At 60.3% G+C, this 55,727-nt stretch carries 56 protein-coding genes, 2 tRNA genes and 7 pseudogenes (2 of these 65 cut by a window edge); 31 read left to right on the plus strand and 34 right to left on the minus strand.

The window, feature by feature from the left end:
• The 4 genes from RE429_RS29705 to RE429_RS29720 all read right to left on the minus strand — a co-directional run.
• A protein-coding gene (locus tag RE429_RS29705; RefSeq protein ID WP_414476406.1) for a GNAT family N-acetyltransferase crosses the window boundary here: on the minus strand, positions 1-237 show its beginning. 549 nt of this gene lie to the left of the window's left edge; the window shows 237 of its 786 coding nt (coding positions 1-237); the start codon lies at positions 235-237; its stop codon lies off the left edge, out of view.
• A gap of 46 nt (positions 238-283) precedes the next feature.
• Positions 284-1,327, minus strand: a complete 1,044-nt coding sequence (locus tag RE429_RS29710; RefSeq protein ID WP_414476407.1) for an NAD-dependent epimerase/dehydratase family protein — start codon at positions 1,325-1,327, stop codon at positions 284-286.
• Positions 1,324-2,139 (minus strand): ABC transporter permease, encoded by an 816-nt coding sequence (locus RE429_RS29715; protein ID WP_414476408.1) that lies wholly within the window; start codon positions 2,137-2,139, stop codon positions 1,324-1,326. Before RE429_RS29715 ends, RE429_RS29710 begins: the two co-directional genes overlap by 4 nt.
• An 88-nt stretch (positions 2,140-2,227) precedes the next feature.
• Positions 2,228-2,896, minus strand: coding sequence for a TetR/AcrR family transcriptional regulator (locus RE429_RS29720; protein WP_414476410.1), 669 nt, complete (start codon positions 2,894-2,896; stop codon positions 2,228-2,230).
• 124 nt (positions 2,897-3,020) lie between these two features.
• Here RE429_RS29720 and RE429_RS29725 point away from each other — a divergent pair, with 124 nt between their 5' ends.
• The 3 genes from RE429_RS29725 to RE429_RS29735 all read left to right on the plus strand — a co-directional run bounded on the left by RE429_RS29725 (position 3,021) and on the right by RE429_RS29735 (position 5,574).
• Positions 3,021-4,013, plus strand: a complete 993-nt coding sequence (locus RE429_RS29725; protein WP_414476411.1) for an ABC transporter substrate-binding protein — start codon at positions 3,021-3,023, stop codon at positions 4,011-4,013.
• A 602-nt stretch (positions 4,014-4,615) separates the two neighbouring features.
• The gene (locus tag RE429_RS29730; RefSeq protein ID WP_414476412.1) at positions 4,616-5,302 is read left to right on the plus strand and encodes a hypothetical protein; all 687 of its coding nucleotides are present in this window, start codon (positions 4,616-4,618) and stop codon (positions 5,300-5,302) included.
• A gap of 17 nt (positions 5,303-5,319) precedes the next feature.
• Positions 5,320-5,574 (plus strand): WGR domain-containing protein, encoded by a 255-nt coding sequence (locus RE429_RS29735; protein WP_414476414.1) that lies wholly within the window; start codon positions 5,320-5,322, stop codon positions 5,572-5,574.
• Positions 5,575-5,615: 41 nt separating this feature from the next.
• Here RE429_RS29735 and RE429_RS29740 read toward each other — a convergent pair whose 3' ends face one another.
• Positions 5,616-6,281: an AAA family ATPase gene (locus RE429_RS29740; protein ID WP_414476415.1), complete on the minus strand. Its 666-nt coding sequence runs from the start codon at positions 6,279-6,281 to the stop codon at positions 5,616-5,618.
• 442 nt (positions 6,282-6,723) lie between these two features.
• Here RE429_RS29740 and RE429_RS29745 point away from each other — a divergent pair, with 442 nt between their 5' ends.
• The 8 genes from RE429_RS29745 to RE429_RS29780 all read left to right on the plus strand — a co-directional run bounded on the left by RE429_RS29745 (position 6,724) and on the right by RE429_RS29780 (position 17,059).
• On the plus strand, positions 6,724-7,764 hold the full coding sequence (locus RE429_RS29745; protein WP_414470981.1) for an IS30 family transposase: 1,041 nt from the start codon (positions 6,724-6,726) through the stop codon (positions 7,762-7,764).
• 129 nt (positions 7,765-7,893) lie between these two features.
• Positions 7,894-9,300 (plus strand): ISNCY family transposase, encoded by a 1,407-nt coding sequence (locus RE429_RS29750; RefSeq protein WP_414476416.1) that lies wholly within the window; start codon positions 7,894-7,896, stop codon positions 9,298-9,300.
• 169 nt (positions 9,301-9,469) lie between these two features.
• Positions 9,470-10,657 carry a tyrosine-type recombinase/integrase gene (locus RE429_RS29755; protein WP_414476417.1) on the plus strand — a complete coding sequence of 396 codons (1,188 nt, stop codon included), beginning with the start codon at positions 9,470-9,472 and terminating at the stop codon, positions 10,655-10,657.
• The gene (locus RE429_RS29760) at positions 10,648-12,954 is read left to right on the plus strand and encodes a tyrosine-type recombinase/integrase (RefSeq protein WP_414476418.1); all 2,307 of its coding nucleotides are present in this window, start codon (positions 10,648-10,650) and stop codon (positions 12,952-12,954) included. The genes RE429_RS29755 and RE429_RS29760 overlap by 10 nt, the downstream gene beginning before the upstream one ends.
• Positions 12,899-13,315, plus strand: a complete 417-nt coding sequence (locus tag RE429_RS29765) for a hypothetical protein (protein WP_414476419.1) — start codon at positions 12,899-12,901, stop codon at positions 13,313-13,315. Before RE429_RS29760 ends, RE429_RS29765 begins: the two co-directional genes overlap by 56 nt.
• Positions 13,316-13,661: 346 nt before the next feature.
• Positions 13,662-15,095: a DUF6880 family protein gene (locus RE429_RS29770; RefSeq protein ID WP_414476420.1), complete on the plus strand. Its 1,434-nt coding sequence runs from the start codon at positions 13,662-13,664 to the stop codon at positions 15,093-15,095.
• 103 nt (positions 15,096-15,198) lie between these two features.
• Positions 15,199-15,612 carry a hypothetical protein gene (locus tag RE429_RS29775; protein ID WP_414476421.1) on the plus strand — a complete coding sequence of 138 codons (414 nt, stop codon included), beginning with the start codon at positions 15,199-15,201 and terminating at the stop codon, positions 15,610-15,612.
• Positions 15,613-15,874: 262 nt separating this feature from the next.
• Entirely contained in the window at positions 15,875-17,059 is a 1,185-nt protein-coding gene (locus tag RE429_RS29780) for a Fic family protein (RefSeq protein WP_414476422.1), read from the plus strand.
• A gap of 252 nt (positions 17,060-17,311) precedes the next feature.
• On the opposite strand, the gene RE429_RS29785 is transcribed toward RE429_RS29780, so the two are convergent.
• The 5 genes from RE429_RS29785 to RE429_RS29805 form a co-directional block, all read right to left on the minus strand.
• The gene (locus RE429_RS29785; protein WP_414476423.1) at positions 17,312-17,965 is read right to left on the minus strand and encodes a cold-shock protein; all 654 of its coding nucleotides are present in this window, start codon (positions 17,963-17,965) and stop codon (positions 17,312-17,314) included.
• Positions 17,966-18,165: 200 nt separating this feature from the next.
• Positions 18,166-18,801, minus strand: a complete 636-nt coding sequence (locus RE429_RS29790; protein WP_414471407.1) for a plasmid pRiA4b ORF-3 family protein — start codon at positions 18,799-18,801, stop codon at positions 18,166-18,168.
• A gap of 58 nt (positions 18,802-18,859) precedes the next feature.
• Entirely contained in the window at positions 18,860-19,645 is a 786-nt protein-coding gene (istB, locus tag RE429_RS29795) for an IS21-like element helper ATPase IstB (RefSeq protein ID WP_414471408.1), read from the minus strand.
• On the minus strand, positions 19,642-21,171 hold the full coding sequence (istA, locus tag RE429_RS29800; protein ID WP_414471409.1) for an IS21 family transposase: 1,530 nt from the start codon (positions 21,169-21,171) through the stop codon (positions 19,642-19,644). The genes istB (RE429_RS29795) and istA (RE429_RS29800) overlap by 4 nt, the downstream gene beginning before the upstream one ends.
• Positions 21,172-21,290: 119 nt before the next feature.
• The gene (locus tag RE429_RS29805) at positions 21,291-21,632 is read right to left on the minus strand and encodes a hypothetical protein (protein WP_414476424.1); all 342 of its coding nucleotides are present in this window, start codon (positions 21,630-21,632) and stop codon (positions 21,291-21,293) included.
• Between the two features lie 207 nt (positions 21,633-21,839).
• Here RE429_RS29805 and RE429_RS29810 point away from each other — a divergent pair, with 207 nt between their 5' ends.
• On the plus strand, positions 21,840-22,922 hold the full coding sequence (locus tag RE429_RS29810) for a hypothetical protein (protein WP_414476425.1): 1,083 nt from the start codon (positions 21,840-21,842) through the stop codon (positions 22,920-22,922).
• 153 nt (positions 22,923-23,075) lie between these two features.
• On the opposite strand, the gene RE429_RS29815 is transcribed toward RE429_RS29810, so the two are convergent.
• Positions 23,076-23,261 carry a hypothetical protein gene (locus tag RE429_RS29815; protein WP_414476426.1) on the minus strand — a complete coding sequence of 62 codons (186 nt, stop codon included), beginning with the start codon at positions 23,259-23,261 and terminating at the stop codon, positions 23,076-23,078.
• A 213-nt stretch (positions 23,262-23,474) separates the two neighbouring features.
• Here RE429_RS29815 and RE429_RS29820 point away from each other — a divergent pair, with 213 nt between their 5' ends.
• The 12 genes from RE429_RS29820 (at position 23,475) to RE429_RS29875 (ending at position 29,592) form a co-directional block, all read left to right on the plus strand.
• On the plus strand, positions 23,475-24,101 hold the full coding sequence (locus tag RE429_RS29820) for a hypothetical protein (protein ID WP_414476427.1): 627 nt from the start codon (positions 23,475-23,477) through the stop codon (positions 24,099-24,101).
• Between the two features lie 61 nt (positions 24,102-24,162).
• Positions 24,163-24,657 (plus strand): antitoxin Xre/MbcA/ParS toxin-binding domain-containing protein, encoded by a 495-nt coding sequence (locus RE429_RS29825; protein WP_414476428.1) that lies wholly within the window; start codon positions 24,163-24,165, stop codon positions 24,655-24,657.
• 42 nt (positions 24,658-24,699) lie between these two features.
• Positions 24,700-25,257 carry a hypothetical protein gene (locus RE429_RS29830; protein ID WP_414476429.1) on the plus strand — a complete coding sequence of 186 codons (558 nt, stop codon included), beginning with the start codon at positions 24,700-24,702 and terminating at the stop codon, positions 25,255-25,257.
• Positions 25,258-25,372: 115 nt separating this feature from the next.
• On the plus strand, positions 25,373-25,834 hold the full coding sequence (locus RE429_RS29835; protein ID WP_414476503.1) for a hypothetical protein: 462 nt from the start codon (positions 25,373-25,375) through the stop codon (positions 25,832-25,834).
• Positions 25,755-26,042, plus strand: coding sequence for a BA14K family protein (locus RE429_RS29840; protein WP_414476430.1), 288 nt, complete (start codon positions 25,755-25,757; stop codon positions 26,040-26,042). The genes RE429_RS29835 and RE429_RS29840 overlap by 80 nt, the downstream gene beginning before the upstream one ends.
• Before the next feature lie 176 nt (positions 26,043-26,218).
• Positions 26,219-26,389, plus strand: a complete 171-nt coding sequence (locus RE429_RS29845) for a hypothetical protein (protein ID WP_414476431.1) — start codon at positions 26,219-26,221, stop codon at positions 26,387-26,389.
• Positions 26,390-26,406: 17 nt separating this feature from the next.
• On the plus strand, positions 26,407-26,628 hold the full coding sequence (locus tag RE429_RS29850; RefSeq protein ID WP_414476432.1) for a hypothetical protein: 222 nt from the start codon (positions 26,407-26,409) through the stop codon (positions 26,626-26,628).
• Positions 26,629-26,705: 77 nt separating this feature from the next.
• Positions 26,706-27,860 (plus strand): hypothetical protein, encoded by a 1,155-nt coding sequence (locus RE429_RS29855; RefSeq protein WP_414476433.1) that lies wholly within the window; start codon positions 26,706-26,708, stop codon positions 27,858-27,860.
• Between the two features lie 133 nt (positions 27,861-27,993).
• Positions 27,994-28,257, plus strand: a complete 264-nt coding sequence (locus RE429_RS29860; RefSeq protein ID WP_414476434.1) for a hypothetical protein — start codon at positions 27,994-27,996, stop codon at positions 28,255-28,257.
• A gap of 91 nt (positions 28,258-28,348) precedes the next feature.
• Complete coding sequence (locus tag RE429_RS29865) at positions 28,349-28,606, plus strand: hypothetical protein (RefSeq protein ID WP_414476435.1); 258 nt, start codon at positions 28,349-28,351, stop codon at positions 28,604-28,606.
• A gap of 149 nt (positions 28,607-28,755) precedes the next feature.
• A complete protein-coding gene (locus tag RE429_RS29870) occupies positions 28,756-29,196 on the plus strand; it encodes a hypothetical protein (RefSeq protein WP_414476436.1) in 441 nt (146 codons plus the stop codon).
• A 42-nt stretch (positions 29,197-29,238) separates the two neighbouring features.
• Positions 29,239-29,592, plus strand: coding sequence for a hypothetical protein (locus RE429_RS29875; RefSeq protein ID WP_414476438.1), 354 nt, complete (start codon positions 29,239-29,241; stop codon positions 29,590-29,592).
• Positions 29,593-29,656: 64 nt separating this feature from the next.
• On the opposite strand, the gene RE429_RS29880 is transcribed toward RE429_RS29875, so the two are convergent.
• Positions 29,657-30,637 carry a hypothetical protein gene (locus RE429_RS29880; protein WP_414476440.1) on the minus strand — a complete coding sequence of 327 codons (981 nt, stop codon included), beginning with the start codon at positions 30,635-30,637 and terminating at the stop codon, positions 29,657-29,659.
• A 2,276-nt stretch (positions 30,638-32,913) separates the two neighbouring features.
• On the opposite strand from RE429_RS29880, the gene RE429_RS29885 reads away from it, so the two are divergent.
• Both RE429_RS29885 and RE429_RS29890 read left to right on the plus strand, forming a co-directional pair.
• Positions 32,914-33,201: a hypothetical protein gene (locus RE429_RS29885; protein ID WP_414476441.1), complete on the plus strand. Its 288-nt coding sequence runs from the start codon at positions 32,914-32,916 to the stop codon at positions 33,199-33,201.
• Positions 33,202-34,116: 915 nt separating this feature from the next.
• Positions 34,117-35,022, plus strand: a complete 906-nt coding sequence (locus tag RE429_RS29890) for a hypothetical protein (RefSeq protein ID WP_414476442.1) — start codon at positions 34,117-34,119, stop codon at positions 35,020-35,022.
• 227 nt (positions 35,023-35,249) lie between these two features.
• Here RE429_RS29890 and xseB read toward each other — a convergent pair whose 3' ends face one another.
• Positions 35,250-35,417 carry an exodeoxyribonuclease VII small subunit gene (xseB, locus tag RE429_RS29895; protein WP_414476489.1) on the minus strand — a complete coding sequence of 56 codons (168 nt, stop codon included), beginning with the start codon at positions 35,415-35,417 and terminating at the stop codon, positions 35,250-35,252.
• Positions 35,418-36,010: 593 nt separating this feature from the next.
• Here xseB and RE429_RS29900 point away from each other — a divergent pair.
• A complete protein-coding gene (locus tag RE429_RS29900; RefSeq protein WP_414476443.1) occupies positions 36,011-36,214 on the plus strand; it encodes a hypothetical protein in 204 nt (67 codons plus the stop codon).
• Positions 36,215-36,244: 30 nt separating this feature from the next.
• Here RE429_RS29900 and RE429_RS29905 read toward each other — a convergent pair whose 3' ends face one another.
• The 8 genes and pseudogenes from RE429_RS29905 to RE429_RS29940 form a co-directional block, all read right to left on the minus strand.
• A complete protein-coding gene (locus RE429_RS29905) occupies positions 36,245-36,496 on the minus strand; it encodes a WGR domain-containing protein (protein WP_414476444.1) in 252 nt (83 codons plus the stop codon).
• A 156-nt stretch (positions 36,497-36,652) separates the two neighbouring features.
• The gene (gene repC, locus RE429_RS29910) at positions 36,653-37,807 is read right to left on the minus strand and encodes a plasmid replication protein RepC (protein WP_414476446.1); all 1,155 of its coding nucleotides are present in this window, start codon (positions 37,805-37,807) and stop codon (positions 36,653-36,655) included.
• A 174-nt stretch (positions 37,808-37,981) separates the two neighbouring features.
• Positions 37,982-38,194 carry a hypothetical protein gene (locus RE429_RS29915; RefSeq protein WP_414476447.1) on the minus strand — a complete coding sequence of 71 codons (213 nt, stop codon included), beginning with the start codon at positions 38,192-38,194 and terminating at the stop codon, positions 37,982-37,984.
• A gap of 486 nt (positions 38,195-38,680) precedes the next feature.
• Positions 38,681-39,394: pseudogene (locus RE429_RS29920) on the minus strand (IS6 family transposase).
• Between the two features lie 430 nt (positions 39,395-39,824).
• Entirely contained in the window at positions 39,825-39,992 is a 168-nt protein-coding gene (locus RE429_RS29925) for an excalibur calcium-binding domain-containing protein (protein WP_414476490.1), read from the minus strand.
• A 165-nt stretch (positions 39,993-40,157) separates the two neighbouring features.
• The gene (locus RE429_RS29930; protein WP_414476448.1) at positions 40,158-40,412 is read right to left on the minus strand and encodes a hypothetical protein; all 255 of its coding nucleotides are present in this window, start codon (positions 40,410-40,412) and stop codon (positions 40,158-40,160) included.
• Positions 40,409-41,308 carry a DNA/RNA non-specific endonuclease gene (locus tag RE429_RS29935; RefSeq protein WP_414476449.1) on the minus strand — a complete coding sequence of 300 codons (900 nt, stop codon included), beginning with the start codon at positions 41,306-41,308 and terminating at the stop codon, positions 40,409-40,411. Before RE429_RS29935 ends, RE429_RS29930 begins: the two co-directional genes overlap by 4 nt.
• Before the next feature lie 728 nt (positions 41,309-42,036).
• The gene (locus RE429_RS29940; RefSeq protein ID WP_414476450.1) at positions 42,037-42,288 is read right to left on the minus strand and encodes a hypothetical protein; all 252 of its coding nucleotides are present in this window, start codon (positions 42,286-42,288) and stop codon (positions 42,037-42,039) included.
• 375 nt (positions 42,289-42,663) lie between these two features.
• Between RE429_RS29940 and RE429_RS29945 the strand changes: the two genes are divergently transcribed.
• Together RE429_RS29945 and RE429_RS29950 are read left to right on the plus strand one after the other, a co-directional pair.
• Entirely contained in the window at positions 42,664-42,873 is a 210-nt protein-coding gene (locus RE429_RS29945) for a cold-shock protein (protein WP_414476451.1), read from the plus strand.
• 47 nt (positions 42,874-42,920) lie between these two features.
• Positions 42,921-42,997, plus strand: a tRNA-Pro gene (locus RE429_RS29950).
• A 625-nt stretch (positions 42,998-43,622) separates the two neighbouring features.
• Here RE429_RS29950 and RE429_RS29955 read toward each other — a convergent pair.
• From RE429_RS29955 to RE429_RS29970, 4 genes and pseudogenes are all read right to left on the minus strand, one after another.
• Positions 43,623-43,808, minus strand: a pseudogene (locus tag RE429_RS29955) (IS3 family transposase); the annotation flags it as partial.
• A 16-nt stretch (positions 43,809-43,824) separates the two neighbouring features.
• Positions 43,825-44,894 (minus strand): annotated as a pseudogene (locus RE429_RS29960) (IS110 family transposase).
• Between the two features lie 198 nt (positions 44,895-45,092).
• Positions 45,093-46,051: pseudogene (locus RE429_RS29965) on the minus strand (IS3 family transposase); the annotation flags it as partial.
• A gap of 131 nt (positions 46,052-46,182) precedes the next feature.
• Positions 46,183-46,258, minus strand: a tRNA-Ile gene (locus RE429_RS29970).
• Positions 46,259-46,398: 140 nt separating this feature from the next.
• Here RE429_RS29970 and RE429_RS29975 point away from each other — a divergent pair.
• Positions 46,399-46,637, plus strand: a pseudogene (locus tag RE429_RS29975) (DDE-type integrase/transposase/recombinase); the annotation flags it as partial.
• 228 nt (positions 46,638-46,865) lie between these two features.
• Here the strand turns inward: RE429_RS29975 and RE429_RS29980 are convergent.
• From RE429_RS29980 to RE429_RS30000, 5 genes are all read right to left on the minus strand, one after another.
• Positions 46,866-47,507, minus strand: coding sequence for an amino acid ABC transporter permease (locus tag RE429_RS29980; RefSeq protein ID WP_414476453.1), 642 nt, complete (start codon positions 47,505-47,507; stop codon positions 46,866-46,868).
• A 13-nt stretch (positions 47,508-47,520) separates the two neighbouring features.
• A complete protein-coding gene (locus tag RE429_RS29985) occupies positions 47,521-48,192 on the minus strand; it encodes an amino acid ABC transporter permease (protein ID WP_414476454.1) in 672 nt (223 codons plus the stop codon).
• A 10-nt stretch (positions 48,193-48,202) separates the two neighbouring features.
• Positions 48,203-48,973, minus strand: coding sequence for an amino acid ABC transporter ATP-binding protein (locus tag RE429_RS29990; protein ID WP_414476455.1), 771 nt, complete (start codon positions 48,971-48,973; stop codon positions 48,203-48,205).
• A gap of 332 nt (positions 48,974-49,305) precedes the next feature.
• Positions 49,306-49,911: a GntR family transcriptional regulator gene (locus RE429_RS29995; RefSeq protein ID WP_414476456.1), complete on the minus strand. Its 606-nt coding sequence runs from the start codon at positions 49,909-49,911 to the stop codon at positions 49,306-49,308.
• A 602-nt stretch (positions 49,912-50,513) separates the two neighbouring features.
• The gene (locus RE429_RS30000) at positions 50,514-51,251 is read right to left on the minus strand and encodes a ribonuclease activity regulator RraA (protein WP_414476457.1); all 738 of its coding nucleotides are present in this window, start codon (positions 51,249-51,251) and stop codon (positions 50,514-50,516) included.
• A 388-nt stretch (positions 51,252-51,639) separates the two neighbouring features.
• Between RE429_RS30000 and RE429_RS30005 the strand changes: the two genes are divergently transcribed.
• The gene (locus RE429_RS30005; RefSeq protein ID WP_414476458.1) at positions 51,640-52,479 is read left to right on the plus strand and encodes a transporter substrate-binding domain-containing protein; all 840 of its coding nucleotides are present in this window, start codon (positions 51,640-51,642) and stop codon (positions 52,477-52,479) included.
• Between the two features lie 131 nt (positions 52,480-52,610).
• On the opposite strand, the pseudogene RE429_RS30010 reads toward RE429_RS30005, so the two are convergent.
• From RE429_RS30010 to RE429_RS30025, 4 genes and pseudogenes are all read right to left on the minus strand, one after another.
• A pseudogene (locus RE429_RS30010) lies at positions 52,611-52,894 on the minus strand (IS3 family transposase); the annotation flags it as partial.
• 136 nt (positions 52,895-53,030) lie between these two features.
• Positions 53,031-53,830: pseudogene (istB, locus tag RE429_RS30015) on the minus strand (IS21-like element helper ATPase IstB).
• Positions 53,830-55,119 carry an IS21 family transposase gene (istA, locus tag RE429_RS30020; protein ID WP_414476266.1) on the minus strand — a complete coding sequence of 430 codons (1,290 nt, stop codon included), beginning with the start codon at positions 55,117-55,119 and terminating at the stop codon, positions 53,830-53,832. Before istA (RE429_RS30020) ends, istB (RE429_RS30015) begins: the two are co-directional and overlap by 1 nt.
• A 104-nt stretch (positions 55,120-55,223) precedes the next feature.
• Positions 55,224-55,727, minus strand: partial view of an IS256 family transposase gene (locus RE429_RS30025; RefSeq protein WP_414476460.1) — the final stretch only. The gene runs 693 nt beyond the window's last position; only the last 504 of its 1,197 coding nucleotides appear in the window; its start codon lies off the right edge, out of view; it ends in the stop codon at positions 55,224-55,226.

Raw genomic sequence — 55,727 nt, forward strand, 5'->3', positions numbered from 1 at the left:
GCTCCGCACCTCCTGCATGCAGGCCCGGAGGATGCGTGTGCCGAGCCCCTGCCGCCGGTGCGAGGCGGCGACCAGGACCATGCCGATCCACGCGAACCCGCCCGGATAAGGAAGGGTCGCCCCCGTGGCGACGGGCTGCCCGCCGTCGCCCAGCAGGGCGAAGACCTTGCCGTGCCCGATGAAGAAGGACCAATCATCCGGAAGCTGGTTCCAGCCGGCTTCCCCTGACAGGGCCATGCAGCCCTCGATCAGGCCTTCATCAATCGGTTGTAGGCGGAGGTCCTCAATAGGCGCCATCGCGGGTCTCGAAATGCGTTGGCTTGCCGAGGCTCGGACGATCGCGGGCGACCCACTCGGCGACCCAGTCGATCATGCGATTGAGCGGAACGGAGGGATAGCCGAACAGCCCGGAGGCCTGCGCCGTGTTCACGAGCCAGGCGGTTGGTGCTTCCTGGCCGACGATCTGGGGCGTCTTTCCGAGGCGCTCGCCGAAGGCCTTCGCGAGCCAGCGGATGGACGTGGTTTCGGGACCAGACACGTTGATCGGGCTCGTCGGGTTCGTCGCATGGCGCAGGCACCGCAGGGCCTGGGCATTCGCATCACCCTGCCAGATGACGTTGACATGGCCCATGGTGACGTCCACCGGCTCGTTGTCGCGAACCTTCTGGGCCACGTCGAACAGGACGCCATAGCGAAGATCGATGGCGTAGCTCAGGCGGAACAGCCGGCCAGGTGTTTTGTAGATCTGGGAGAAGTGCTCGAAGATCCGCTCGCGGCCGATGCAGGAGAAGGCATACTCGCCCGGCGGGTTCAGGACGCTGTCCTCCGTCGCTCCCTGGCTGCCGATGCCGACGAACGGGTACACGCAGGCGGTCGAAAACGCGACGATTCGCGACTCGCGGAAAGCTTCGGCTACAAGCCCGGGCACATGGACGTTCATGGCCCAGGTGAGGGCCTGGTTGCCCTGAGCGCCGAACTTGCGCCCGGCCATGAAGATCACGTTGCGCGTCTTCGGCAGGCTTTCGACTGCGGCGCGATCCGTGAGATCGCAGGAGATCGTCTCGATGCCATGGGCTTCGAGGCTGTCGCGCAAGCCCGGTTCGCTGAAGCGGGCCACGCCGATCACCCGCTTGTCGGGCGCCGCATTGCGGGCGAGGCGCGCAAGGGTAGGGCCCATCTTGCCGCCGACGCCCAGGATCATGATGTCGCCGTCGATGGCCGCCAGATCCCTTGCCAGCGCGCGCGTCGGTACTGCCATGAAGGCATCCACGTCTTCAGGGGTATCGAATCCCGTGGGCCAGGAGCCGTCTTCAAGCCAAGCAGTCATTTCATCCTCGCGTCTTTGGGAACCCACAGGTGCTCCATCACCATGACGATGAGGTACAGCGCGATGCCGAGGAGCGTGAGCAGAACGACGGCCATGAACATGGCGGGCGTGTCGAGCGAGGCCTGGACCTGGATCATCAGGTAGCCGAGGCCGCGCTCGGAGGCGATGAACTCGCCGACGACCGCGCCGGCAACGGCCAGGATGGCCGCGACCTTCATGCCGGAAAAGATGTAGGGCAGGGAGCCCGGAAGCTGGATGTAGCGGAAGGCCTGCCAGCGCGAGCCCTTGAGGGAGCGCACAAGGTCGAGAATGTCCGGCTCCACTTCGTTCAGGCCGCGCACCGTCGTGAGAAGGATCGGGAAGAAGCAGAGCGTGAACGTAATCAGGATGTTCGTGCTGATGCCGTAGCTGAACCAGACGATCACGAGGGGTCCAAGCGCCACCTTCGGGATCATGTTGAGCGTCACCAGCAGGGGGAATACCAGCAGCGTCAGGATCCGCGACCAGGAGAACAGGAGCGCGAGAACGACGCCGAGCACCACGGACAGGGCGTAGCCGCCGAATATCTCGGCTGCGGTCACCAGCGTGTTCTCGACCCAGCTGTAATTGGGCTTTGCCAGGGAGGCGAGGATCGCCGTCGGTGCAGGCAGGATGAAGGAGGGGACCGGGAAGATAGTGACGATCGCCTGCCAGAGGACGATGATCCCGATGTGGACGGCGGCGATGGTGAGCCACCTCCGGCCGGTTGCGGACGCGAACTTGCTGGGAGCAGGCTCAACCCGGGCCGTGGCAGTCTGGACGCTGCTCGTCATGAGAAGCTTCTCCCGTTTCCGTCAGGGTAAGGAAGGCTAGCTCACCCCAAGCCACTAATCAACTATCTGGTTGGTTGATAATCTGCGACTATGGTTGGAGCGGACGAAGCGCTCCGAGGGCGAACTCGATGACGTGGCGGCGGCGGACTGCTACGGCTTTCGTATCGCCGAGATTCGTGCCGAAGATCGCTGACAGTGTCCGGTTGTTAGAGAAGAAGAAATACGACAGCCCGGCGATGGAAATGTAGAGGTTGATCGGGTCGATATCGTCCCGGAACACCCCTTCCCGAACGCCCCGCTGCAGGGCGTCCCGGATGAGCTCGACGAGCGGCAGATGCATGCTCTGAACCTCCCGGAGACCATCCAGGTGCATGGCGCCATAGCGGTTCTCATCATTGAGGAGCGCGATGAATTCTGGATGTTCCGCAAGATAATCGAACGAGAAGCCGACGAGGCTCTCCATGGCCCTCACAGGGGGAAGATCGGAAAGATTCAGGGCGCGCTCACGCGCACGGATCCGGCCATAGACCTCTTCGAGGGAGGCCCGGAAAAGATCATCCTTGTTGCCGAAATAATGATACACCATCTGCTTGTTGACGCCGGCGCGGCGCGCGATCTCGTCGACACGGGCTCCCGCGGGGCCCTTGGCGGCGAACTCGGCAATGGCTGCGGTGAGCAGGGCCTGACGAGAGGCCTGAGGATCGCGCTTGCCGGTACGTGCCGTATTGTCTTCGGAATAAGGGGTAAGATCAGCCATCGGGGCCCTCTACGCAAGTATCAACCAACCAGTTAATTGATAGTTGATCTAGGTTGGCTCGAAAGGCTAGTCTTTTTCTAGTTCCGGCACCAGGACGGGCCGGAGACCTAGAGGGACAACAATCATGATCAAACTTGCGTCCGCCGCCCTTGCCGCCGCTGCGCTTCTGGCTCCGGTCGGCGCCTTGGGAAAAGAGAAGGTCAACCTGGTTCTCAACTGGGTCCCGACCGCCGACCATGCTCCGTATTATTATGCGAAGGCGCAGGGATGGTACGACGAGGCCAATATCGATCTGACGATCGAAACCGGAAAGGGATCCGGCGTGTCGGCCCAGCGGGTCGGTGCCGGAACCTCCGAAATCGGCATCTCGGATCTCGCAACCTCGCTCCTCGCCCGCGGCAAAGGTGCCAAGCTCGTGGCGGTCATGGCCGTCTATGCCAATTCCCCTCAAGGCTTCTACTGGCTCAAGAGCACCGGCATCGGCGGTCCGAAGGATTTTCCCGGCAAGAAGATCGGCAACCCGCCCGGTGACGCGTCCCGCATCATGTGGCCAGCCTTCGCCAAGCAGGTCGGAATCGACCCCGGCTCGGTCAGCTTCGTCAATGTGAGCCCGCAGGCCAAGGTGCCGTCCCTCAAGAGCCGCGCCATCGACATCACGAGCGATTTCTACAACGAGCACGATCTCAAGGTGCGCGAGTTCGGCGACGATCTCAGCTTCCTCGCCTGGCGCGACATCGGCATCAATCCTTACGGCAATTCCATCATCGTCAACGCCGACTATCTTGAGAAGAAGCGCGACGTGGTGAAGGCCTTCACCCACGTGAGCCAGAAGGCGTTCGCGGCCTGCGTGCAGGACGTCGCGCCTTGCCTCAAGGCCCTGATGGCCAGCGTCAGTGGTCTCGATGAGGCCAACCAGCGCGATCAGTGGAATCGGATTAAGGAACTGATGCGCGATCCGACGACGACATCGACCGCCCTCGGAGCCTTCGACGACCAGCGGGTGAAGAACGACTTCGAGATGGTGAAGACCTATTTCGGCCTCGAGCAGCCCTTCGAAGCCTCCACGGCTTACACCAACGAGTTTCTCGATACTTCGATCAAGATGACAGCAAAGTAGGCACTCGATCGATACACTTTGCCAGAACACGACAGACGATTAGCCGATTTCGTGGCTGACGCAGTCACATCAGCGTGAGCCTGGCTTCGTACTTGTACACAGCGTTTGGTTGCACTTCCGGCGTTCGTTGCGCATAGTAGCGGCGTGATGTTGCAACCGGCGTCATAAAAGCGCCCTGACAGTGAGCTCCGCACGGCTAACCCTGTCAGGGCGTTGTCATATGTGAGCACCTTGCTGTCATCGGCGGGAAGCCTAACTTCATCGTGTGGTTTCTCTCCCTTGGACCACCGACGCCTTGGCCGAGGTTTTAAGACAGCATCTCGGCCAAGGCGTCTTTATATGTCGGCTCAGGCTAATGCCGATCGACCATATCTCGCCGCGTGATCAGGCGTTGAATGTAGAGCTCGACAAACTGAGCAGAGCACCTGTTTCACTGGAATCGGGATTACTTGATCCGAACGGCCCAACATCGAGAACTGGAGGGCTTGGGCTAAAGGCCGGCGGCTGAGCAGAAACCATATTGCGGGTTCAAGGTTGTCTCCCCCTTCCTCTGCCATGTACGAAAGACAAGCGTCCGCAATCCCTTACATGCGTGGGGTTTTATGATTGTTCGCCGCCGTTTCCTTCTCACCCCATCCTTCGCCCGTCTGATCCGGCGCGAAAGGGGTGGGCTGCGCCACGTCGAAGGCTTCTTTCCCGAGCAGCGCGATCGCTCGTCCTGGGTTCGCCTCGAAGAGGACAGAGGCCTGCTGATTCTCAAGACGCTCGGCACTGACGGGGAGATTGAGGACCAGACCGAGATCCCAGTGGGCCATGCTCACGCGCTGCTCGACGTCTGCGCCCGCGAGGTCGACTACACCCGAACGGCCCTGCCGATCGGCGAGGCGCACGCCTTCGTCGACGAGATTGTCCGTCCTCGTGTCCTGCACCTGGTCACTGTAGAATTCCTATCTGAAGTAGAGGCGAGCGCCTTTCGCCCGCTGGAATGGTTCGGGCGGGAGGTGACGAAAGATCGGCGCTACACCCACCAGTCCATCGCGCTTCGAGGGCTTGATGACACTCCTGAGATCCCGCTGTCCGATGCGGCGCTCAACAGCCTGATCGATACCCTGGAAGACCGCTTCCCTGTTCAGGCGCGGATGGCCATCGACACAAAGGCCAAGCAGGTGTCGGTGACCAGGGCCAAGGCACAAACCAGTGCTGAAGTTGTCCAAGTTAACCTCGACGAGATCGAGCAGGCCATGATGCGCGAGATGGAGAAGACGCTCCAGAAGGGCAAATCCGAGTAAGGGACGAGACCTGCCTGATGCTCGATGCCCGCTCGCCCATAAAGCACCACTTGGTGCTCTATCGGCGCGACCCGGAGCAGGGCAGGGCACGCTTCTTCAGCCTGATGATTGAACGCGACCTGTTCGGGACGATCCGGCTGGTGCGGAATTGGGGAGCAGTCGGCTCCAAGGGCCAGGAGAAGGTCGACATCTACCAGGATGAGGCCGCAGCCGCTCAAGCGCTTGCTGGCTTGGCTGAGACCCAGCGGCAGAAGGGCTACACGGACCTATGATCTAACGCCATAACGTCTAAGATCATCGCTCGCCGTGCCGGTTAAGCCGATTGAGGCTGTTTGCCCGTCATCGCCTCGATAGTCTCGAAGCTTCTCGTGAGCGCCCGCCAAAGGCTGCCGATCTCCTCCGATCCAGCCGACCCGACGCTGAACTCGTTAATACCCGCTCCATGGGCCAAGGAGAGCGACAATTCAGGACGGTGGGTGATCTGGCCCGCCCACGTCGGAACGTCGAGCGCCTGCATTGCCCCTCGTGCGTCTGCAACCATCGGATCCTCCGAGCCATTCTTGGACGGCGCAGCGTTGATCACCACGGCATAGGGCTTCTTGAGTTGTCGGCAGAACTGGATTGTGGCCTGAACGGCATCGACATCGAACAGCCCCGGACGCATTGGTATCACGACAAGATCGGCGTGCCAGATCGCCTCGGCCACTGGGGCTTCCGCGTTCGGCGGCGTGTCAATCAGGACCCATTCGGCCCCGGCGCGGCGCGCCTTCGCCAGGGTAGCCGCGAGATGCTTGGTGCCACCGTGGAGCGGAAGATCCCGCGACCCCCGAACCCGGTGCCAAAGGCTCAAGGATCCCTGCGGGTCCGCGTCAATCAGGAGTGTCGGCCGAGCATTCTCGGCCATATAGCTCCCGAGATGCGCGGCAAGGGTGCTTTTTCCGGAACCTCCCTTGCGGGACGCAAACACCACGACATTCATGCCAATTCCCCCAGTCTTGATCAGGCCATCTATCGTCGCGCGGGTATGGTTAACGGAGCCTTATCGCTGGGCGGACAGCAACACGCCCTCACCGAGGGGGGCGTGACAGACCTCCGGCTGAGGGCGGTTAGAGCGCCGGCCGAGGAAATCGGGCGGATCCTCAGCCAGGACATATCCGGTTCAAGGAGGCTGAAACCGCACAAGCCGACCTTGACCGTTCAACCGTGGCAATTTTAGGGGCCGCGTTCCCGAGATATCCTCATCGTAACTTTTGATGCGCGCCGGACCGATCTCATGCCAGAGGGTTTGTGCCGCCATCTTGCGGAGCGACAGCAGACTTCTTGTCAAAACCCTCCTTATGCGAATCACGGATGTAGCCGGGTGGATTCTAATCTGAAGTGCGAAAGGCGTTACAGAGTAATGCTTCGCACGAGGACCTTGGATGAATCCACCCTACACTCACCTGAGCCTGGATGAGCGCCGCGAACTGTTTCGACTGCGCTCCGCCAAGATCCCAATGCGGGTCATTGCCCAACGTCTGAACCGCCATCCTTCAACGCTCTATCGTGAGATCAGGCGGAATTGGTTTCAGGATGAGGAGCCGCTGTACCGCGGCTACTTTCATGTCGCCGCCCACGCGATGGCGCACGGCCGGCGCGCTCGCCTGGGCAAGCTTGCCCGCCAGCCGGCTTTGGCCGCCTATGTGGTCGAGCGGCTGCAGGCCGCTTGGTCTCCAGAGCAGATTGCCGGGCGGTTGCAGATCGAGCCTGAAGGCCCGGGCAGCGTCACGCACGAGACGATCTATGCGTTCGTCTACAGCCCGCATGGCAAGGCTCTTGGGCTGTTCCGGCATCTGCCCATGGCCCGCCACCGCCGCCGAACCCGATACGCCCGCAAGCCGCGAGGCCTCACCATTCCGCTTGAGAACACCATCGAGCTGCGTCCGCCTGAAATTGGCGCACGCACGAGCTTTGGGCATTGGGAGGGCGACCTGATCGCGTTCCGACAGGACTTCGGCAAGGCCAACTTGACCTCACTGGTCGAGCGTCAGAGCCGCTACACGATCCTGACCCGCAATCCGGACCGGAATGCAACGGGAGTGGTGGCAGGGGTGATTGGCAAGCTGAAGGCCCTGCCCGCCTTGGCCCGGCAATCAGTGACCTTCGATCGTGGTACTGAATTCGCCCGCTACCCGCTGCTCAAGAGCAAGCTCGGGATGGACAGCTACTTCTGCAAGCCGCAGGCCCCCTGGCAGAAAGGCACGGTCGAGAACACCAATGGCCGGGTTCGACGCTTTCTGTCACGGGATACGGACATTGCCGCTTTGCCTGAGGAGGCTCTGCTTGAGATCTGCGATCGGCTCAATTCGACCCCGCGCAAATGCTTGGGCTATCGCATGCCCAAAGAGGTTCTGATGACCTCATTGGATTCGGGGCTGCCGAGGCCGTGCAACCCTGACCAGCCCCGCCCCGGCAGCCCCTGACCGACAGTGGCCCCATGACACTTCAACCGTCGCACTTCGGCTTGATTCCACAGCGCAAAGTTAAAATGTCCCACCGTGGCAAACTAGGAATGTCACACTCCCCTGAACGGACGTGCATGGGAGTGTGGCATGGGCTGGGTGGAGATGAGCGAACGAGAACTTCGCCGCGCTGAGGTGCTGGCATCGGTTTTTGCAGGCCGCCTAACGATGACCGCGGCGGCCGGTCTCATGGGCGGCACCCGGCGCCAGGCGCATCGGCTCGCCCGCCAGTTTGCCGAGCATGGTGCGGCCGGTCTGCGGCACCGGGCCCGCGGACGGCCGTCCAATCGACGGCTGGGGCCGCATGTCCGGCAGTTGGCCATCGCCTACGTCACGGAGAATTACCGCGACTTTGGACCGACCTTCGCATGCCAGATGCTTCTGGAGCGCCACGACCTGAGGGTCTCGCGGGAGACGCTGCGCACATGGATGCGCGAGGAAGGCCTCTGGTTGTCGCGCAAGCAGCGGCGTCAGCTGCATCAGCCGCGTTTGCGCCGCGATCATTTTGGCGAGTTGGTGCAGATCGACGGCAGCGAGCACCGCTGGTTCGAGGATCGTGGCCCGCGATGCACGCTGATCGTCTTCATCGATGACGCCACCAGCCGCTTGGTGGCGCTGCGGTTTGTCCCATCCGAAAGCGCTTTGGCGTATTTCGAGACGTTGAAGAGCTATCTGATCAGCCACGGGCGGCCCCTCGCCTTCTATTCCGACAAACACTCGATCTTTCGCGTGTCGAAGGCGCAGGCTCAGGGCGGTCAAGGCCTGACCCAGTTCGGGCGTGCGCTGAGTGAGCTGGGGATCGAGATCCTGTGCGCGAACTCGAGCCAGGCCAAAGGGCGGGTGGAACGGGTCAACCGCACGCTGCAGGACCGGTTGGTGAAGGAGCTCCGGCTCGAGGGGATCTCGACGCTCGATGCGGCGAACGCCTACCTTCCAGCCTTTGTGGCGCGCTTCAACGAGCGGTTTGCCATCACTCCCGCGCGATCGGAGGATCTGCATCGTCCGCTGGAGCATGCCCCAGCCCAACTCGATGCAATTCTGGCCTGGCGTGAGCAGCGCTATGTCACGCAGCAACTGGCGCTCTCCTATGACCGCCAGCGGATTATTCTGGACGAGACGCCGCTGAGTGCGGGATTGGCCGGCAAGTACGTTGAGATTTTCGAATTCCCTGACGGAAGGCTCGAGGTGCGCCGGCAAGGCATCGCCCTGCCGTATCGCCAGTTCGATAAACACCAGCGGGTCACCCAGGCGGCGATTGTCGAGAACAAACGGCTTTCGGAAGCTCTGGCCTGGGTGAAAGCTCGCCAGGATGAGCTCAGGCCCGTGCGCCCCAAGACGAACAGCGAAGCGGGCGGCTATGTTGCCCGACCGAAAGGGCGCCGCGGCCGGATGTCCTTCACCGACCGGCACATCGCGGCCAAGAACGCCAATCCCACTGCCTCTGCCGCGGCTGCTGCGATCGGTGAAGTCTCCGCAGCCCCGGCAGAGGCTCCGTAGAGCCCTGGGACATTTCTACTTTGCCAAAACCTGAGACATTTCAATCTGGTTGCAACACCTGTAGGTCACTTGGTCATGTCAACGACGTGATCGACATACCCCCTTGGGGCGCTTGGCGCCTGTCCCTGACAGTCATACCATCAGGTGTCAACGACGCGGATGACGGCCCATGCACCTGCAGCGCATCGTTCTCCCGAGCGGCCACGTCACTTGGACCGCCTATGACGGTGACGCTGTCGTCACCGAGATCCGCGAGTTCGTCATCTATCTGGAGGCGCGCCATCACGCCCCGAGCACCGTTGCTCACTATGCCCGGCACGTGGTCCGGCTCGGCAACTATCTCGCGGCCATGGGCAAGGGCTTCCGGGAGATCGCTCCCTTGGACCTCGACCGCTTCATTCCCGCGGTGATCCGTCATGGCCCGATCCTGGATCTGAAGACTGCCCTGACCATCATCCCGCTGCGCCCGGAGCCGGTGGACGTTTCCACCAGCCTGCACAACCAGATCCTGTTTGCGATCAAGGCCTTCTACACCTTTCTGGACATGCGCCACGCTGCGCTGATCTTTGGCGCCGGCGAGCAGCCGCGCACCTATCATCCCGACGCCTACAAGCCTTTCCTAGCCCACATCATGCAGCGGAAGGCGCGGCGCCACACCGAGAGCCGGTCGGGCCACAAGGCCAAGGCGGCATCCGCCAAGCGGGCCGTCGACCACCGGCTGACGCCCGAGCAGGTCCTGAAGATCATCGAGGCGGCCAGCCTCATGCGCGATGCCTTCCTGGTGGTGCTCCTGTACACGACCGGCATCCGGATCGGCGAGGCGCGGGGCCTGCTGCACGAGGACGTCCGGTTGGAGGAGAACGTCATCTGGATCACGCCCCGCCTTCACGAGAACCATGCGCGCGTCAAAAACGGCAAGGCACGGCCGATCCCGGTGCTCGACTTCGTGATGACGATGTATGAGGACTATGTCGCCAGCGACGAATACCTTCCGGCCTTCGAGACCGGAACGAATTATGTGTTCTGCAATATCACCAAGGCGCAAATCGGGCGCGGGCTGACCGAGAGCAACGTCTACGACATTCAAAAGCGGCTGGTCCGGAACTCGGGCATTGCGTTCACCTGGCACATGTTCCGCCATACCCATGCCAGCGAGGCGATCGCTCAAGGCTATAGCCTGCTCGATGTTGCTGACCGCCTCGGGCATGCCAGCCCACAGACGACCAATGCCATCTACAAGCACCTGTTCAATGCCGAGTACAAGAAGCTGCAGCTCAAGAACCACACGGAGGTCGAAGAGCGCCTGAATGACTTGAGGCGTATCGGCCTGGCGGAGGAGAAACTCAAATGGCTCTGAAGCTCGCCCGAAGCTGCAATCCGGAAGTCGCCTATCTTGGGAGCCTGCGGGCCTTTCTGACCTCCCTGCACCCTGCCCTGCTCGAGCGTGACCTGTGGGGCTTCCATACGCTTCGGGAATGCTTCGGGATCGACGCCGGATCCGCGTTATACGCGCCGGACGGTTATGGCGAGGCGAGGCACGCTCAAATCCTCCGCGACGCTCGGGAGCTTGAAGCACAGAGCAGCCGCACGGGCAGAGATAAAGCTGGAAGATGCGGCCGGAGCCTGGGTCGGCCAGCATCAACTGTGCGACAACGCGGTCAAACGCTGCCCGATGAGTTGCTGGGTGGCATCGGCTTCGACTTCGCCGATGTGCCGGAGTTCTATAAGACGGAGCTCAAAGCGTTTTTTGCCTGGCGCCTGTCACGCCCACAGAGCCGGCACTACCTCTGGTACACGCGCGCGGTCCAGTTAATCCCGTTCTGTGCTGACCTTGCATCCACTCAAGCACTCGCGGTCCGCCATCTGATTGACTTCAGGCACCCTGTCGAGAGCGGCTCAGGTGGCAGCACACCCCTTCGGGGCCTGTTTGAGAATTGGCTGGCAGGGAAGTTATATTCGGTTCGTCCCACGAAGCGCAAATGGCGCAGAGCCGCGACGATCCAAGAGACAGCCTATGGACCCACGAACAGTGCAGTGGCCAATGTCTTGGTGTTCACTCTCATCATCTTGCGCGAGAAAGCCAAGCCAGTGGAGGCCAGGGACCTGGTTCTCCTGGAGGATGTTTATCCTGCCGATGAAGTGCCGGTGACGAGGTCCAAAGCACCCTCTATCAGCTTCTTCCGCATTCAACTTCCATGGCTGCGCAACGTGGCACGGCGCTATATCCTCAACAAAATTGAGCACAAGGAACTCTCTCCCGGCAGCCTCTCCCAGTACGTCGGTCGTCTCAGTCAGATTGAGACATGCCTGTACAGCATTCATCCTTCTCCTCGCCCCGAACACATCAATCAGGAGTTCATTGATCATACATTCCTGTCATGGGGCAACGACAAGGGGTTTATCGGGCAGAACTGGTATACGGATCCACTCAACATGCTTCAGTGGGCATCCGCCTACCTCCCGGAATACCGCTGGCGCCGCCTCGTCTTCGATAAGAGAAACGTTCGCAGGGTTCGCAGCTATCATCCCCGGATGCATGAATATGAGCGCAATCTCGAAGACGCGATGGTGCCCGAGGAGGTCATTGAGCAGATCTTCCTGAAGTTCGACTCCCTGCCAGTTGTCTGCAAACGTCTACTGATCATCGCCCGCTACACGGGCATGCGGTCCATCGACCTGCATGCCCTTGCGTTCGACTGCCTGGCCCCAGATCCGGACGACGCCGACTTCATGCTGCTGACCTTCTACCAGTCCAAGGTCAAGCGCTGGAACACCAAGCCGCTCCACAAGAACGATGCTGCCCATGCTCTGGTCATCCAGGCCATTCAGGAGCAGCAGGACGACGTCCGGAGTACATGGAATCTCGAAACAACGTATCTGTTCCCGAACAGGCTTGGCGATGCCGAGGTCAGCCTCAGTCGTGCGCACACCCGGGACGTGATCGCGAAGTGGATCATCCGTCAGGGCATTCGTGACAAGGACGGCAGCATTTACAAGTTCGGTTGGCATGACCTGCGCCATTTTTACGGCACCGAGCTGGCGTTGGCCGGCTATGATATCATGATGATCCAGATGGAACTGGGCCATGCCTCGGCCGATATGAGCCTGATCTATGTCAACCAGCGTCTGAAGCTGAAGAAGAAAGCCATCCTCGAGAAGGGTGGCGGCAAGTTCATCTCCATCAAGGGTGAGGTCGACGACAAGGTCGCCGAACTGGCCCTGCGCAAGGATGCCACTCTGGCGGTTGACGTCCCAGGCGGCCTCTGCTCGCTCCCGGGCCAGGTCGGCGAATGGTGCGAGCACAACGGAGCCTGCTTCACGTGCACATACTTCCGGGCCGATATCGGGCAGTTGCCGTTCTTCGAGAAGGAAATGCGCACCATGGCTACCAGCCTCACCCGCCTCAAAGGCGAGGTGGAAGGCTTTGAACAGGACGGCCATCGGCGTATGGCTGACATCGGTCGCAAGCGGATGGAGCGGACCCAGCAGGGGCTTGCGAACGTCAAGACCATCATCAAGACGATCAAGGCAGATGGGACCTTCAGTGGCCAGGCTCGAAAATACCAGCGGCCTGCTTGGGGCGGCGCAGCAGCGGAGTGTGACCAAGCGGCGTGCAGTCGAGGAGATCCTGGGCGCCATGCGCCGGAACGGTGAGGTCATCTCGTTCAAGACCGTCGCCGAGCGCGCCAACGTCAGCCGCGAGTATCTTTACCGCCAGTTCAAGGAGGTCATCCAGCAACTTCGCACGACGGCGCTTCAGCAGGTTGTGACGATCGATGGTGAGGAGGTCCGGGTTCGCTCGGCCGGCCGTGCCGCAACGATCGAGATCGCGCTGCGCAACAAGATCAAGCGGCTGGAATTGGAGCTGGCCGAGGTGCGTCAGCAGAAGATGGAGTTGAATCGCCGCTATGAGCGCGCGCTCGGCGAGGCAGAGGAATGGCGCAGCCGACACCAGCGCAGCGTGACTGAACTTCTTGAGGTACGGAGCCGATTGACAAGTTATGGGTCGTCATGAGCCATGACGGGCGAAGCCGTCATGGCATGGACACCCAAGCCGCCAGCACGCGGAGCGGTCAAGAAGGCCCGCAGGGCCCCGCCAGAGGCGGCAGGCCGCAGGCCTGTTCTTGACAGCGAGCATGGTGGTGGCATCTCGATCACGGTACCCATGGATGACGTGTCAATCAAGTCTAAGCACCTGTTGTTCCTAAAGATTTACAGAACACCTCCAGGTAAATGCGAAATATTATTATAATGTCTTGATGGATGTTATTCAGGCCCCTTCCTGTGATCAAACACCCACGGATTGATCATGATCCGTCTCGCTGCATAAATGAGAGCCCTGGACGCACTCGGGATGCCACATGGCCTCACGGCAGACTCTGAACGCGAAGAACCTCGAGGCGCTCGGAGCCGAGCGCCTCGCTGAGTTGTTGATCGAAGTTAGCCGGGGCAATGCGGCAGCCCAACGCCGTCTGCGGCTGGAACTGGCCGGCGCCGCCAGCCCTGCCGACATGGCACAGGAGATCCGCAAGCGTTTGACAGCCATTGCTCGATCGCGCTCCTTCGTCGATTGGCAGCACCGCAAGGCCCTTGTCGCCGATCTTGAGACCCAGAGACAGGTCATCAGTCAGGTCGTCAAAGTTGATGCAGCTGAAGCGCTGGAACTCCTTTGGCGCTTCATGGCCCTGGCCAATTCGATCTTCAATCGCTGTGACGACAGCAGTGGAAGCGTAATGGCTGTCTTTCAGGCTGCCTGCCGTGATCTGGGTGACATTGCCAACGCAGCGAATGCTGCCCCCAATGTGCTCGCCGAGCAGGTTTACCGGGCGCTGATCGAGAACGAGTATGGTCAGTACGATGCCCTGATCGAGGTTCTGGCCCCGGCTCTTGGCCCCGCAGGGCTCGACCACCTCAAGCAACTCATCCTCCAGCTGTCCCAGGAGCCGCGACAGAAGCCTCGCGCCGAGGACCGGAAGGTCGTCGGCTGGGGTACGGGTGGTCCCTTGTACGCCGATGACCTAGCCGAGCGCCATTGCAGCAGCGTTGTTCGGCTGGCGCTGGAGGCGATTGCGGATGCGCAGGGTGATGTGGACGCCTTCATCGCCCAGCAAAGTGAGAAGGCTCGAGGCGTTCCGAGTGTTGCTGTGGAGATCGCGCAACGGCTCTTAGGCGCAGGCCGCGCCGAGGAGGCTTGGACTGCCATCAATGCTGTCGATCAAGATCGACCGGGCTGGATCCCTGTCGAATGGGAGCAGACGCGCATCGAGGTTCTCGAGACTCTCGGACGAGCCGATGAGGCGCAGGCGTTTCGCTGGACCTGCTTCGAGCGCTCGCTCAACCCGGACCATCTGCGCTCCTATCTCAAGCGCCTGCCCGACTTTGAGGATCTTGAGGCGGAGGAGCGCGCCATCGCCCATGTGCTGAGCCATCCGAATGTGCATCATGTATTGGGTTTTCTGGTGACTTGGCCGGCGCTGGACCAAGCCGCGCACCTCGTGCTCGCCCGTGCCGACGAACTCAATGGTGACTTCTACGAGATCCTGGCGCCGGCCGCGGCTGCGCTGGAGGCAAAACATCCTCTTGCGGCCACTCTTCTTCGCCGGGCCTTGATTGACTTTACCCTGGAGCGGACCCGAACCAAGCGCTACCAACATGCCGCTCGCCACCTCGAGGAGTGCGAAAACCTTGCTGACCAGATCGGGGATTTCGGCAGGTTCGAGGCTCATGACGTCTACGTGAGACGCCTCAAAGCCGAACATGGCCGCAAAAGTTCGTTCTGGAGCCTGGTCGTGTGAGGGGGTGCGAAATCAGGGTCTGAAACGGCCGTATGGGGCGATGCTTGACGCAGAAACGCAGCTTTGCTCAGGTCTTCACCAGAGTTCGCGAGAAGAATAGCCCATGAGCCCATCGTCACAATGGACCCTCTTCATCGCCCGCCCCGGACGAGATCGGCAGCACGTCATTCGGGATCCTCGAGGCGAGCCACGGATCATCTTTGGCGAAGACGATGGTACGCGGATCAACGATCACCTCGCGAGATACATCGTCGAGAGCCTGAATGCGGGTCTCGAGGTAGAAGACCCTAATCCGGATGAAGGCTGGTTCCTGGACAGCCCGAGAGACGGTGACGAGCAGGACCCCGCCATTCTGATTTGTGACCCTGATTTCGAGCCTCGGCTCGAAATCCTCGACACGGACAGCCCTGAAGTGGATCAGGCGCTGGGCCGAAAGGTTGTGGCTCTGATCAATAGCTATTTCATGCGGAACGAGGCTTCACATCCAAGTGCTTCCTCTGCTGGCTCCCCAACATAAAAACAGCAACCCAGATCCAAACGTTGAACGGTGGAGCACATAGGGACCACTTTGCAAGGCAACCATGTCTTGGCTCCTATCGCAAACTTCTTGTCAAAAGCTCTCACTATGTTATACCATATTTATGCTAAGATGATGAACCCGCCCTATGGGAGTGGCGCTCCCGGAGAATGAGCTTATTTAAGCCTGCTTACATCAGGAGACGGTTTAATTAAGCAAAAGGCCGATTGCTTAATTAGCAACTTCCCGCGATGGTTCGGCTATGATCGAAGCTGATTCCCCCAACCTGCGGCTTGGCCGCTGTGTCGAGACCCCTGTTGCCGGAGAAACGGTGCGCGCGTTCGTACCACCGCCGCTTCCGCCCAATCCGCCAATCGACATCCTTCCGCTTCTTGAGCGGCTCAGTCTAGCCGAGCGTGCTCTCGGCCGCCTTGATGGAGTCACCATGCTCCTGCCCCGCCAAGAACTCTTCCTTTACATGTATGTCCGCAAGGAAGCCGTGCTCTCGTCGCAGATCGAAGGCACCCAGTCGACCCTGTCCGATCTGTTGCGGTTCGAAACCGAAGCCCAAGCGGGCCAACCCATCGATGATATTCGTGAGGTCTCGAACTATGTCGACGCAATGATGTTCGGGCTTGAGCGCCTCACAGATTTACCGCTCTCCCTGCGCCTCATCCGTGAAATGCAGGCCCGTCTCCTCCAGAGCGGTCGCGGCGGCACCAAGAGCCCGGGGGAGTTTCGGCGGTCCCAGAACTGGATCGGTGGCACGCGCCCGGGCAACGCCCTCTTCGTCCCTCCTCCCGTCACGGAGCTCGACGCTTGCCTTAGTGCTCTTGAGCAATTCATGCATGAGGATCGCTCCAAGCTCCCAGCTCTCATCAAGGCGGGCCTTCTGCACGTTCAGTTCGAGACCATCCATCCGTTCCTGGACGGCAATGGCCGTATCGGACGCCTGCTTGTCACCTTGTTCCTCTGTGTCCATGGCGTACTTCGAAAGCCACTGCTCTACCTCAGCCTGTACCTAAAGACCCATAGGGCAGACTACTACCGTCTCCTCCAGGAGGTTCGGGAGCATGGCGCTTGGGAGGCTTGGCTCGAGTTCTTCCTCGACGGGGTTGCCGAGACCGCCAATCAGGCTTTTGCGGCGGCAACGCAGATTGTGGAGCTCTTCAAGCAAGATCGTGAGCTGATTACGGCGCAAAGCGAACGCGCGGGCTCGGTCTTGCGCGTCCACGAGTTTCTTCAGCAGAACCCGTTTGTGACAGCGAATTTGCTCGTCAGCCAGACGGGTCTCACCGCACCTACGATCAACGCGGCGCTCGCCGATCTCGAACGACTGGGCATCGTCGAGGAGGTTACCGGACGTCGACGTGGACGTGTTTTTAGCTACCGTCGGTATCTTGCCATCCTCAATGAAGGGACGGATCCGCCGCCCCCATCTGGGTAGCCTCTGAACCGAACAATCGCCGATCTCCTTGTCTTCTCCTCTCTGTGCTTCGGGGTGACCTCGGGTTCTCAGCTTGCGCAGCTGCGGCAAACTAATCCCAACCGGGATCATTGTAGGGATGAGCTCCAGGAAACGCGCTTCTTCAGAAAATCAGTGAAGGCGCTGCATGGGTTGAGCGAAATCGGTGTGGACGGGCTCCGTCTCGCTCCACCTCCTCGCGCGCTTATGTCCGAGACGGTTGAGAGAGGCCTGTCAAGCCGCCTCAATCGCGCCGACCTCACGCCCCTTGCGGCCCTCCACGATCGCAACACGGACTGCCTGTCCTGGCGTCAACGCGCCAAGGCCCGCTCGCTCCACAACGGAGATGTGAAGGAACAGGTCCTTGCTCTCACCTTCAACGGTGACGAAGCCAAAGCCCTTCGCCAGGTCGAACCACTTGACCACACCCGGTATCGTCGGTGCGGCCAGTTCCGGACGAGCGATGCCGTGCCGCGCGTTGCCGCCCGAGTGGCCTGCCCTGCTCGGAGATCCACGCCGCGGCGGTTCAGGCGCGGCCGTGCTGGCGTCAACGCTGAGGATGTTCATCACTTGCGGGCCCTTCTGACCTGTGCCAACCGTCACCACCAGCGTCGTGCCGGACTCCAGAGCTGAATGGCCAGCGGCCTCAACCTGCCTGATGTGCAGAAAGGCCTCTCCGGAGCCGTCGGTTAGGTCAACGAAGCCAAACCCTTTTTCCGGATTGAACCATTTGACCCGAGCCTCAGTCTCGCTGCCCGAACTGAAAGAGGTCCCCTGCTGGCGCGCCGGTGGCGCATACGATGGGGAAGGAGCGTAGTCGCCCCAGGAATCTGTGGGTTGAGCGCCGAACTGACGTCGACGATCACGATGTTCATTGCCCCGGCCCATCAGGAGCATCCTCTGTCTTGCATACGGAACACATTAACGTGCGGAACACAGGCGTACCGCCCCTCCCCTTCCCGCGCAAGACGATGATGGCCCCGACGAGGCATCCGAAGCGCTCAACTGAGTTCCAGCATCCCTTCACACCTTTAACACCTTCAATCGAGGGGTGTGCAACGACAATTTTCATGTCCGGGTAGCGTCAACTACGATGACCGACTTTTTCGTGTGGGCTTAGGCTGGTGCAGGCGGCGCCGGACATTGGGCTTGAGGGCGTTCCTGACGTCCTTGTCGGTGAGCGCCAGATCGAACCACTCCGGATCGAAGTGGCCGCCGCACCAGATCCGGGTCTCAGTGTGCTCAAGATCGTTCGGGTCGGCCATGATGGCGAGAAAGCGCTCATAGCTACTCACGCCACCCACGTCCTCCGGCGGTCTGGCACGGGCTCCTGCGATGCAGGCCCCCAAACGAGGAGGCGCATCGAGAGCCAGCAGCTTCTCGATCTCCACGGTGTGCAGCCAGCTGTCCCCGAAGTCATAGAGATAGCTAAAGCAGGTGCCCGGCTCCCGGTCGAAGTCGCGCAACCGCACCTCACGCTCGTCGAACACCCGCGCGTCATCCTCGAAAGCCCCGTCCTCGAGCAGCTCCGGATCGCCATAGCGCAGGCCACCAATGCGGAACTCGTGCAGGTGATAATCCCACCAGTTGAACGCCGCCTGGATCGCAAGGTGCAACTGCCCCAGGTGCCAGGTCCACGGCACCACCAGCCGCCGCCACACGGGCGGGTCGATCTCGGCCAGCGTGATCTTGATCTGGAGGGCGTTGGGATCTTTCCAGGACATGCCCCAGTGGACCTGTCACCGGGGGCGGCGTCAACTAGCCGGACGCGTCCGACGACAATTAGACAGCGGCGCTCTTGGCCTCCGTCGCGGTTCGGCGCCGGTAGCTCTCGGTGTTGAGTTCCAGAATGGTGGCGTGGTGGACCAAACGGTCGATCGCCGCGACCGTCATGGCGGGATCCGGGAAGATCTGATTCCAGGTGCTGAAGGGCTGATTGCAGGTTGTGATCAGAGAGCGTCGTTCATAACGCTCGGCGATCAGCTCGAACAGGACGCTCGTTTCCGCCTGATCTTTACGCACGTAGCCGAGGTCATCGAGGATCAGGCAATCGAAGCGGTCGAGTTTGGCCAGGGTCGCCGGCAGGCTCAGATCGCGCCGGGCGGCCTGCAGCTTCTGGACCAGGTCGGTGGTGCGCGTGAACAACACCCGTTGGCCGGCCTCGATCAGGGCCGTGCCGATCGCCGCGGCGAGGTGCGTCTTGCCGGTCCCAGAGGGGCCGAACAGCAAAATGTTGGCGCCCTGATCGAGCCAGGCATCCCCGTCCGCCAGAGCCAGGACCTGCGCCTTGCGCAGGCTCGGCACCGCGGCGAAGTCGAAGGTCGCAAAGGTCTTGCCGGGGGGCAGGTCGGCCTCGGCGAGATGGCGGGCAATGCGTCGACTGTGTCGCTCATGGATCTCGTGCTCGCACAGGGCCGCCAGGAAGCGAGCCGATCCCCAGCCCTCCGCATCGGCCCGGGCACCGATCTCCTGCCAGAGCCGCGAGATGGTCGGCAGACGCAAGGTGGTGAGCAGGACCGGCAACTTCGCCGTGTCGACCGGCGGCGCGGCGGATGAGGATCGGGTCATGGTGCGGCCCCTTCTGAAGCGGCGATGGGATCGACAGGGATCAGGCAGTCATAGACGCTCGGATCCGGCGCCCTCACATGAACCACCGGCGCCTGGACGTTCAACGGCCCGGCCACGAGGGCCCGGGCCTGATCGAGATCCGGGAGCCCGCCGCCGGCGAGGACGCTCGCGAGATGATCGGCCAGCTGGGCCTCGCAGGCGTGCGTGGCGGCCAGATGCAGCAGGCCGACATAGACCCGGCACGCCTGTCTTGGATCGAGCCTGGCATCAAGCACCTCCCAGGCCCGTCGGAAGGCAGTCTGCGGGAACAGATCCTCCCGGAATACCGAGTGCCGGAAGGCCTGCGGCTTCTTCACGAGAGCATGGACCAGATGGCGGTAATCGACGACGCGGACACCGGGACCGCCGCGTTTGAAGTAGCGGCGGGGGACGGTCAGCACCGGGCTCAGGCCGAGATGGCAGACAAGACGATCATCGTAGATATGCACCTTGAGCCGACAGCCGACGAGGCGCGAGGGCACGGTGTAAAGGACATTGCGCACCGAGATCGTGCCGGAGCGTGTGACGGTGACCGTCGCCACCGAGTAGTCGCTGGTGCGAAAGCGCGGCAGAGGAGCCAGCGCCTTGCGCTCGATGGCAAGCGCCGCCTGCACGGCTGCGTTCTTGCGCATGGCGAAGTCCTGCAGAAAGGCCTGGTAGGCCTCCAGGTCCGAGAAGTCTTTCGAGCCGCGCAAGTCGAGAGCTTCGCGCAGCCCGAGCTTGAGATGGCCATGGGCGGCTTCGACCGATCCGTTCTCGTGGGCGATGCCGGCATTGTTGCGGGTGGGCTGCAGACCATAATGGTTGCAGAACGCGGCATAGGCCTTGGCCTCGTCCTCGCGATCAATGAGATTGCGGTAGGCGGCCGAGAGCCGGTCGGTGCGATGCTCGCGCGGGACGCCGCCGAGCTGCCAGAGCGCCTCCTGCAGGCCTTCGGTGAGAGCCGTGAAGCTCTCGCCGCCGCAGATGGCTTTGATGAAGCGCCAGCCGGAATAGGCGAGCCAGAAATGATAGAGCAGATGGGGAAAGGGTCGGCCGGCGATGGTCACGCCGAGCTTGGCGCCATTGGTAAAATCCGAGAGGGCCTGCCGACCGGGCGGATGCTCCTGTCGGAAGATCAGCTCACGCTCCGGTCCCTCGGTGGCGCGCCAATGGGCCACCCGGCGCTGCAGCGAGCGCAGATGGCCGTCGCCATAGCGCCCTGGATGCAGCCGTTGCAACTCTTCCAGCAAAGTGGTGGCCCGGATCTGGGGCGCGGCCTCCAGCATCGGCACGAGTTCGTCGCGCCAGACTTCGGCGAACGGATCCGGACGCGTCCGGTAGCGCCGGCCCTCGCGCTGGCTGGGAAGAACCGGGTCGGCTTCGATGCGCCGACCGGTGCGCTCGCTGAAGCCGGCCCGTGCCGCCGCGGCGGCCTGAGAATATCCGTCCTTGCGTGAACTCATATAGCGCCTGACCTGGCGGTCGGTGACGTGCATGCCCGGCATCAACCTTCTCCCGCAATCGCGGGAAAGATTGATGCATCTCACACCTAACCGGCCATCTCTGTCGTCATCAGGCGGCCATCATAGTTGGCGTCGTACAGAGGGGCGCGGTTCGGGTCCAACTACAACGGCAGGACCGTCACGACCACCTGATGGCGACGATTGTAGACCAGCCTCACACGCGGCGAGGCATTTAGATTACGGCGGAAGAGCTTGGCGACGCCCATGACGCGCGCATGCTGCTTCCAGTACGGGTTGGCAAAGGCAACGCGGTACTTCCGCTCGATCCGCTCCACGAGATCGATCAGGGCCTCCGGTTCGTAGTCGTCGAGCTTGTAGCGCTCGCCGAAGCGCCGGAGAGCGTGACTCGTCCAGTGGCGCCTGAGCACGGCCAGGAATTCTTTGGGAGCGCTGGCATCCATCATCGTCAGAGACCGGCATGAAGTCACAGCCTGATCTGGCATGATAGCTGCTCGTGTTAGGCTTGGAAGGGCCTCTATTCTGTGCCCGTTGCTTGGGTGAGGTGGATCCCAGTCCAACGGGTTGGAATTTACTAGGGCAGATGCTAAGCCCCTGCCCTTCCCGGCCTCTTTCTTGTCTGGGCGGCGAGATCAGGACCCTGGGTCCTTCCGCCTCGAACACCTCATTTTCACCAATCAGGATTTTACGAGATGCCTGGCATCGCACGTCAGTTCGAGCCGCAGATGACCCGCAGCGGTGGCGCTCCCTCCAAGTTCCGCTTCACCATCCGCTGCTCGGACTGTGCCAAGACAGATGCTTATGAGGCCTCCCGGCCCACCAGCGATGACACTGTCAAAAGCTTCTTCAACAATCGCGGCTGGCTGCTGGGCCGCGCTCCCGCCTATGACCTCTGCCCCGCCTGCCTGGCCCGCCCACGCCAGGCTCAAGAGGTCAAATCCTCAAACCTGCCCCAGCGCGAGCCTGCAGCTTCGGGCAAGCCTGAAGAGCTGGCCGCCGAGGTCTTCCGTTCGAAGGACGCCAACCCGCCTCAAGCTGTCGCTCCGAAGGCGCCACAGCCGACCCATCCCACGCCAGCTCCTTCGTCAGAGGTTGAGCAGGCTCTCGCCGGCATGGCGGCAGACCTGAAAGGCTTGCGGTCAGCCGTGGAGCTCGTGGCTGAACAGATGAACAAGCTGGTCGCGCTCGGCGGTCAACAGATCGAAGCCATTGCACGCCTGGCCCCTGCCCTGGTCCGATCGAGCGAGGGTCTCTCCGGTAGTCTCCGGCAGGTTGCCAGTGCTCTCCAGATGCCCCCGCGTTGGCCTCTCCCGATGGCTCAGCCGCAACCCGAGGCGGAGGGCAGCCCCGAGCCGACGCAAGGCGTTGCTGCCAAACCCACACCTGGACCAAGATCGGACGGGCAGGAGCCATCCCGACGGGCCCGCGGCAAGCGACAGAGCAAGGCGGGAGGTCAGATTGCGTCAGCGCCGATCGTGGTGAAATCCATTGCGGATGCCAAACGGGCGGACCGGTTCTACACCTCCATTCGCCTGCCGCGGGAGGTGTGGGAGCAGGCAGGCTTTGGGCCGGACGACCGCCTGCTGCTCGACTGGAGTGGCAAGGCTCTGACCATTGAGCGCACGGTCGAGGGCGGCGTGAAGCCAAAGTCGATCAATGACAGCTCTGTGGTGCTGCAATCCTGGAAGCTCGGCAATCTCAACTTCGATCAACTGAGGGTTACCGGCGGCAGCGGCTCTCTGCGTCTGACGGCCGGGAGCAGCCAGAGAGCTTAATCGACTGACGGCAGGCGACGGGCGCGCATCAACGAGCCACACACGAGCTTAGTAATCCACCGCTCGGAGCGACTAGCATTTACTCCTGAGGCTTCGTTGGGCTGACAGCAGAACTCCTCCGCCAGAAAGACCTTGCGACGAGGACGAACAGCTTCAGGTGTCGTTCTCGGAGGTCAGTTGCTGCGGACGCGCGCCCTCGTCTGGTCTCTGCTTCTTGAGGCGCACGCCTGGCCCCTCGCCGTTCTCAGCAATGAAGATGATGCCGACTGACTCAAACGCCTCTTGGATTTTTCTTACGTTCTCAGCGAGAGATGGCGGCGTAGCATCAGTATCTTCCATCCTTTTGATCGTAGCACTTGAGACTCCCGACGCCTCGGCAAGATCACGAACTGACCATCGCATGAAGCCCCGTGCCATCCGTATCTGAGCGCCAGTGATCATTCCACACTACCAAATTAGATCAAGTTTGAGCTATTTTGGTTGACTCTGGTGACAAAGAGGCCTAAATTAGCTCGTCGAAGAGCCATTTAGACGATTCTGGAACAACACGCCATGAATGACATGCAGCGTGAAGGGCAGACGCATGCCTCACGCACACCTGCATCCGAGACGCTCGCGCTGGCCCAACTCGAAGCCACCTTCGAGGCTGCCCTGGCTGATGCCGTCAGGGCTGACGCGCGGCTGACGGAACTCCAGCAGACTTGGCTGCAGCGCAAACCGCTTCCACCTCGCGTGCTCCGTGCCACCTCGAACGATGCCGCGTTCGGCCTGTGTTACGACAACGAGGTTGGAAGCTACTATACGATCCGTGACCTGCCAGCCTTGCACGAGCTCGCCAAGACGACGCCTCATCTCTGGCATCGGGTGCAAACCATCACGGCAGCACTGCAGCGTTATCAGCATGACACCTCCCGGCTGGCCGACGAGCTCGGGCTGGCCGGCGCCCATCAGGAGAGGGCCGCTTGCGTAGAGGCTTTGCACAATGCCGGCAACGCACTTCTTCAGGAGCCGGCAACTTCCATGGCCGTCCTGACTGCCAAGGCCAGGGTTCTAGCCTGGAGCCTGGACCTGAACCTGAAACAGGATCCGTGGTCCCCGGCCTCTCTCAACGACCGTGCGCTGCTTGTGCTCATCCAAGACCTGCTCAACCCCTCCCCTGCCCTCAGAGCCAGCGCGTGATGACCCCAGAACAACCACGCGCTTCCGCGGCATCCACGCATCGGCTGACGGGCGCAAGGTCATGACATTTGAGTTCTGGTTTGCCGCAGTCATCCTGCCGCTGATCGTCTGCGCCCTGAGCTGGGGCGCCGTGCTCCTCAACCAATGGCACAACAGACGCCAGGAGGCGCGCTGCCGGTCAGGAGACAAACACCCATCACTCGAACCGGAGGACGCTGCTTTAGTGTCCAAGGCCGCCTTGCGGGCGGCCGCCCACCTCGGCCTCCCCGATCCGGTGCTTGCCACAATCCTGGGCCTCTCCGTCTCAATCGTTGAAGCGGCCCGGGAGAACGAGTCGGCTCTGATCCAGAATTGGCTGACGCTCGAACGCGCCGCCCCGCTGATCCGCCTCAGCCGCGCCCTCGATCATGGGCTCCGAGGCGATCCCGAGGCGGCGCGGAGCTGGATGAGAAGTCACAACACCGCTTTGGGTGACTGCCCAATCGACGTGCTGCAGACGACAGGCGGGCCACAACGGGTGTTGGACCATGTGCAGTGCCTGCTGGGTTCGTCATGACCCATTCGACTGCCCCTGCCCTCGTCTTGTACGGGAGTTCCTATGCGGCTGACGTTCCGCGGCTTTGAGGTGCTGTTTCTCGACATCGAGGCGTCGGGCCTGGGCTCGGCCTCGTTTCCGATCGAGATCGGCTGGGTGATCGACGATGAGGCCGGGCCTGAGAGTTTCCTCGTCAGACCGCACGCCACCTGGGCTCTCGCAAGCGGCTGGTCGGCCGCATCGGCAGAGATCCACGGCATCACGCCGGCCCTGCTGGAAACGCAGGGCCTCTCGGTCGAGGAGGCCTGCACCCGCCTGAACGATCTGGCCCGCGGGCGCCTGGTGGTCTCGGACGCGCATCGCCACGACGATTGGTGGCTGGGCCGCCTGTACGCGGCTGCCGGGCGGGAGAAGGCCTGGGCAGTGGGCGATGTCGAGCGTCTCTATGGCGGGCTCGCCCAGGCGGCCAACGTCGACCCAGCAGAGGCGGCGCACCTGCTCGCCCGAATTGAGCAGATCTACCCGCATCCGCATCGAGCCGGCCCTGACGCGCTGCGACTGGCCAAAGCCGCCCGGGTTATCGCAGACCCCACGTTGCGGGCGCTGGTCCACGAGCAGTGATCATGCCCAGGGCCCGAAATCCCCTTCCCTGTTTGCATCCTGTCCCGAGCCTGTTGGTACTCCCGTCCCACGGCTGTGACGCCCCAACCAATGCCCTTAAGGAATTTCGCTTTCGATGAAACGTCTCAACTACTGCCTCCCAGATTATCCAGAGCTGTCCTTCACGACCGAACTCGACAGCAGGCCGGAGCGACCAAGCCGGCGTGCGACGATCAAAGCCCGGGGCCCCTCGGAAGCGGTGAGCGCGTGGTGGCATGACGTTGAGCGCTGGTGCACGGGAAAGGACCGCACCCTGAAGGGCAAGGGGACGCGATCCGCCGCCTCGGGCCCTGCCTATATGACCCTCACCGGCCCTGACGCTTTGGTGTCCTTTATCGTGCATTGGCTCGGGCTCGACTGGCTGGAGCAAGCCCTCCAGGACCATCAGGCGATCAGCCGGTCCTCTTCCGACGAGATCAAGGCCATGTCCGCACAGCTCAAGAATATCGAGGACCAGCTTGGCACAATCACGCGACAGATGGCGGCCTCAGAGTCCCGCGCTTTGGCGGTCGGACAGGCGCTCCTGGGCAGGATCTGAAGACCAGGGTGCAGGTGTCCTCGGTCTGGCTGCCGGCGCTCTGGTCGCCGGTGCAATCGCCAATCAGGCACAGGCTGCTCCCCCGCCGCCTCCCGGTACCGTTGATCCGCAGCTGGCGGCCTACTGCGCCCGCAAGTACCGCTCGTACGATCCGGCAACGGGAACCTTCCGCGCTAGCAACGGCATGCGCTACGTCTGCACCTACTAATCGGCTCGGCTCCGAAACAGCGCAAAGAGGCTCCCGAAGAGCCTCTTTTTTATGAGCGCGCCGCCAAACATGGCGAATTCGATTTCGGATGCAACCGATGCCGACCCTCAGTTTCCCGTTTTCTTCGAAAATCATCCCAACGATCCGATGATTTGAGAATCCCCGAAAGGTTCGACATGACCGATGCCATCATCTCCGAAGCCCAAAGCCTTCCGAACGACCCGATGACGGATGTCGGCCATCTCCTGATCCGAGCCTACAACGGGGACCAATTCGACCCCTTCATGGTCGACGGCCATCCGAGCCGGACGTCATCATCCGCTCTTGCTTCTACTACTCGATCCTGATGACCCCGAAGATCACCATGATCTACGACAACTGCGGCCGCGGCGGCATGTGCGACATGACCGCTGACGAGATCGCCGTCATCTGGAAGACACCCGCCCTGCTCGAACAGCTCGGTACCAGCTTTGAAGCCCTCCAGGACGGCACCGCCATCATTACGGCTATCGAGACGCCCAAGCCGGACATCGACCTTTGGGCCCGGATCGCCGAGGCGGAGGGGAAGACCCTCAAAGCGGCATAAGGCCGACTTGCAAGTCTCGGGAATTCGCCTCAGGCTTCCCGGGTGATGGCCTGCCTTCTCCAAGATTGGTGCTCCCGATGACGGAGCCCTCGCCTCTTTCCGGCTTCGCCTGCCGCGACGGCCGGGAAAGCCTTGTCTTCGGAGAGCGGCCGGACGGATCAATCGCTTATATCTCGGAAGTCGCGCGGGGGATCGCCTGCGAGTGCAGGTGCCCGGCCTGCGGGACGCCTCTTGTCGCCCGCAAGCGGGAGGTGAAACACCACTTCGGACATTATGGCGCCGCCGACGAACGGCCCTGCAAAACCGGCCCCGAAACGGCCCTCCACAAGTTCGCCAAAGACATCCTCGCCCGGCGGCTCCAATTGTTCCTCCCCACCCTTGATCTCTTCAATGGCAAGGACCGTTGGGTTGGCTTTGAAGGACGGACCTACGAGTTCGATGCCGCTGTGCTCGAGGACCGCCTTGGAAGCATCGTGCCGGATGTCATTGTCCGCAAAGGCGATCGCGATCTCCTCGTCGAGTTTGCCGTCACCCATGAATGCGGCCCTGAGAAGATCAACCAGATCAAAGGAATGGACCTGAGTGCGATCGAGATTGACCTCTCCGGCATTGACCCTGAGATCGAGAGCCGAGAAGGGCTCGAACGGGCCATTCTGGACACAGCCCCTCGCAAATGGCTCCACAATCCAAAGCTCCGGGACGGCCATGCCGCTCTCGACGCCCTCCGCAACCAGCGAGCCGGACAACTCGACCGTCGGGCGGCCGCGCTACGCGCCGCATACCGCGATTCCTGCAGCCACATCAGCCGAACCGTCTTCGCCTATCCGGCGGTCGCCCGGATCACGGACGATCATCTGACACGGGCGATCGGCATTATGGTGCCGGGCTATGGCTGCTTCACTGTCCCTCCTCAAGACTGGCAGGCAACCATCCTGGCCGACATGGTCGACCTCGCGGTTAACGGCAAGCGCGTGTTCGCCAGTGTGAAGGCTGCACTCCGGAAAGTCAGGGATCGCGGCTGGATCCACCACCGCTTTAGCAAGATTACCGACGAGGAAGTTGACGCCATTCGCCAGGACGGGACTGATTTTGCCACGCCCTCGGATGCCATACAGGCGTGGATCGTCACTCTGGCAAAAGCCGGGATCCTTATCCCGTCATCCGACGGCCAACAATGGATCCTCAACCGCCTGATTGTCGGCGAGGTCCGGAATGCCCGCCAGCGGCGCTGATCCTCAGGCTCCAATCATGCCGATGAAGAGATGATTGGAAAATCCCCGAAAGGATCGTCACGATGGACGCCAGCCGTTACTCCCTGAAGCTCCACAACGACTTCCCGGCAAGGGCTGGCTCCTCGAGCTCCACATGAACGACAGCGACGAAGAGGATGTCGCTTTCGTCGACACGTTCCGCGCCACCTGCTTCCACCACCTCGGCGCTGCTCCCCATGGGGCCGCCCGTCACGCGGACGGCAAGCGCTTCATCGACACCTGCTGGTTTCTTCAGAGCGCAAGCTCGACCTGGCTCATGTTCGAATTCTGGACCAGCGACCAATCCGCCATTCTGGATGGTGTCATCCGCGTCATGGATTCGCTGGAGGCTCAGGGTGTCCCGGTAGTGCTGCACTGACGGCAGGCGCACCCGGCTTTGGGCTCAATCGCCGGGTTTCATGCCATGCCAGTGAACCAATGATCGATAAATCCCCGAAAGGAATCTCGAATTGCAGCGAATCCAGCGCTTCACCACCTTCGACAAGAGCATCAAGTCTGCCCATGAGACGCTGGTCAACGAGTTCCTCGAAATCAGCACGGTGGCACAGCACGAGTTCACGAATGAACTCGCCCGTCAGCGCTACGCCCGCTACATCCACGCGGTCGGGTGTCTTCAATACGGCGACAAGTTCCTCGCCGATCTCGAAGCCACCTACGCGACCGGAGTCGTCGCGCGTCCGACCTTCCCGGTAGGGGAGAGCGCCTGATCCAAAACGGACCAGTGCAACCCGCCCTCACAAGGGCGGGTTTTCTTATGCGCGGATCCAGAAACCCCATCGCTCTTGTCCTTGCTCATCTCATTTCTCGATGGGACTTGTGAAGAGATGATCGAAAAATCCCCAAAAGGAGCACGGCGATGAAGAACCTCGAGCTTTTCACGGTCCTGTCGGGCATCCGCATCCAGGTTCTCGCCCGGTCTCTCACCTGCAAGACAGCCTTTGCCCGTGACCTCCATGAGCGCCTGGCCCAGCAACTCGCCTACATCTGCAAGAAGCTCCGCCTCGAAATCGCCGTCACTACCCGCTTCGGAGAGGATGGCGATGACATGACAGGCTGGGAGGGGCCAGAGCAGATCGATCTGCTCGATACCCTCTACATCGACCACGGTACCCAGAAGTACCAGGTCAACGGAGAGGCCTGGTACTCGATGGACGGAGACGGCGCCCCGATTGTCTCACCGGCAACGAATGAGCAGACTGAAGGCCTCGGCCGATTCATCGACGAACTCGCCGAGTACGGCATCGCCGTGACTGCCCATCACGTCTTCATCGCCTGCGACGAGCAACTGGCCGCCTAAGGGCGTCCCATCGCTTCCCTCTCACAGGTTTGGAGAAATGGCATGACCGTCGCATCGCTCAGCAAGCCGGCCCCGCTCATCTGGACCGACCGGATATCGACCGGCATGAGCTATCACACCTACTTCGGCAGCCGGACCCCAGGGAACGACATCGTCTATGTCCTACGAACGGACCTCATCACCGACAACGGCTCAGTCGAGCGCTGGGAGGTCTGCTGGAACACTGGCTGCTACCCGCGCCGGATCCCCGAAGCCCGGTACCACGCCACCCTCTGGGCAGCGATCGAAGCCGCTGAAGCGGAAGTCGCCACAATCACGGCCCAGCCAAAGCAGCCCTGCCGCGCCTGCGGACCGTTCTGCGACATCTGGCGGGAGGAAACGAAGGTCGCGGCCTAAACACCGGAGACGCCAGAAGGCCCCGACACCGGGGCTTTTTTATGCTCGCGCCCACAAACCCCAACTAACCCCGTGCAAGCTCTGCCTGGATCTGCTTGCTGAGTGCTGTAATCTCCTGCTGCAATCGTTCAGCCTCGGCGATCACCTCGGCCGTCCAGCGCATCTGATTCCGTCCGTGCTTCTCTTCGAGCTCGTCCTGCGCTCTCGTCAATTCCTTCCGACGGTCCCGCAGAGCCTGAACCATAGGCGACACACTCTTGTTCTCTGGCTCATCCAAATCGGTCCGAAGAACCAGGAAGTAGTTTCGATCGGCATCCGCTACCTCGCGGTATAGATGCCGCGGGAAGTCCTCGCCCTCCTGCCACGCATCAGGATCAAAATCGGACCAGTCACGATCGGCTTGAGTATCGGTAGAATCAGAAGAGGGGACTGCCTCCCGTTGGACAGGCGCAGGAGACAGCGTCGGCTTCTCAGGCGAGACAGCCTTCGGCGCCTCTGCCGGCTCTGCAGCCTGCGGAGCCTTAGCTTCAAGCGCAGGCGTCCCGGCAACGAGAGACGAGACGTTGTGAGAGCCTGAGGTAGAAACAAGCGTCGGCTCGCTGGACGCTCCTCCGGTGCCAGGTTCATTCGAATTGGCCGCTGGACTGGTCCTCATCGAAAGAAGGACGCGTGCCTCGTCCTCAGTCAGGTCTGGATACGCAGACATGAACTCGGCCAGCCGCTCATCCGTAAAGGAGCCTTTCGGCACGATGAAGCTGCCCTTCGACCCAAAGGCACGCTTGCGCTCCTTCATCCGTTCGCGATGCGCTCTCAAAAGCGCGGCCTGCTCCTCAAGGAAACGCTCCTCTTCATCGAGCATCGCCATCTCGGCTTTGCGGATTTTCGCAAGACGAGCCTCCACCTCGGCCCGCTTCTTCGACATCTGCTGCTTGCGCATTTGCACACGGCGCTCAAGCACACCCGGGCGCTCAGAGCCCCAGTCATAACGCTTGCCCACCTTCATTGCTGTGGCCTTGGAAACCGTCGTGGCCGCCGCTGCGCCCATGATCAAGCCTCTTCTCATAACCAAAGGGCGGGGCGCGAGCTTGGCCTCACGCCTCCGAATTAAACCGGAAGCTATCATCGTTACGGTCAAGATTCAATGAAATGAAAGGAGGTGAAGCCGAGCCGCCTGACATCAGGGAGGCAGCTTCTAGCGTTCCCCAACATGACTGCTCCGGATCGCAATGAAAGGTCAGCAGGACAAATAAACCTTACCGCTCAAGGGCAGGCACGGACATCACCGCACCTGACAAGCTCAAGTAAAACGGATGTCAGCTTCTCGGATCGTTACGCCCTACGCGATTTACAGATGTGTAAGATGTTCACATAATTCGACCTGACCGCCCGACCGAACACCCGACAGGTTCCATTCATGGTCGAACCACCGCTTCCCAGGTCGCGGCTTGGTCAGGTCTGGACGATCGCGTTCCAACCGGCAGAACCCGCTCGACCCCTCCGGCCGGTCCAGCGAGCTTCTCTCAATGCACTCCGGGCACACACCGCAGCCGGAGCGACAGCCGCGCAGGAGCTTGCGCCTGACACACCTGCCTATCTCAAAGGGAAGGTCGGCCTGCCCAACGACATGACATCCGCTCGGCCCAGAATGTCAGATCATGCGCGTCACAGAGCTTTCTTTCTTGTGTCAGGTCCTCGACAGCCGTTAGCTGACACTCTGCACGGCCTTCCTTACAAAACAAAGGCTTCTACTGGCTGCACGAGCGCAGGATAAGGCGGGGCATGGCCCACATAGAATGCCCCTCCTCTCTCAGCGGCGCAGCGCGATACCCAGCCAGAGACGCCAGTCACACCCCTGGCCAACCACAGCCAGCGTCAGGTCAAAGCCAGAATACACCTGACACTAGCGCCCATCCGGTGACAGCCCTCGAGCCCTCGGGTCCCACACGCCGATCCGGCCGCCTGGTGCACGGCCCGCTGGCGCGACGGCAGCCGATCGGCAAAGGGTAAGATTTCAGGAGCCATGAACCTTCCATCCGAATGTCAGGTCTGAAACGCTCGCAAGCTGACTGTCCTTCGGCCAACAAAGCACGTCAATCCTGGTCGCCCAGCTCTCGGATCTCCCCAGCGCACCTGGCGGGACTCGCACGCTCACCCGCCAGACTCCATGCATGCGAAGTAAAACCCCATTGCTAAGCGTCTAAAGGACGCCATAGTTCTTCGGCTTGGCCGGAATACACATCCTTTGCTTGACGCCCAGCGTATCGAATAATCACGGGTATTCCATCGCCATTCTACTGGAGCGTAATCACATCAGTTTGTACTGCCGGAATACAATTTAACAGCAGATTGAGACGCGCTTTTTATGTGGGCGCGCCCCCAAACCCACTCGGAGCGGCCTGGAGGCCGATCGAGGCAGGACAGGCTCAAAGGCCCTCCTCCGGCCCGGGAGCGGCCACAAGCCCCGTTTTACGTCCCGGATGACCCTAGCCCGCCGACGGGTATAGCCTGCGGCTGTCGGAACACCTCTGAGGCTTACAGACCCCGTACAGGAGGGGTCCAGAAGGAGGTTTAGGGGCAGGATATTTTTGAGGGCCCAATACCGCAGTTTTGCCGCAACTATCGTTTCGGGCAAAACTGCTGTCTCTCACATTGGGCTCTGCGAGGCTGTCCCGGCGCGCTTTGGCTGAGGCCAAATCGCACGATCCAGACGGATCGTGGCCGGGTGCGTGCGAGGCTTCCGGTGGCTGAACGCAACCCAGCCTCGCTGACGGGGCGCGAATTGCGCGCCCATCGTGATTACTATGCGAAGACTTGCCGTCGCAGAACGCTCCGGCTGCGGGCGGACGACGAGCGTCCGTATGCTCTCTCGGCCTCTGCCACTCTCAGGAGCGGCGCGGCCCGGCTGACAAGCAGCCTCCGGAAGACCCGGGATGCTTCCGGCCGAAGGGCCGGCGCGATATTACCCCGGCCTCGCCCGGCTCAAATCCAGCGCATGCGCCAATGGTGAGGCCCAATGAGATAGAGATCCCTTCTAGACCGCGCTTTCGTCCGGAGCCGCCCGCCCCCAATGCTACTGACAGCCGGCGAATAGGCTTCAAGAAATGCAATGCCGCTCTCCTGCGTGGTGAAGAGCCGCTACCGGGGACCAGGCATCGTCTTTGCACGCATGCACACAGCCTTCGGTCCGTCATCCTTAGGGACACCTCCAACAAGCGCGGCCCACGACAACGAGTACCAGTTCCCGGGGCCAAGTGCGGCGACCGCTGGCCGCTCGCCCGCTCGATCTATTCGGCGCTGACGGGGCTCGAGCTTCCCGACGAGATGCGCAAGGTCGAGCGCAGGGCCGTCGACGCCGTTCTGGTCGTTCCAGGATCGCCTCCGCGCATCCTCAAGGTCGGCGAGAAGCAGCACGTCAACGCCTACCGCGCGGCGACGCTGCGGCGCTACAAGGACGAGCTTCCGCTCGCCTTCGACGCCGACCTCAGGATCGCGCGCTCGGACGCGAAGGCCAAACTCGAGGGCGGCGGTTTCGGCCGGCCGATGCCGCCGCTGTTTCCCGGCGAAGGCGGCCGGCACCGCCAACGCCGCAGATCGCGGACTTTGAGGTGAAGGACTAAGGACCGGGTTAGGCATCGAAACTCCGCCAGACAGCATTATAGGCCTGATCACTACCAGCCCTGGCCCAAGTGTTTCCGCCAGGACCGGAAGACTGCAGAAGTCAGCTTGAACCTCCTTGAGCGTGAGTCACGCATGGGTTGCGGCAAAACTGCGGTATTGGGCCCATAGGCTTGGTGACGTCGGTAACCGGGGTTGCATCAAATTTGGGGTATTGGGCCCATTCGACTTTGAACGTGAGTCACGTAACCTCAGCTCACGCGAAACAAGCCGCTGCTCCAAAGCTGGGGTATTGGGCCCACGGCTCTTGGGCTATGAGCATGATCCGCGCAACGCTCATTTGATGTGCAGAGTTCTACCGTCGAAAACGTGAGTCACGATCGGGTGCGGGAAGACTGGGGTATGGCCCCGCGAGCACTCGTCCGTGAGTCACACGCAGCTTGCTCCACAACTGAGGTATTGGGCCCACGGGCTCCTGATCGTGCGTCACACATACGTTGCGGCAAAACTGGGGTATTGGGCCCGCTGACCTTTCAGCGTGACTCACGAAGCGAGTGCGGCACGTTTGCGGTATTAGGCCCATCAGCTTCGGGAGCGTGAGTCACGCACACACTGCGGCAAAACTGAGGTATTGGGCCCACGCTCAGAAAGACCGTAAATCACGCTCAATCTGGTCGCGTCGAGGTAGCCTACTCCTGCCCCTCAAGGGCTGCTTACTACCCCAGCGGTTTCGACAAACTTCGACGTCGGAAGGCTTCACCGCAATATACATGCCACATAGTCCTGTCTGGCACCTGCCGGTGGACCATAACTTCGCAACTCTATCTATCTCTCCTGCGGTTTGCCGGACTCCTGCTATAATCAATCGCAATCAGTGTCGGTTGTGATTTGCGTTTTGAAGAGGAAGCCATGGCGAGGAAGCCAAGGACCAAAGAACAAGAAGAGATAAAAAAGAAGCAGGACGCACTCCGGCAGCAAAAACTGCGCGAACGGAAGGAAGCGAAGATTGCCACTGCCGAGAAAATCAGAGCATCTGCAACTCCGATTGTTGACACCCTCACCGAATACGGCCCGGTCTTACGAGATCTCCTATCCCTCGTGAAGCAGGCCATTCTTGAGGGTACGGCGGAAATGCTCGGGCCAAGCTCCCCCGAGGTCTTCGTCTTGCCCTCCAATGACGTCACCCAATTGGCTTTGCTCAAGCACCTTAATGATCCCTCTCAGGACAATCCTCTGGCATCTGACAAACCGGAGATACGGTTCTTGGGTCTATCACCCCTCCAGTGGCAGGAGATGCCGGATGAGCTCTTAAGTGTCTTCCGTCTGCGGGAGACCGTTGCACGATGGAAGGCCGCAAGAGGAGCAAGCCGACGCGAGTTCGATGAACTCGCAGGTTCAGAGGCACACGCAACTTCGCTTGGTCGAGTTCCACAGGAGAGGCCGAATGCCGACAGCTACCTCGGTGTTGCGCCCGAGGATACGCCGGAGATCTCGGATTGCTCTTCCTTCGAGACTGATGAGAAGGACAACATCAGCAGTCCGGATCCAATTAAATTTGAACACATGAGAGCAGCCTATGTAGACTGGAGGGAGATAACATGCCCCTACGGGACCGGTACATTGGAACGCAGGGAGTGGGAGAGGACAATCAAATTTCCGTACAAGGAACGTTTGTGGAGTGTGCGTTATGAGACTCTGGAGGTTCGGCCTAAGGAGGGCACGGGAACACGGAGGATGTCGTTTATATCCGACAAGGGACCTTGTGTGGTAGGTGAGATAGTGTCCCCTCTGACAACGCCGGCTCGCGCAGCTTAGAACCCAACTGACCCAATTGGGTGGGGTGCAATCGAGGTAGCCTCATCCATCTGTGCAGTTGCATCTCTGCTCCTCTTGGTGATCTTCGCCAGAAGTCTCACCCCCAGGAAGCGCCAGCACCCGCGATAAGGACAATGTTGTGAGGCCAACGTGCTTATTGAGGGCACGCATCGGCCTCCTGCTTCTAGTTCGAAGGGTCCTATGATCGTGTCAGGCCGCAGGTGCCATCAGGTTGATTGGCCACGGCTGATCTGTGCATTCAGTTCAGCCCGGACCGCCTCAAGCCGGGTCCTGCAGATCTCGTACGACTCCATCGCCCTGCGGGTGTCCTCCAGCAATGTGTCGATATCCGTGGGCCCGCCGCTCCGCAGCCGGTCGGCAATCGCCTGGAGAATGTTGTAGTGCTTGGCTTACAGACCCATGGTCACAGACGTGGTGTTCTCAGAATTGTGCATCATTGTTCTGGTTCCTTGGTAATATATGTGTTGCTGAATCGTTGTGTGGCATCGGCGCTGCTGCGTGTGGCTCAACTTTGACCACCTCAGCGCTCCTCGAGGGCTCGTTCGCAGTCCGTACACTTTGTGGTTGTTGGACAGGCCTCGTGGAGGCCAGTTTCTGAAGCCTGCGGTTCTTCCAGGCCTGCAGCATCTCTTGCCAAAGCCCTGGTCTGGGCTTCGGAAGGCTCCGCCAGATCGTCAGGGTGAACGCCTTTCCCACGGCGAGCACGAGGGCCATGCCATAAAGGAAGATGGTCGGCGAGAAACTCTCGTCCATTCGGTGTCATTTCTCAGCGTCCGCTCAACGCTGTCAGCGCACTGTAGAAGCTCTGCCCAGACCTCGCCAGTGATCGAAGGGCGACTTTCCCGCTCCTAAGCTTTCTACCAAAGTCTGTCTTCCTCAATCCTCTCGGTTGCCAAGGATAGGAGGCAACAAACAGGCCTCAAGAGCTCCCACCTTGATCATGAGGCATCTACCACGAATGCTGAACATGAGACTGCTGCAGAAAGCTCAAGCCTACTTCTGCAAGCCCGAATTGCCATCCGTCATCCAGCGCCAAGCAACTGCCCATGATGGGCAAGCTGGCAGTTCGCGTTCAAAGCGCGCCCAGATCAGGGACGTGCTGCGCCAGTACGAGAGAGGCAGTCTCAAGGAGGCTGAAGCTGTCGAAGAACTACTCAAGATCTTACGGTGAGGCCAATCACGGCTTCCCTGTACTCCTGCTCTATCGGCTTTTTAGCGAATAACCGCGTCGTCGCTTTCGCTGGAGCCAGGTCTCAAGGGCTTCCACTGCACATGACCGGTTTTCGTAGAGCTCAACCCTCCGCTGCCCTGGTCGGCCAATGCGGCCCCACTCACGGATCAGGGCAGCATCGCCAAACAAGCTGGGCTCGATCGACAGAACATAGTAGCGAGCCATGTTGCGGCTTGGATCGCACCTGTGAAGGACCAGAGATTGGATCGTGTCTTGAGCCATGCGCCAGTGTCGCGCAGGCACAGGGACGAGGTCCAATCAAAGTCCTGAATCCATTGAGCACCAACGATTCACATCAGTGATGCACCCTGCTGTTGCCGCTCTCTGAACCCCAGGCACGCGAGCCAGTCGTCATCTCGACGCGCACGGTTCCTCGCCCTATGACATTCTTCGCCTCCTCATGGCCAGGAGCTCGACGGCGAGGTCGATCTTGCCAGATTTCACCATGCGGGTGAGGGCACGGAAGTAGCCGCCCGGGTTCTTGATCCGGCTCTCCCCACCGTTCTTGGCCATGTCATCCTCGTAGAGCTGCAGAACGTAGATCACTGCAATGGCCGCCTTGACCGTGCCGATATCCTCCACCGCCTCGGCCCAGGCGCTTTCATGGGCCCCGAGCGAGGCTCGCAGGTAGCGGCCGGCCGAGACGATATCCGCGAGATCTCGCACGGGCTGGCCGTAATCGCTGATGGTGGGGCAAGCCTCAAGGATCAATTCCGGTGATAGGTGCTCCGAGGTTTGTTCGTTTGGAAGAACCGCCTCAGCTTTCCTCGGAAAGCCTTTGTTACAAGCTTCGGTAGGAGATCCGTTGTTGTTATAAGTGTGGCGGCAATCTTTGCCCCCATTGCCAGCATCAAAGAAGGCTTTCTCGCAGAGTGTCCTCAGATCTTTCCACTCATCGAGAGCATCCAGGGGCATGGCCTTCGTGCTGCGCACAGGCGTCCGGGCTTTCAGAGCCTTGAGGCGGTCCTCGAGATCAGAGCGATCCAGATCCGGGTAGTGCTCGACAAGGGCGCTCAGAGCCTCCTCGGCGGCCCGGCGGGCAACTGTAATCTCATCGAAGGCGCGCTTGCGAGCGTCCCGAACCTGCTTCTGCTCGATGAGGCGTTGGGCCCACTCCCCTCGCCTGGCATAGACAGGGGTCAGGTCGAAGCCGAAGGCGTCGACGATCTCACCGGCCAAATCTTTGACGGCAAAGCGCTTTCCGTTGGGCGATTCCTTTGGGATGATCAGTTGCTGGTCGATGAGGACCCTGAATGCATACCGGACGGATCGTTCGGACAAGCCGGTGCGGCTCATGAGGTAGTCGTTGGATGGCCACACCAGAAGCCGTTCCCATTCCTGCTCGCCCCAGCAGGCGACGAGCTCCGAGAGGACCGATCGGGGCCCGTTCCGGAGTTCCAAGGCTTTCGCGGCATCCCGGGCCGCGGCGGACAGTTCTTTGCGCGTCACCGTGCGCCCGGTTTCGAGCGCAAGCTCTCTTGCGGCCAGAGCAGCATGTCTCAGCCGCCGGCCTCCTGACGATGCAAGCTGCATCGTACCCTCCATGTTGAGGGCAAAGCGGGAGCGTTCACCGAAACCGATGCTCTTGACATTCAGTTTGTCGGGATGGCATAAGGATTGTGCAACCAATTCCGAATGCCCACCCTCGCGGTGGTCTCCAAAGGCCCTCGAAGTTTCCAGCTTCGTGGGCCTTTTGCTTTGCCTGGGTTACGTCACGACATTTCGATCCTTTTGGGCAAACATGGTCTCGAGGGCGTGAGTGATGACCTCCTGACGGGACTTGAAGCGCCCGCTTTCGACGGCTTGGTCGATTGCAGCGCCGAGAAGTCCAGGAACCCAGACGTTCATCTCCCGATCACCCCGCTCCTTGCGGGATTTACGGAAGCGTTGAACGCGCTCGGTCTGCTTTGCATCAGGCATGGCATCCACCCGTTACACTCGTACCGTTTCGAGTGATGACCGATTCTGAGTTGGCTGTGGAGTCGGGCGTCAAGAATCCATTCACAATAGATCGATTCAGCGGTGGGAAACTTCTTTGCAAAGAATCATTTAGCTCAAAAGGGCGAGTCAATTCGTAGGTAAAAGCCCGGTTCCGGATGATTCCAAGTTACGCACTCGATTCGTAACTCCCTAGTATTCCTGCCGAAGTTCGACACGCGATCATGCAATATGATTCGGGCGTGTGCAGGCGAGAGTGGTTAATGACTCGGGACGAAACCACCACCGCAGATGGATGTTTGAACTAGATTCTAGGACGCCGTTGAGAGATCGGTTTTAGTGGGCCGTGGGAGGCCTTTGTCCATGCGCGGCCGGATCTCCTGGAGCGTCGAGTGCGTGCCACACGGGAAGACGGGTTCCGTTGCAACTGCTGACGTAGGTCAAGCGAAGGCCGGACGGGGACGCTGGTTATGCGGCTATGCCGAACAGGGTAGCAATGAAGTCGCGCTGAGCCCGCGTTTCATTCGCTGGTGCGCTCACAACCTGTCCCTTGCGGATCATCGCCATCGCCTCATAGCCTGCGATCGTCTGGGTGGCCGTCACAAAGCTCTTGAAGCCCAGCCCTGGCCGGATCAGGCGCTTGATGCGCCGGTGATCCTGCTCAACGAGGTTATTCAGGAACTTCACCTGCCGGAGCTTGGCGAAGCGCCAGAGTTCTCCATCCAATTTCATGGCTCTCGTGGCGATCGGATAGGCTGCATTCTTATCGACCGTAATGGTCCGCGGATTGACCGTATGCGGCTGCTTCAGCGCTTTCCGGAAGAACCGCCGTACCGCAGCGGCATCTCGCCTAGGGGAGAGTAGGAAATCGATTGTTTGGCCGCGAGCATCGACAGCGCGGTAGAGATACACCCATTTTCCCTTCACCCGGACATAGGTTTCATCCACTCTCTAGGATCCGTTCGTCATGCGCAGATGCGGTCGCAAACGCTTGTCCAGTTCGGGAGCGTAAGCCTGGATCCAGCGGAAGAGAGTTGTGTGGTTCACCTGCACGCCACGATCGGCGAACATGCGCCCGAGATCGCGATAACTGATCGGAAACTGTAGATACCAGCGGACAGCCCAGAGGATGATCTCTGCCGTGAACTGCCGACCCCTGAACGGGTTCTTGTTACCTTGCACCACTGCCAGCTCCTCTCAGCCTCCTGTCGTAGATCAGGTGGAGCAAGCTTCAAAGCTGCAACAGAAGCGTCTTTGGTAACGTGAAGACAGGTGATGCAGAGGCTGACGCAATGATGAAAGAATTGGGTCAGAAGATCAGGAAGGTTTGCACCGCAAGCCCAAAGATCACAGTCCGTGAGGCTATCCAGCAAGCAATAATGGAAGACGACTGATTGGTGCGAGGTAGAAGTACTTCTCCGTTCTTTAGTCGCCTGGGATAACCAACAAGGCGTCAGAACGCGAGGGTACCGATGAACATCGGGGAGATCGATCCCGAAGCAGCATTCACCGTAGCGACCCGGAGGGCGCATCGGCGGACCTTGCTTATCCTGAGAGCCACCATGATCGGACCAGCCCTCGCGCCCTGGCTGAAATAGACCATCCCTGGCAATCAGCACCCAATCCGCTGCTTGATCGCATCAACCTGAGACCTCGACCGGCAGACGTTCTCGCAGGGAATGCCATCGCCATCGCCGTCCGCTCGGCTGTAGCCGCCACACCAGAGCTCGACGGCCTCTTCGCAGGTGCTGACCGACTTACAGCTCCCGCCCCTGGCCATCAGCCATTCCTTGGCACGCTGGCTGCTTGCTTCTGCCGATAAGCTGATCCCACCGGCGGCTACGGCCGCAAGCACAAACACCGTGACCTTCCGCACGATCGCCCCCACTTGCCCAGATCTTCCTTACGTCTGAGCTCCAGGGCCATGTTCGGCCGGAAATCATGCCTAGGCAAATGGATTCTTGACCTGCTGTGTTGGTTCGTCCGGCTGAACCTTATCCGGCAGGTCCTTGTCGTGGGCCAAAGCCTTTACAATGCCATCCACCAGCGCCTTCAAGGCCCGAGCGTTCTCCAGGCCCTCTTTGTCCCTGGTCAGATCCAACGAGCCGTAGATCACGACTTTGTCCGTGCCGTTCTCGACGGTGAGATCATGGATGTTGAGCGAGGCGCTATCATCGGAAAAGGGCTGAAACTTGGTCATTGGCGGCGTCCAAAATTATCAATGGCATTGAGGATTCCCCCAAGAAAGTCGCCATTCTGAGAGCCAGGGCTTGGCGCCGGCTGCTCGTCGCTGGAAGGCGATCTCGGGGCCGGCCCGGCATTGCGCCGAGACCGGCGCAGCTGCGGCGTCGGCAGTTCCATGGCGGTTTGCTTTACGGATGCTGCCACTTGTGGAAAAGCGTCGATCCCCGTCAGCTGCTGCAGTTCGGCCAGCGAGACGATCTTGTAATCATTCCCGGGCTGGTTCGGGACCAGGTAGGCCGCCCCGGCGTTGCGCCGCGGATCATAGACGGCTTTGGCCAGATGCGTGGGCACCAGAACCCGTCCCTTGAGGCTCTGGAGGTTCTCCCCTTGGAAGATCGGGCCTGTGACCACATAGATCTCCTGCCGCTCAGAGTACTGCCGCACGGCCCGTTCGATGCTCTCCCAGAGAAAGCGATTATTGTCCCGGTCCTGGGGCACCATGTTGGCGAGCGAGAACGACTCGGCCATTCCCTCCGGCGTGGCCATGTCCCCGGCCGGCGCCATGTGGCCCCGGTCGTAGCCACTGCGGACATAGTCGGAGAGTTCGGCCCGCTCATTGGCGGGCAGGTTGGCGTCCGGATGAAATTTGTCGACCCGGTTGAGATCCCGGGCCCCGGCGACCCGCTCGGGGGTGAGATGCTCGGCCACCCAGAGCGGCGTCCGGGTCAGCCCGGAGTGCAACAGAGCGAATTCGGAATAGCAGATCTGCCGGGTCTTCGGCTCGAGTTTGGGATTGAGCAGCTTTGGAGCGGTCCCGCTGAAGAAGTGCTGCGGACAGCTTTGAGCGCTCGCCTGCGGGGCCAAAGAGCAGGTGGCAAGGACGAGACCTATGGCGAAAGCAAACAGTCTCATGGACGATCTGACAGTCCAGCAAGACGGGACAGGATGAGCCATGGTCCATTCCAGATCAGGGCCAGTTGCCGCCTGAGCACCATTGCAACTCGTGTGCGCCGCGGCGGCCTCTCACCAGCCGGTCTCCTAACCCGGCGAAGGCCGTATCGATGAAGATCAGAAGCGCTGAATAGCGCCCGACCCTGGCGCTTCCAGCGGGGCCTAAGAGGATTGTTATGACGTTGGCCCATCATACCCTCTATGTTGCCCATATTCATAGGCTCGGAAGCGGCGGGTTCAATGCGAGGGCGCATCACTTCTGGGCCCGTTCCTTACGACGACAACACGCTCAAACGAGAATTCGAGCCCGCAGATTAGCGGGAGCATAAGGATCTGCGGGGCATCAAGAATAGCCTAAGGGTTTTTGCAGCAGTTCCACGGTGAGCATCCGCAACAGATAACCCTGTGGGATTTCGGTATGGAATCAGAGCCATGTCCACAGCCGTTCTAAATGGGGAGGTATACGCCGGGGCTGAGGGGCAGCTCTTCAAGGCCGGAGTTGCGCAGCTGAGTGATGCGCAGCAAGCGTTCCTTCTCCAGCCCTGCCGGGTGCTGACCTATTCAACCGCAATTGCTTTGAGGGCGCGTTTGACAGCGATGCGAGCGGCATCGACATGGCCTGAGGCCAGCAGCTCCTCAACAATCCTGAGAGCCATCACCGCGTCCGGCCGCTGCACGATATCTGCAGTTCATTGAAGCTCCCCGGAAGCCGAGTCGTCCTGGCCATTGACCTCATCTGTTTGCCCGATGAGATAGGCGGGGCTGCACTTGAGGACCGCAGCCAGGCTGGCAAGAGCGTCCTCCGATGGATCCTTGGAACGTCCCGTGATGACGTCCTGGATGAACCCTGCCTCAAGACCCGCCTCCAGGGATGCCCTGCGCCAGGAGATCTTCAGCGCGCCAACCCGATCTCCAATACGTTCCTTGAGGATCCCGTTCACGCCTTGCTCCTTTGAGTCGCGATGAGGCCAGACGCCAAAAAGGCGAGGAGGCGGTCCATCCGCGCGCTCCCCGCCTGCCTTTCGGCAGCCGTCATCTTCGAGGCGCAATGGTTAATGAACAATGAATTTCCCTCAGCTACAGAGCCGCTCGGACGGCTCCGGCCAGTGTGGTCGACGCAGAGCACCCCATGCTCAAAGCCGGTGAGCGCTGGTCACGGATCGGATCGCGAGGCACAGCCTGCTTGATCGGGATCGTCGACGAGATAAGCTGGAGCCTAGAGGCTGAAGGCCGCCATGCTGCCCGCTCACAATAGCGACAGCAAGGATGCGGCCCTCGTCTCGCATCAGGATAAGGAAACCAGAAGGTAGAATTTCGTGGCGACAGGTACCGTGAAGTGGTTCAACGACCAGAAGGGCTATGGCTTTATTCAGCCAGACACGGGGGGCAAGGATGTGTTCGTGCACATCAGCGCGGTTGAGCGCGCCGGCCTGCGCGGCCTTGTGGAAGGCCAGAAGATCTCGTACGAGGTCCAGGCAGACCGCCGGACCGGCAAGGAATCCGCGGCCGATCTGAAGGCAGGCTGAGGAAGCACACGCGGGCGGATTGTCCGCCCGTGCTTCTGGCTGGAAACGGGGGTGTAGCGCAGTCTGGTAGCGCATCTGCTTTGGGAGCAGAGGGTCGCGGGTTCAAATCCTGCCGCCCCGACCAGCCGAGGGACGGAACTCGAAGGCGCTGAGGCTCGGACGGAGTCAGACACTTTCGATCCCTAGCCAGTCGCCGCTCAGGAGCCGCAAGCCCTTTAAGGCTTATCGTCCGGGCCGCTGTCGGTTCGAGGCAGCAGGCTCTCGAAACGATGGCGAGTCGCGCCGTTGCGCTCACAGGACGTCGTCTCCAGACCGGCGCGATCCGTGACCGCGATGACGCCCTTGCCTTGCTTCTTGTGCAGCCTGCGAATGTGAGTGTTTGGCCAAGTCCTAGGCTCAGGCCGATCTGCCTTGCGCGCTGGCGCTGACGATGAGCACGACCCCTGCTCGGATGCGGAGTTGAAACGCCACGTCATCACGGAGTTGGCCTGTTGGCAGGTATCGAGACATCCATAATATGGCCACGGTTGCGTGGCGTACCTCGCGCTTGCGTTCTTGCCCCCAGGAGCGCAAGCGCCCTAGCTGAGGGTTTCCCAACCCGATTCTCCCAGGCTAGGTGTTTGATCCCAGGGTTTGATGGTGCGATATTATCCTTGGAATGGAGGGATGCGCTATGGGCCAAGTTCTCCATGGGAGCGCCACAACGACAGAGTGGACTTGCTTCGCTTAAGTGGAGAGCGGTTTAGTAGCTATCCGGCCAGCCTTTCAAACTGAACTGGACTGACGTAATCGAGCGTCGAATGACGCCGGACTGGATTGTAAAACCCATCGATATAACGACCGATCGCCTGCTTGGCCTCGGCCCGGGTCTGGAACACGGTGCGCCAGACCAGCTCAGACTTCAAGGTCTTGAAGAAGGTCTCGACGACCGAGTTGATGCTCCTATAGAGGTCAAGAGGCCGAAGAGAGCATTGTGGGAGGCCTGCTAGCGCGGCAGAGATAGCCAAAGATCTCCCGTGCGACAAAGCGCTTGAGACAACGAATGATCTCCATCTTGCCTTTACCCTCTGCCGTTCGTCGGCGGACATAGTCAAGGGTTGGTGGATGGCTGCGCATCCTGATAATGACGACGCGATATAGAGCCGCGTTAGCCTGACGATGGCCACCGCGGTTGAGACGGTGACGTGAAGTCTTGCCGCTCGAGGCCGGAATGGGACAGGCGCCACACAGTTTGGCGAAGGCTGCCTCCGAGCGGATGCGCTCGGGATTGTCGCCGACGAGAATCAGCATCTCGGCAGCCGTACCGGTCGACATGCCATGAGCCTCCTTCAGGGTCGGCGCGCAGGCGGTGGTCAGAGCATCGAGATCGGCATCGTGGCTTTTGATCTCAGCATCGAGCATCAGCCAGCGCCGGGCGAGAGCGCGTAATGTTGCTTTGGCTGAGGCTGTTGGTGAAGTCATCGCTCCCGGTCTCAGGGCGGCTAAATGGCGGATCAGGGTCATTTTGCCGGTGAGGCCGTCAAGCTCTCGCGCAAGGCAACGGGAGCATTGACGATGATCGTCTTGAGGGTGACCATCGCTTGGGTGCGGCTCTTGACGGCGGTGTCTCGCGCCACCTTGAGATGGCGGATCATTTCCACGGAGCTGGTGCCCGACTTCGGAGCCGCCCTTGCCTGGCCACTGAGAACGGCGCGGGCCGCGTTCTCAGCATCAAGCGGGTCATTCTTGCCATGCTGGTGTCGGATCTGGCGATTGGGGCGGTTGACCTCGATGATGCAATGGCCTCTCTCGTGCAGGAAGCGTGCCAGGCCAGCCCCATAGGAGCCGGTCCCCTCGATCCCGAAGGCGCGGACGGAGCCAAAGGATCGGGCCCAGGTCTCCAGCTCCTGATAGCCTCTGCGGCTTGCCAACACGGTGATGGCACTAAGGCGGGCCCCGAGCCCGTTGATGGCGACAGCGGTATGGGCTTCTTTGTGGGTGTCAACGCCGATGATGATCTCGGCAGGATCGGTCTCTTGCATTCCTATTCCTCCGCGGCTGGGGCCCTGACGGGTTCCTGCGGGCGGACAGGACTGTGACGGGACGAGTCCCCAAGCTCCTATCAAGTCACGCTGTAGCAGAAGGTCAGGTGCCGCCCGGAAGGCCGACACGTCAACACAATGACACGCGGTCAATCATAACAAGGGTCAGGCCCTCCGAGCGGCTCTGACATTCTCACAGTCGTAACAATTCCCTTTGCCGGACATCGAGATCGCGATGCCGTGTGCCTTCAGCGCAGCCTGGTACTCGATTGCGCAATATTGACTGCCGCGGTCCGCGTGATGGGTCAGCCCCTCACCAGGTCTTCGGATCGCCAGAGCCTTGCGCAGCGCCTCAAGCGCCAGCTCCTTGTGGAGCCGGTCACTGACGGCCCAACCAACCACACGCCGGGCAAACAGATCAAGAACCACGGCCAGGTACAGCCAGCCCTCGCTCGTCCACACGTACGAGATGTCCGCGTTCCATTTCTGGTTCGGGCGTTTGGCCGAGAAGTCCTGCTCGAGCAGGTTGGGTGCAATCGGAAAGGCGTGGTGGCTGTCAGTGGTGCGCTTGAAGCGGCGCTTCTGCCGGGCTTTGAGGCCGTTCTCGCGCATCAGCCGGGCGGTGCGGCGCCGGCCGATGCCGAAGCCCTCGTCCTGCAACTCACGGGTCATACGAGGACTCCCGTAGGTCTCATGCGAGAGCGCATAGGCCGATCGGATGTGGGCTAAGAGGATCAGATCCTCCCTCTGGCGTGGGCTCGCTGGACGCGATCGCCAGGCGAAGTAGCCGCTCGGGCTGACACCCAGGACCTGGCACAGACGCGTGACGGGGAATTCCTCTTTCGCCGCATCGATGAGTTGGAACCTCATCGACTTCCCTCCTTGGCGAAAAAAGCTGTTGCCCGCTTCAGGATCTCCCGCTCCTGACGCAGGATCTCGTTCTCGCGCCGCAGCCGCTTCAGCTCGGCTGCCATATCCTCCTGCCGCTCCTCGGGCGGATCGTCGATCTCACGCTCACGGCGGCGATCAAGCCAGTGCCGCAGGGTCGACAAGCCGATCCCAAGGTCTTCGGCGATCGCGCGTCGGCTGCGGCCACTGGTCAGGGCGAGCCGCACAGCCTCATCCCGAAACTCGTTCGTAAAGCGTGTGTGGGGCATGGAGATCCTCCTGCTTCATCAAAGGCTCTCCATTTTTTCGAAGCAAGTCCAATCATGACGTTTGGCAGGCTATGGCTTTGGCGAGCGATGCGCTCAGCAAGGATCGCACGTCTCCGATGCGAGGCAGTGAGTGGTGCGCCTGGAGGGACTTGAACCCCCAACCAGACCGTTATGAGCGGCCGGCTCTAACCATTGAGCGACAGGCCCACACAGGCCGATGATGCCGGACTGGCACGGGTTTGGCTGTATCTTGCGGGTCACAGCGGGTCCGGAGAGTACTTGGTGTGTCTCATTCCCGTTCCGCTGAGGAAGCTGCGATAGGCGGGAGTGTCGCTCTCGTCCCAGTACGGATAGCCAAGCTCATCCGAATCCGTCAAAGTCGCTACCTCAACAATCGGATTGGGCAGGACCATCGCGCCGTCAAGCGCCGGGTTCAACCGATGCTCGGATTCAAGTCAATGGCGTCCGCTCGCGCGCGATTCTGGGTAGGATCGAGATGGTTCACATGATGCGCAAGAGACAAGCGAAGTACGCCCACAGTTCGCAGCTATCCCTCGCCGAGCAGTTCAACATCCTGGCTGTGTGAGACCTGCGAGTGGAGTAGCTCACTTTCTGTCCTCATCGAAAATTCGCGACAGAACCGACGCTGCCTGAGGGGCGATCACCTGAGGAATGTTCATGCTTCGTCCAAGGTGCCGAGGTTATTGCACAAACCTTGCGCGCTCCTCAACCGCACCAACAGGCCGTAGATATGCCTGCACCCGGCCACTTGCACTCACGTTCAACAAAACCCTTGCCGGCAGGGAGCGTCCAGCTATGACGATGCCCTTTCCAGACGCCCAGCTAATAATGAGAGCGGCCAACACAGGAGGAAATATAGCCCGCCGACTATGCCGAAAACCATAAACGGTGCCATGGTAGCATTGTTGACGATTTGGCCCGCACGAGTGAGTTCCACAAAGCCGATCAAGGATGAAAGTGACGTGCCTTTGACTATGTAGACTAGGCACCCGACTGTTGGCCCCGACGCAATTCGCGCGGCCTGAGGAATGACGACGAAACGATTGATGTCAATCTTTCCCAGACCCAGCGCATATCCGGCCTCCACTTGCCCTTGTGGTATGGATTGAATGCACCCGCGCCAAGTTTCGCCCAAGAAAGCGCTCGCATTCAACACAAAGCAAATGGCCGCTGCAGTAAACGCGCTGACTTCCAACCCGAGCATACTGATGCCAAAAAAAACCAGGAATAGTTGCGTTAGCAAGGGAACGCCCTGATTGACCCGAATATAGATCAGTGCAATTGCCCTGATTATGCGAACCCGAGACAGCCGCATGAATGCGATCGCTAATCCAAGCACCGCCCCCCCACAAAAAGCGACTGCCGTTAACAACAGAGTCCATCGCAGTGCAAAAAGGATGAAGGATACTTCGTGGAGGTCAAATTCACGGTACATTACTGCAACGTCCTTATTTAGCCATGGGATACGAGAAGATCATTCTGTTTACTATGGCAAATAAGCCCAAAAATATGGACCCGCTGAGAAAATATAATGCCGCTGAAACTATGTATGCTTCGAAACTCAAAAATGTGACCGATTGGATAAAGTTTGTGGTGTGCGTCAATTCATTCGCTGAGATTGCTGATGCTACGCTAGTTGTGAGCAGAATCATAACAAACTGGCTTGTGATTGCCGGAAATACAACTCGCAATGCTGGGACGAATATTACATCCCGAAAAACATCGATTGGCCCAAGGCCTAGAGCTCGCGCAGCCTCGATCTGTCCCTTTGGCACACTTAAAAGTCCGGAGCGAATAACCTCTACGAGATAGGCGGTGCTATAGAGCGACAGTCCAATGACTGCGGTAGTGTTTGGGCTGAGGCGAATGCCTAAAGCCGGCAACCCGAAGAAGATGAAGAACAGCTGCACGAGAATCGGGGTGTTGCGGATTAGCTCCACGTAAATGTTTATGCCCCAGCGAACCCAGCCAGGCGTAGTCATTTTGATCACAGCGAGCGCAGTGGCCGAAGGCAGCGCTATCAAAAATGTTATAGCTGTAAGCTGAATCGTCCCGAAAGCCCCGAGAAGAAACTCGGGCCACGTGGTCAGCAAGAATGCGAATTTAAGATCAAAGCCCACTTGATGCCCCCTAATGATTGAGCAGGGTCGAGAGAAATGTCTTTAAAGACTCATTCCGGGGGGCTGAGAAAAACGCATCTGGTGCGGCAGTTTCGACGATTTTGCCGGCGGACATGAAAGCAACGCGATCGGCAACCTTGCGGGCAAAACCCATCTCGTGGGTCACGCAAATCATGGTCATGCCATCCTCAGCGAGGGACACCATGGTATCAAGAACTTCTTTAACCATCTCTGGGTCGAGCGCTGAGGTCGGCTCATCAAAAAGCAATACCTTTGGCTTGGTAGCTAATGCTCGGGCAATCGCTACCCGCTGCTGTTGTCCACCAGACAACTGGGCAGGATATTTCTTGGCTTGGTCGGCAATCCGCACGCGGGTCAGAAAATGCATTGCCAATTCCTCTGCCTCCGCCCGCGATAGCCTCGCGGTTCGGATGGGGGCAAGCGTGCAGTTTTCAAGTACCGTCATATGTGGGAACAAATTGAATTGCTGAAATACCATGCCGACTGTCCGGCGGATTTGCTGCAGCGCGGCAGATTGGCCTGGGATGAAAACGCCATCAACTTCAATTCGCCCGCTATCTATGCTCTCGAGGCCATTTATACAGCGGATCAACGTGGACTTACCTGATCCAGAGGGGCCACAAATCACGACGCGTTCGCCACTTGATACGCTGAAGTTGATATCCACGAGAGCCTGAAAGGAGCGTACGTACAACTTGAAGACCCGATCTAAGTGGATCATCGGCTGGATTGTTGGAGCAGTCCTGGAGGCGTCGTACATAGAAGTTGCTTCTCCGTGGAGGAAACCCAGCCCATGTGATATACCAGATATCACATGACTACAAGGTTCGTGTGAGCTTCTGTCAGACGCAGTAGATGGTGTGCTGGGCTTACGGTGGGCTCGGGAACTATTGAATGAGCCCGAGGAGTGATTCTGTGCCATCTGCGATCGACGGGCTGAAGGTGGCTTGTTCCTGCTGAGCGAGCGCCTGCTGGTGCGGATCTCACCATGTTTCCCGTTAGCTCATGGGTTCCGCTCGTGGGCGACCGGCGGGTGGCCAGCGGGATCGTGTATGTGATCCGAAACTCTCAACGAAACAAAACCATTCTAACTCAAGTTTCTCGAACGCGGCGTGGCATTTCAGCTGGCGCGTCCAGCTTCCAGAAAACGTTCTGGCCCTCACGCCACTCAACGTGGCGACGAAGCACGGCGACCGCGAGCGCTAGGTCCCCATGCTTGAGGTGCCAGACGATGGTTTCGTGCTGAGTAAACGACAAACGTACGTGCTCTGGTTTAGCGGAAAACCGCAACCTCATAGCGATAACCTTGCCTGCAACCAACTCGTAAGATCGCTTTAGAAACTCATTGCCAGAGCAGTCCATAATCGCAGCATGGAAAGTCGAGTCGAGGTTATGATATGCTACGAGGTCGTCCTCGTTCAGCGCCGCTCCCATCTCGGACAAGATCGCAGACAGTCTCTCAATCAATTCAGCTGGTGCGTTGCCATACGCAATCTCGAGCGCACCGCTCTCAACACAAGATCTGAATGCAAATATCTGATCCAACTCTTCGTGAGTTGGAGAAAAGACAAAAGTTCCCCGCCGTGGATATACCCGCACCAAGCCCTCGACTTGAAGACGGTATAAGGCCTCACGGATTGGAGATTTGGAAACATTCAACTCGGCAGAAAGCCGCGCCTCTGAAATCTGCTCGCCCATGCGAAGATCTCCGTCCAGGATCATCTGTCGGACAGCGTTGAATGCGAAATCGCTCAGGGACTGAGGAGGCGGAAACTTCGATGACATGTCAACCTCTGAGACAAGAGTTGTCGTTCCTGCAGGGGTGATAATATTGAGGCCATGCCTCCCAGTGCAGTACGATAATCAGCACCGCACTATCTCCCTTATTTAACAGTGGCTTGGCAAGTCAAGAATACCAAGACGAGCAACGAGAATGATGTGAGAGTCGTCTCACACATTCGATGGACGGGTGACAACAGGTACTTATTCCGCATACCTCATCAGCGGCCAAGGTCCCCGTGGACCGCTGGCGTCGAGAGCACTTATTGAGCGATGTGGCAGAGCAAGTGGATACTGCATACCGGGATGATGAGGTCGACGACAGGACACGAAAGCGATTACGACCTGAATGACACAGCATGACCCAGCACGTGATCAGCACTTGTTACTGCCTCATGAAGAGCCCTCGGAAGAGCCAGCCAAAAGCCGCCTCCCCCTCATTTTAGCATTTCGCAATGAGCTTACTCGCCTTGTCCTTTGGACTAACACCGCCAGCGCCGATCTGCTGCGGCTGTATGGGTTCACTTGGCCCGCGACTTTTTCCAATCTTCATATTCGGGATAGGCGGCCTCTGAAAGCGGGTAGTAAACTCTCAGATCACCGCCCTTTAGGAGCTGCTCTTTTGTGAAGTCTTCCCAGCCATACTCTTTCGGCACAGCCTGAATGAGCTTCTGAGCAATCCCAATGGGAACGACCACGACGCCGTCATCGTCCGCTACGATGATGTCGCCGGGCATGACTAACGCGCCGCCGCATGCGACTGGCGTATTCACCGCGAACGGCATGATCTCGGCCTGCGTATGAAAATTCGGGGTGAATCCTCTCGTCCAGACGCCGAGGCCAAGGTGCTTAACGCTGGGCCAGTCCCGGATACATCCATCAACCACGATGCCCTGGCCGCCTCGGCCTTTCAGATAGGTCAGCATCATCTCGCCAAAAATGCCACTGCGCATGTCGCCTCGGGCGTCAACGACCACGATATCCCCTTCCTGGGCGTGATACAGAGCATGGCGGTGCAGTTGTTTTTCAGGATCGACGTATTCTCCCTCCCCATAAATGTCATCACGCTTGGGCATGAACTGGAGTGTAAGCGCAGGCCCGACAATCTTGCGTCCGGAGCTCTGACTCACAGGCCCTGAGATCAAAACATTCTTGATTCCTAATTTGTAAAGCGTGCTCGCAATGTTTGCCGTTCCGAACACGCCAACCTGTTCGATCAACTCGCGGGAAGGCCTCTGAATATCGACGGTTTGAATCACTTACCGAACTCCGTTTTGCATTGACCTGTGATATATCAGATGCCACGAGGGAGGGCAAGCATATCTCGTTAACCGCCCGCCAGAAACGGCCTCCTACGCGTTGCCTATACCTTGCCAGATGGGATGCAACTTGGCCGGAACGAACAGGTTTAACATCTAATATATCAGGCTTGCGTACCCTCCGTTTGTATGTAAGCGTGCAGGCCTCGGGATTGGCTGACAATGATCACAGCACGGCGGGGATCGAACCTGGTAGATGTCGCTTCTTTGAAGACCGAAAGATAACTGCAGGCCTTTAGAGAGGTTAGACAAGGAGGCGCAGCTCCTGAGCAGGACTATCCTTACGTCTTTCAGAAGCACCGTAAGATCTGCCTTTCGCGAGAGGAAATTGTTTCAGCCGCTTCTCAAGGCTGAGATTGATCACAGGGAGGAAAGCACAGTGAAAAGAACATTTGGTCTAATAGCCTTCATGATGGCGTTTATTGCGTCATCCGTGGCGTTTTCGCAAAGTTTAGATGACTTGCGTGGTAAACGTAGGCTTGTCGTGGGCTCATTAGTTGATTTTAGCCCCTACGGCTTTATCGATCGGGAAGGCAAGCCCGACGGATTTGACATCGACTTTGCGAAGTTGCTCGGTAAAAAGTTGGGTCTTCCGGTTGAGATCGTTCCAGTCGCTGGCGCTAACCGGATTCCCTTTCTGTTATCAGGCAAGGTCGATATACTGGTGGCGGCCTTGGGAATGACCCAAGAACGAGCTCAACAGGTAGATTTTTCTATACCATATGAACGACTAAACTCGTGGCTGATCGCCCGAAAAGATCGGAATATTAAGAGCTGGCAGGACATGGCAGGGTCCAGCTTTGCTGTTACCCGCGGTAGCACTGATGATTTGTCTCTGACAAAGAATGCCCCAAGCGGCACTACAATCCTTCGTTTCGACGACGATGCGACTACGCGACAAGCGGTGATCTCCGCTCAGGTTGATGGCTCATCTTTGTCCGATACTTCCATCAAAGCACTTGAGAAGGTTCTGCCTGAGATTTACGAGCGCAAATTTGCAATCCGCAGCCAGCTTCAGGGCGTTGGCGTACGTAAAGGTGCAGATGAATTACTCGGTGCGATTAATAAGGCAATCGAGGACGCTAAAGCTGACGGTTCACTGCGTGACATTCGCCTTAAGTGGATTGGACAAGACGTACCGGACTTAAGCGTTCCTAAATTGGATTAATGCACCGGCAGTACTGCATAAGCGACCGTGCAACACGTCTGTCCAGCGGATCATTCGGCTGGACAGACTAAGTGGTGCATCCGGGAAGTCATTCGGCCCTCTGATCTTCCCCCGATTGAGTGGACACCGGGTTAGCTCGCTGTCCGCTCGGCCTGTTCGGGCGTGAGATACCCGAGAGCCGAATGAATGCGCTGCCGATTGTAGTAGCCCTCGATGTAGCTGAACAGGTCGCGCCGCGCCTCTTCGCGGGTCGCCCAGCTCCGTTGATGGACCAGCTCGACCTTCAAGGAATGGAAGAACGACTCCATCGGGCATTGTCGTAGCAGCAAGCCGTTCGGCTCATTGACGCCTTCGCCTTCATCAGAGCCAGTTGTTGGGCGTAGGCCTCGGCCGCGTATTGCACGGTACTGTCACTTGAGGCTGACGAAATAAGCTACCGGGAACTGCGGTCAGGCCATCCTACGTTAGGATCGTGTCCCGTGGCGTGGTGTAAGAGTGTCAACCGAACCGAAGAATTGACCCCTTGGGCGAATTGAAGGTTTGACCCCCTCTCATCGCTTTGTGTCTCCCTCAGTTTCGAGGGCTACTCCGGCCTTCTGCAGAAGGCCGGATCGGCGCTTTTCACGAAGCCGGTAGCTGTCGCCGCGGATGGTGATCACCGTCGAATGATGAAGCAGGCGATCCAATATCGCTGTCGCCACGACGGCGTCCCCAAAAACTGATCCCCATTCGCCCACGGAGCGATTGGAGGTGATCAGGATCGAGCCCCGCTCGTAGCGGCGCGACACCAGCTGGAAGAACAGATGCGCCGCATTGGCCTCAAACGGCAGATAGCCAAGTTCGTCGATGATCAGCAGTTTCGGCCGCGCCAAGATCGTCAGCTGCTTGTCGAGCAAGCCATCGTCATGGGCCTTGGCCAGCTTGCCACCAGCGTCGCGGCCGTGACGAACTGCACGCTATAGGTCTGCCGGATCGCCTCGCGTCCGAGAGCGACCGCCAGATGAGTTTTGCCGGTGCCCGGCGGCCCTAAAAGCAAGACCGCATCCCCATGCGCAATCCAGCGGCAGGTGGCCAACTCCCGGACCTGTCGCGGATCCAGCGACGGCTGCGCGTCGAAGTCAAAGCCGTCGAGCTCGCGCACGAACGGGAACTGGGCGATCTTGCTCGCCATGGCGATCCGCCGCTCGTCGCGCCGTGCGATCTCGCACCGGACCAGGAACGCTAGGGCCTCGCGCAAGGTCATGTCCGACCGGGCTGCTTCGTCCAGCAGCGTGTCGAGCTGGTCGCGGATCGCCGTCAGCTTGAGCCGATCGAGCATCGCCACCAGCGCCTCGTGATCGATGGCCGTCATCACCAGCCTCCTCCCACCAGCGCCTCATACTCGGCCAGCGGCCGCAGCAGGGCGGGCGGCACAACGATGTCCGTCGGCGCCGACCGCACCGGCCCCGCGGCGCCGACCACGCCGGCCAGATGCGCACGCTCGACAATCCGTTGGCGGCGGCCCCGGCACAGGGCATGATCGGCGACGACCTCGCCCGCATGACGCACGATCACGCGTCCGCCCAGCACCACGACCTGGACGCTCTCCCCGATCAGCCGCCAGGGCACCGAGTAGCTGTTCGTGTCCAGGTCGATCGCGCAGTCAGCCTGAACCTTGCGCACCAGATCCCGCAGCTGCCCGAACGGCGCCCGCCCGCCGAGGGGACGAAGTGCCCCGGCCTCGTCCGCAAAGCGCTCTGCCGGAGCCACGCCGGTGGTGCCATGCACCCGCTGATCAGCGACCTCACGCGTCCATCGATCCAGATGCGCCTCGAGGGCGGCCCAGCTCTCGAACCGGCGGCCGGCAATGGCATTCTTCTTGACGTAGCCGACCCCGCGCTCGTCCTTTCCCTTCGTGCGCGCCCGGTAGGGCGCACAGGCGCGGGGTGCAAATCCCCAGTAGCGGGCAAAGGCATGCAGCCGCCCATTGAACCGCACCTCCCGGGTGGCCGCATCGTGATGCTCGACGAGCGCCTTGGGATTGTCGAACAGCACTTCCGCTGGAACCCCGCCGAAGCGCAAAAAGGCGCCTTCCATGCCCTCGAACCAGTCCGCCTGGCGCTCCCGCAGTGAGGGACGGATATGCAGCCGGCGCGAGTAGCCAAGCGTTGCCACGAACAGGTGCAGCCGCACCCGCTCACCGCCGATCCACACCCGCGTGTCGCCGAAGTCGATCTGCATCTGCTGGCCCGGGGCCGTCTCAAACCGCACGGTTGCCCGCATCTGCGCCTTCAACTCCCGGCGCCAGCGCTGCACCCGCAGTTCCACCGAGCGAAGCCCGATGACGATGCCGTGCTCGCTCGCCAGTTCCTGGCGCACCACGTCGGCGTTGCCGCTATGCCGGAAGAAGCGCTCCCGCAGCCACTCATCCAGCCCGTCGAAAACAGTCCGGCGCACGGGCTTGCGGAAAACAACAGCCCCGCCCTGGCGCAGATAGCGCCGCACCGTATTGCGCGCGCACCCAAATTCTTTCGCCAGCCGCTTGGCACCCCAGCCAAGCCCATGCAGCCGCAGCATCGCAGCCACCTCCTCAGCCTGAAGCATCTCGTCTCCCCGCATCGTGCGCGACAATGCAGGATCCACTGAAACCCCAATCGACATCTATTCCTCCTTTGCCAAGGAGGGGTCAGGTCTTCCTTTCGTCAGGGGGTCAGTTTCTCAATTCGGACGACAAAGAGCGCCAGTCTTCGGCTGAGCCGGGATGCTCAGGCGGTCACGGCCGACAGCCTACGAACCGGATCATCGCTCAACGGGCTCAGACTTTCCAGCGACATGTAGCGTCGGCTCACCGCCCATTCGTCATTCTGCTCCATCATCAAGGCTCCCACGAGACGGATCACGGCCCGGTCATTGGGAAAGATGCCGACCACATCCGCACGTCGTTTGATCTCGCCGTTGAGCCGCTCGAGCGGGTTGGTCGAGGCAATCTGGGCCCAGTGCTCGCGCGGAAAGCTCATGTAGACCAGCACCTCCTCGCGCGAGCGGTCCATCAGCTCGACCAGCTTGGGGCAGCGCTCACGCAGGGTATCGGCCACCGAGGTCCATTGCTCTCTGGCCGCCTCGGCCGTGTCCTGGACGAAGATGGTCTTGAGCATCGCCACCACGGCCGGGCGCTGCTTCGGGGCGATGTGCGCCATGGCGTTGCGCATCCAATGCACCCGACAGCGCTGGAGCGAGGCATGGAAGACCCGAGTGGCCGCCGCCCGCAG

This window comes from Microvirga sp. M2 (assembly GCF_047497095.1).
Classification (GTDB): Bacteria; Pseudomonadota; Alphaproteobacteria; order Rhizobiales; family Beijerinckiaceae; genus Microvirga.

Excerpts from the sequence above, each read along its gene's own strand:
- RE429_RS29710 (WP_414476407.1), bottom strand. The coding sequence starts at position 1,327 with ATGACTGCTTGGCTTGAAGACGGCTCCTGGCCCACGGGATTCGATACC.
- RE429_RS29715 (WP_414476408.1), bottom strand. The coding sequence starts at position 2,139 with ATGACGAGCAGCGTCCAGACTGCCACGGCCCGGGTTGAGCCTGCTCCC.
- RE429_RS29720 (WP_414476410.1), bottom strand. The coding sequence starts at position 2,896 with ATGGCTGATCTTACCCCTTATTCCGAAGACAATACGGCACGTACCGGC.
- RE429_RS29725 (WP_414476411.1), top strand. The coding sequence starts at position 3,021 with ATGATCAAACTTGCGTCCGCCGCCCTTGCCGCCGCTGCGCTTCTGGCT.
- RE429_RS29730 (WP_414476412.1), top strand. The coding sequence starts at position 4,616 with ATGATTGTTCGCCGCCGTTTCCTTCTCACCCCATCCTTCGCCCGTCTG.
- RE429_RS29735 (WP_414476414.1), top strand. The coding sequence starts at position 5,320 with ATGCTCGATGCCCGCTCGCCCATAAAGCACCACTTGGTGCTCTATCGG.
- RE429_RS29740 (WP_414476415.1), bottom strand. The coding sequence starts at position 6,281 with ATGAATGTCGTGGTGTTTGCGTCCCGCAAGGGAGGTTCCGGAAAAAGC.
- RE429_RS29745 (WP_414470981.1), top strand. The coding sequence starts at position 6,724 with ATGAATCCACCCTACACTCACCTGAGCCTGGATGAGCGCCGCGAACTG.
- RE429_RS29750 (WP_414476416.1), top strand. The coding sequence starts at position 7,894 with ATGGGCTGGGTGGAGATGAGCGAACGAGAACTTCGCCGCGCTGAGGTG.
- RE429_RS29755 (WP_414476417.1), top strand. The coding sequence starts at position 9,470 with ATGCACCTGCAGCGCATCGTTCTCCCGAGCGGCCACGTCACTTGGACC.
- RE429_RS29760 (WP_414476418.1), top strand. The coding sequence starts at position 10,648 with ATGGCTCTGAAGCTCGCCCGAAGCTGCAATCCGGAAGTCGCCTATCTT.
- RE429_RS29770 (WP_414476420.1), top strand. The coding sequence starts at position 13,662 with ATGGCCTCACGGCAGACTCTGAACGCGAAGAACCTCGAGGCGCTCGGA.
- RE429_RS29775 (WP_414476421.1), top strand. The coding sequence starts at position 15,199 with ATGAGCCCATCGTCACAATGGACCCTCTTCATCGCCCGCCCCGGACGA.
- RE429_RS29780 (WP_414476422.1), top strand. The coding sequence starts at position 15,875 with ATGATCGAAGCTGATTCCCCCAACCTGCGGCTTGGCCGCTGTGTCGAG.
- RE429_RS29785 (WP_414476423.1), bottom strand. The coding sequence starts at position 17,965 with ATGGGCCGGGGCAATGAACATCGTGATCGTCGACGTCAGTTCGGCGCT.
- RE429_RS29790 (WP_414471407.1), bottom strand. The coding sequence starts at position 18,801 with ATGTCCTGGAAAGATCCCAACGCCCTCCAGATCAAGATCACGCTGGCC.
- istB (WP_414471408.1), bottom strand. The coding sequence starts at position 19,645 with ATGACCCGATCCTCATCCGCCGCGCCGCCGGTCGACACGGCGAAGTTG.
- istA (WP_414471409.1), bottom strand. The coding sequence starts at position 21,171 with ATGCCGGGCATGCACGTCACCGACCGCCAGGTCAGGCGCTATATGAGT.
- RE429_RS29805 (WP_414476424.1), bottom strand. The coding sequence starts at position 21,632 with ATGCCAGATCAGGCTGTGACTTCATGCCGGTCTCTGACGATGATGGAT.
- RE429_RS29810 (WP_414476425.1), top strand. The coding sequence starts at position 21,840 with ATGCCTGGCATCGCACGTCAGTTCGAGCCGCAGATGACCCGCAGCGGT.
- RE429_RS29815 (WP_414476426.1), bottom strand. The coding sequence starts at position 23,261 with ATGGAAGATACTGATGCTACGCCGCCATCTCTCGCTGAGAACGTAAGA.
- RE429_RS29820 (WP_414476427.1), top strand. The coding sequence starts at position 23,475 with ATGAATGACATGCAGCGTGAAGGGCAGACGCATGCCTCACGCACACCT.
- RE429_RS29825 (WP_414476428.1), top strand. The coding sequence starts at position 24,163 with ATGACATTTGAGTTCTGGTTTGCCGCAGTCATCCTGCCGCTGATCGTC.
- RE429_RS29830 (WP_414476429.1), top strand. The coding sequence starts at position 24,700 with ATGCGGCTGACGTTCCGCGGCTTTGAGGTGCTGTTTCTCGACATCGAG.
- RE429_RS29835 (WP_414476503.1), top strand. The coding sequence starts at position 25,373 with ATGAAACGTCTCAACTACTGCCTCCCAGATTATCCAGAGCTGTCCTTC.
- RE429_RS29845 (WP_414476431.1), top strand. The coding sequence starts at position 26,219 with ATGACCGATGCCATCATCTCCGAAGCCCAAAGCCTTCCGAACGACCCG.
- RE429_RS29850 (WP_414476432.1), top strand. The coding sequence starts at position 26,407 with ATGATCTACGACAACTGCGGCCGCGGCGGCATGTGCGACATGACCGCT.
- RE429_RS29855 (WP_414476433.1), top strand. The coding sequence starts at position 26,706 with ATGACGGAGCCCTCGCCTCTTTCCGGCTTCGCCTGCCGCGACGGCCGG.
- RE429_RS29860 (WP_414476434.1), top strand. The coding sequence starts at position 27,994 with ATGAACGACAGCGACGAAGAGGATGTCGCTTTCGTCGACACGTTCCGC.
- RE429_RS29870 (WP_414476436.1), top strand. The coding sequence starts at position 28,756 with ATGAAGAACCTCGAGCTTTTCACGGTCCTGTCGGGCATCCGCATCCAG.
- RE429_RS29875 (WP_414476438.1), top strand. The coding sequence starts at position 29,239 with ATGACCGTCGCATCGCTCAGCAAGCCGGCCCCGCTCATCTGGACCGAC.
- RE429_RS29880 (WP_414476440.1), bottom strand. The coding sequence starts at position 30,637 with ATGGGCGCAGCGGCGGCCACGACGGTTTCCAAGGCCACAGCAATGAAG.
- RE429_RS29885 (WP_414476441.1), top strand. The coding sequence starts at position 32,914 with ATGCGCAAGGTCGAGCGCAGGGCCGTCGACGCCGTTCTGGTCGTTCCA.
- RE429_RS29890 (WP_414476442.1), top strand. The coding sequence starts at position 34,117 with ATGGCGAGGAAGCCAAGGACCAAAGAACAAGAAGAGATAAAAAAGAAG.
- RE429_RS29900 (WP_414476443.1), top strand. The coding sequence starts at position 36,011 with ATGAGACTGCTGCAGAAAGCTCAAGCCTACTTCTGCAAGCCCGAATTG.
- RE429_RS29905 (WP_414476444.1), bottom strand. The coding sequence starts at position 36,496 with ATGGCTCAAGACACGATCCAATCTCTGGTCCTTCACAGGTGCGATCCA.
- repC (WP_414476446.1), bottom strand. The coding sequence starts at position 37,807 with ATGCAGCTTGCATCGTCAGGAGGCCGGCGGCTGAGACATGCTGCTCTG.
- RE429_RS29915 (WP_414476447.1), bottom strand. The coding sequence starts at position 38,194 with ATGCCTGATGCAAAGCAGACCGAGCGCGTTCAACGCTTCCGTAAATCC.
- RE429_RS29925 (WP_414476490.1), bottom strand. The coding sequence starts at position 39,992 with ATGGCCAGGGGCGGGAGCTGTAAGTCGGTCAGCACCTGCGAAGAGGCC.
- RE429_RS29930 (WP_414476448.1), bottom strand. The coding sequence starts at position 40,412 with ATGACCAAGTTTCAGCCCTTTTCCGATGATAGCGCCTCGCTCAACATC.
- RE429_RS29935 (WP_414476449.1), bottom strand. The coding sequence starts at position 41,308 with ATGAGACTGTTTGCTTTCGCCATAGGTCTCGTCCTTGCCACCTGCTCT.
- RE429_RS29980 (WP_414476453.1), bottom strand. The coding sequence starts at position 47,507 with ATGTACCGTGAATTTGACCTCCACGAAGTATCCTTCATCCTTTTTGCA.
- RE429_RS29990 (WP_414476455.1), bottom strand. The coding sequence starts at position 48,973 with ATGTACGACGCCTCCAGGACTGCTCCAACAATCCAGCCGATGATCCAC.
- RE429_RS29995 (WP_414476456.1), bottom strand. The coding sequence starts at position 49,911 with ATGGGCGAGCAGATTTCAGAGGCGCGGCTTTCTGCCGAGTTGAATGTT.
- istA (WP_414476266.1), bottom strand. The coding sequence starts at position 55,119 with ATGTCGATTGGGGTTTCAGTGGATCCTGCATTGTCGCGCACGATGCGG.